Below are 57,671 nucleotides of genomic sequence, written 5' to 3' on the forward strand. Positions count from 1 at the left end.
GGGACCAGACCAAACCTGGATCACCCGCGACATGATGCAGGCTTACCAGCAATTACATCACCTCGGTTACTGCCATTCAGTTGAAGTATGGCAGGCTGATCAGCTCATCGGCGGACTGTATGGCGTCCAGGTCGGCACGGTGTTCTGCGGCGAGTCGATGTTCTCCCTAGCAGACAATGCGTCGAAAATTGCCTTATGGTTGTTTTGCGAGCATTTTACCGCCCACGGCGGCACGCTGGTTGACTGCCAAATGATGAACGATCACCTGGCCTCGCTGGGCGCGGAAGAACTCGAGCGTTCACCATTTATGCAACATTTACACACGCAAAGAGATGCCATACTCAAAGAAGGCTGTTACCAACCTCAGGTATTACATCAGATAACCTATGACCAGCTATCGTAATTTATCCCTTCGCATTGGGCTGACCCCGATCTCAAACTGTAACTATTTGCCCGAGGCACAAGAGCAGCTCGGAGTCGTGATGGATCATCACTGGTTAACTCCGGAAGGTTACGGACTATTAGTCGCTGCCGGGTACCGTCGCAGCGGCAGCGCCATCTACCGTCCGATGTGCCGCCTGTGTCAGGCGTGCACGCCTCTGCGGATTGACTGCCGGAACTTTCAGCCCTCCAAGAGCCAGAAGCGCCAGCTAAGCCAGATGAAGCAATTGCACTGGGAGTTCAAAGAGACCCTGGATGAAAACTGGTTTGTCCTGTACGAGAAATACATCCGGCTGCGCCATGCCGGCGGGAGTATGTATCCGGCCAATAAAGAGCAGTTTTTTGATTTTTGTACGGCTGCCTGGATGGATACACTTTTTTTGCACGTATATGAGCAGGATCAACTGGTCGCCGTGGCCGTCACCGATATGTTTGATGATGCCCTCAGCGCGGTGTACAGCTTCTTTGACCCGGACGCCACGCTGTCTCTGGGCACCTTGTGTGTGCTATACCAAATTCAGTACGCCCGCCAAACCGGTCGGGCTTGGCTGTACCCCGGTTATCAAATTGATGCTTGTAACGCCATGAACTATAAAGTGCGGTTTAAGCCATATCAAAAATTACGCGATGGGCACTGGGAATAGCCCATCGCCATCACGATACGCGATTTATGGGAGAAAATACCGAACAGTAGCTGACAAAGCCCGGAAGCAAGGGTAAAATTGCGGCCTAAACTTTACACTTAAACAGTTTCAAGGCATCATCCGGCCCGATCAGAAGCATGGCTGGTAGCCTAAGAGGATTCAATGGCAAAAGAAGACGTAATTGAAATGCAAGGTACTGTACTTGATACACTACCTAATACTATGTTCCGCGTTGAACTGGAGAATGGCCACGTCGTTACCGCGCACATCTCTGGCAAAATGCGTAAAAACTACATCCGTATTCTTACTGGTGATAAAGTGACTGTGGAGCTGACTCCATACGACCTGACTAAAGGCCGCATCGTCTTCCGCGCGCGTTAATCTTATAACAAGATTAAAGAATACAAATAAAACCCGGCTCAGGCCGGGTTTTATTTATTCAACGCCCGAAAAATAAACAGCCGCCTCATTGGGCGGCTGTTGTCCATCGCATATTCATGCAAATTAGCGACAAGAACAAACGGTTAGTGCGCCGGCTCCATTTCGCTGCTGAACTGAAAATCGAGCTTATCATCGATCAGGTCCACTCGGACCGAACCACCGTTGATTAAGCTGCCAAACAACAACTCATTCGCCATCGGTTTTTTCAGGTTGTCCTGAATCACTCGGGCCATCGGACGCGCGCCCATCGATTTGTCGTAGCCTTTATTGGCCAGCCATTCACGCGCCGCAGAAGAGACTTCCATGGATACACCGCGTGCATCCAATTGCGCCTGCAATTCGACAATAAACTTGTCGACCACCTGTGTGATGACAACTTTATCCAGGTGATTAAACCAGATAATGCCGTCCAGACGGTTGCGGAATTCTGGCGTGAAGACACGCTTGATCTCACCCATAGCGTCGGTGCTGTTATCCTGTTGAACCAAACCGATCGACTTACGAACCGTTTCTGTCACACCGGCATTAGTCGTCATCACCAGGATCACATTGCGGAAATCAGCTTTGCGACCGTTGTTATCAGTCAATGTCCCATTGTCCATCACCTGCAGCAGCAGATTAAACACATCCGGGTGAGCTTTCTCGATTTCATCCAGCAAGACGACCGAGTGCGGATTCTTAATCACGGCATCCGTCAGCAGGCCACCCTGGTCATATCCGACATAACCCGGAGGTGCACCAATCAGGCGACTGACCGTGTGGCGCTCCATGTATTCGGACATATCAAAACGCAGCAGCTCAATCCCCAGGGTGCGTGCCAGTTGCACCGTCACCTCGGTTTTACCAACCCCGGTCGGACCGGCAAACAGGAACGAACCCACAGGTTTATTCTCTGCACCCAGCCCGGCACGGCTCAACTTGATGGCTTCAGTCAACACATCAATGGCCGGATCCTGACCAAATACCAGCATTTTCAGCTTGCTGTCGAGTTTCTGCAACACATCCCGATCACTGGAAGATACGGATTTTTCCGGAATACGGGCCATTTTGGCGATCATCGCCTCAATATCACTGACATTAACCGTTTTCTTCCGCTTGCTGGCAGGGGCCAGACGGCAACGGGCACCGGCCTCATCAATCACATCAATGGCCTTATCCGGTAAGTGACGTTCATTGATATATTTGGCCGACAACTCAACCGCCGCACGGATCGCTTTATTGGTAAAGCGGACTTCGTGGTGCGCTTCGTATTTCGGTTTCAGACCCATCAGGATCTTGGTGGTATCATCCAGTGACGGCTCGATAATATCGATTTTCTGGAAGCGACGGGATAAGGCCCGCTCTTTATCGAAAATATTGCTGTATTCCTGATAGGTGGTCGAACCCATACAGCGGATCTTCCCGCTACTGAGCAACGGCTTAATCAGGTTGGCAGCATCCACCTGACCACCCGATGCCGCGCCGGCACCGATGATGGTGTGGATTTCATCGATAAACAGGATCGCGTGATCTTCTTTTTCCAACTGCTTCAAAATACCTTTGAAGCGTTTTTCAAAATCGCCCCGGTATTTGGTTCCGGCCAGCAACGAGCCGATATCCAGCGAATAAATCACACAGTCTTTGATGATGTCCGGTACCTGGCCTTCCACAATGCGCCAGGCCAGCCCCTCGGCAATCGCCGTTTTACCGACCCCGGCTTCCCCCACCAGCAGCGGGTTATTCTTACGGCGGCGGCACAGGACCTGAACGGTACGCTCCAACTCCAAATCACGACCAATCAGCGGGTCTATTCCCCCTGCGCGGGCCAGTTGGTTCAGGTTGATTGCAAAGTTTTCCAGCTTGTCTTCGCTGTTTTGCTCCGCACGCGCCTCATCACCACCGACATCGGAGCCGTGCAAATCATCATTGTCGCTGTCTTTGACCGTACCATGGGAAATAAAGTTAACCACATCAAGGCGGCTGATATCACTTTTCTTCAGCAGGTAGGCGGCATGTGATTCCTGCTCGCTGAAAATTGCGACCAGAACATTGGCCCCGGTCACTTCACTGCGACCAGAGGATTGGACGTGGAATACGGCACGTTGCAGCACCCGCTGAAAGCTCAGGGTTGGCTGAGTTTCCCGACTCTCATCATCGACCGGGATCAACGGCGTGGTCTGCTCAATAAAAGAGTCCAACTCTTTGCGTAACGTATCGAGATCGGCACGACAAGCAAGCAGTGCCTCTTGAGCCGCGGCATTTTCCAATAACGCCAGCAGCAAGTGCTCTACGGTCATAAATTCATGGCGCTTTTCTCGCGCCCTGGCGAATGCACCGTTCAAGCTCGCTTCAAGTTCTTTGTTTAGCATAAGGCACCTCCCCTAAATACCACTCATAATGGTGTGCCGGAAAAATTAAGCTTTTTCCATCGTACACAGTAGCGGATGTTCATGCTCCCTCGCATACATCATCACTTGTGCCACCTTCGTCTCGGCGACTTCAGCGGTAAAGGTTCCACAGATTGCTTTCCCTTCATAATGCACAGTAAGCATCAACTGTGTTGCTTTCTCCAGGTCCATGGAGAAGAACTTCTGTAACACTTCTATCACAAAATCCATCGGTGTGTAATCATCATTGTTCAGAATTACTTTATACATCGATGGCGGTTTTACCTGAGTGGCTTCCTCTTCCTGTACGTCAGACTCAGGTATAATCCATTCATATAGCTTGCTCATAGTTTCATCTTAGCCATTTGTTTACGTGCTTGCTACAACATCTTCTATACAAACCGAGTTTTTATGAAAATGTTACAATATGCACTTGACTGTCTAGCTCTTTTTACTAAAGTGTAACCTGTAGTAGATATAATCTGCATCAAATTAGCATTAGTATTCAAGTCATGATAAAACTGCCTGATACTGATGCAAAATGGAACTTGAATGCAAAGAGGGATGTATAGCATGGCAACAGGTACAGTTAAATGGTTCAATAACGCCAAAGGTTTCGGTTTCATCTGCCCGGAAGAGGGCGAAGGCGATATCTTTGCACACTATTCAACTATCCAAATGGATGGATACCGCACTCTCAAAGCTGGCCAACAAGTCAACTACACTGTTGAGACGGGTCCAAAAGGTTTCCATGCCAAAGAGATAGTCCCTGTCCAAAGCGATGCGGCGAAATAAACCCCGCCCCGCTTGATCACAGCGAATTGTAAGGTGAGCCGCGCTCACCTTTTTTTGACCGCTGCGACGGCTGCATCTTACCTCACCCGCTCTGGCACTCAATCCTGTCAGCTACCATGCAATCCGGTCTCGGCTGCCGGCCTTTTTCACGCTCTGCTTCAACGTTTCTACGCTTGATTGCAACGTCCCAGAACTTTACTGCAACGCCTCTACAATGATAAGCCAAAACGGCACAGGTGCATATCTGTCACACCATAAAGGGTGAACGCCATCGCTGCAAATTCATTCTGTCGGAAAACGCCGGGCCACAGATATAAAAAAGGCCCAGCCAGTGGCTGAGCCTTCATCTTCATTCACAACGTGAATTACTTCATTTGCTCGATCATGTCATCAGCAAACTCAGAACACTTACGTAGCGTCGCGCCATCCATCTGACGTTCGAAGTCGTAAGTCACGGTCTTGTTGCGAATCGCACCTTCCATCGCAGCGATGATCAGGTCAGCCGATTCTGTCCAACCCATGTGGCGCAACATCATTTCAGCAGACAGGATCAGAGAGCCAGGGTTTACTTTGTCCTGACCGGCATACTTAGGCGCAGTCCCGTGTGTAGCTTCGAACAACGCAACGCCGTCACCGATGTTGGCCCCCGGAGCAATACCGATACCACCAACCTGTGCCGCCAAGGCATCAGAGATATAGTCACCGTTCAGGTTCATGGTGGCAATGACATCGTACTCCGCAGGGCGCAGCAGAATTTGCTGCAGGAATGCGTCAGCGATGCTGTCTTTGATGATGATTTCTTTGCCGGTGTTCGGATTCTTCAGCGTCATCCATGGACCACCGTCCAGCAACTCTGCACCGAACTCAGCCGCCACTTCGTAACCCCAGTCTTTGAAGGCACCTTCGGTGAACTTCATGATGTTACCTTTGTGAACGATAGTCAGTGAGTCACGATCGTTGTCAATGGTGTACTGAAGCGCAGCGCGAACCAGGCGCTTCGTGCCTTCTTCAGAAATTGGCTTGATCCCGATACCGCACTGCTGAGGGAAACGGATCTTCGTGGCACCCATTTCGTCTTGCAGGAATTTGATGACTTTATCGGCTTCTGCAGTCCCGGCCTGGAACTCAACACCAGCATAGATATCTTCCGAGTTTTCACGGTAGATCACCATGTCCGTCAGTTCAGGCTGCTTCAGCGGGCTTGGTACGCCTTCAAAGTAACGGACCGGGCGGGCACAGATATACAGATCAAGCTCTTGACGCAGCGCAACGTTGAGAGAACGGATACCGCCACCGACTGGCGTCGTCAATGGACCTTTGATAGCGACTTTGTATTCACGGATAAAGTCCAGGGTCTCTTGCGGTAGCCAGGCATCTTCACCGTAAACCTGAGTTGATTTCTCACCGGTGTAGATTTCCATCCACTCAATCTTACGGTCACCGCCGTAAGCTTTCTCGACAGCCGCATCAACCACTTTGATCATTGCAGGGCTTACATCAACACCAATCCCGTCCCCTTCAATGTAAGGGATGATCGGGTGATTAGGAACGACCAGTTTACCTTCTGCATCAACAGAAATTTTTTGACCTTCAACTGGTACTACTACTTTACTATCCATTTAAATCTCCTAGCGTCCATTTGTTATCTTTTTGTAAGATGCGCGCAAATCATACTTGAAATTTTGTCGATACGCCAATCGGGTTCATTTTCGCGTATAATGGGCAGTTCAATGTCACTATCCGCACTAAGCACGCTATTTATGAAGCCAAACACCGCTGCCCGTCAACCGAAACGTGTTCAGAATGAGCGTCGGTCGTCAAGAAAACTAAATCAACCCAAACGCCCGCGCGAACCGAGGAAGATCATTTTATTTAACAAACCTTATAACGTTTTGACCCAGTTCAGCGGAGAACCGGGGGATAAAACACTGGCTGATTTCATCCCCGTCAAAGACGTTTATCCGGCAGGACGGCTGGACAAAGACAGTGAAGGATTACTGGTGTTGACCAACGACGGTATCTTGCAGGCCCGGCTGACCCAACCGAAATCCAAACAACCCAAAACTTACTGGGTCCAGGTCGAAGGAGCCCCGGACGAAGCCGATTTGGCGCTCCTTCGCCACGGGGTGGCACTTAAAGACGGCCCGACCCTACCCGCCGAGGTGGAAGTGATCGCCGCGCCAGACGTGTGGGAACGAAATCCACCGATCCGGGAGCGTAAGAACATCCCGACCACTTGGCTGGCAATTACCTTAAAAGAAGGCCGCAACCGCCAGGTGCGCCGAATGACCGCCCATATCGGCTTTCCGACCCTGCGCCTGATCCGCTATCAAATGGCCGACTGGCGCGTTGACGGCCTGGCCCCGGGCGAATGGCGCGAGGTCACCCTGACCGAGACGTCATAAGGTATCGGTCCCTGCTTGTTTGATGTGCCGGCAACTGGCCGGCACTCGCTTTCCTGTGATAATGCCCGAAAAAACACTACACATTCACGGATACATCCTTTATCATCCCGCCAAAGCAAACGTTTGCGTCATGGTTTTAACCTTCAGCAACCCATTAAAAGCGTATTTTGATTTTAGCTTTACATGCCCTGAATCAGAAAATCATCGACACCAGGGCGCGGTTTGGCTGCCTGAGGCGAAAGACGATAAAATTATTAAAGTGTGATATGGCTCTCGCTCTGTTTCGTGATGGTGCTTTCTGTTAGAATTACGCTCTTATTACTAGTAACGACTGAAGAGAAATATGTCAGATAACAGCCAGAAAAAAGTCATTGTCGGCATGTCCGGCGGCGTTGATTCCTCTGTCTCAGCTTACCTGTTGCTGCAACAGGGTTACCAGGTCGAAGGCCTGTTCATGAAAAACTGGGAAGAAGACGACACGGAAGAGTACTGCTCTGCGGCGGAAGATCTTGCTGATGCCCAAGCTGTATGTGACAAACTCGGTATCCCGCTGCATACCATCAACTTTGCCGCCGAGTACTGGGACAATGTCTTTGAGTACTTCCTTGCCGAGTACAAAGCTGGCCGTACCCCGAACCCTGACATTCTTTGTAATAAAGAAATCAAATTCAAAGCCTTCCTGGAATTTGCCGACGAGGTACTGGAAGCAGACTACATCGCGATGGGTCACTATACGCGTCGGACGTTCCCGACGGTCGAAGGCGAGCTGCCGCAAATGCTGCGCGGCCTGGACAACAACAAAGACCAGAGCTACTTCCTGTACACCCTGAGCCATGACCAAATCGCCCGCAGCCTGTTCCCGGTCGGTGAACTGGAGAAGCCGGAAGTGCGCCGCATTGCCGAAGAGCAAGGCCTGATCACTGCCAAGAAGAAAGATTCCACCGGGATCTGCTTTATCGGTGAGCGTAAGTTTACCGACTTCCTGAGCAAGTACTTACCTGCGCAGCCGGGCGACATTGTCACCGCGGACGAAGGGAAAGTCATTGGTCAGCATCAGGGCCTGATGTATCACACCCTGGGCCAGCGCAAAGGCCTGTTTATCGGCGGCCAGAAAGGCGGCAACGGCAATGAAGACGCCTGGTATGTGGTCGACAAAGATGTCGCGCGCAACCAGCTCATCGTCGGCCAGGGTAAAGATCACCCGCGCCTGAAATCTGAAGGGCTGGTCGCATCGCAGCTGCATTGGGTCGATCGCCAGCCGATCCGCGAGCCGCTTCAATGTACGGTAAAAACCCGTTACCGTCAGCAGGACATTCCATGTACCATCATCCCGATTGATGATGAAAACATCAAAGTGATTTTTGACGAGCCTCAAATTGCCGTCACGCCGGGCCAATCTGCTGTCTTCTACAGCGGCGATGTTTGCCTGGGTGGTGGTATTATTGAGCAAAGAATCTAAAGGGATAAAAGGGAGTTGTCACTCGTGGCACATAGTGTATATGACCGTACCATTGCGTTTGCCGGGATCTGCCAGGCCGTAAAACTTGTCCAGAACGTTGCCCGTGACGGTCAGTGCGACCGTGATGCACTGGAAACCTGCCTCAACAGTATCGTGGTCACTGATCCGGCCAATACCGTTGAGATTTACGGCAATGAAGCCAACCTGCGGCTTGGCCTGGAAACCCTGTCAGCCGAAATCGACAGTACGCCATCCGGCAACGAGCTGACCCGCTATCTGGTCAGTGTGATGGCGCTGGAGCGCAAACTGTCCGGGCGTCGTGACAGCATGGCGCAACTGGGGGATCGCATCGAGACCGCCAAGCGCCAGTTGGATCATTTCGAGCTGATGGAAGAGCAGATGATCAGCAATCTGGCGAGCATTTACCTCGATACCATCAGCCCGCTTGGCCCGCGAATTCAGGTCACCGGTACGCCCGCGCACCTACAACAGCCAAGCGTACAGCACAAGGTTCGGGCCCTGCTGCTGGCTGCCGTGCGCAGTGCCGTATTGTGGCGCCAGGTCGGAGGCAAACGCCGCCACTTGATTTTTGGCCGTAAACAAATGATGGAGCAGGCAAAAATATTGCTCGCCCGAAACTAAGTACATCCCAGGTGCCGCCCGGTTATCCGCGGCACCTGATACAGCCGCCGTCCATTCAGAGATGAAGCCTGACGGCGACAACAGATATTGACTAACCCCTTTTAATCAGGAGAGAGCAACATGGAACTGTCAGCATTGACTGCTGTTTCCCCGGTAGACGGCCGCTACGGAAGTAAAACAAGTGTGCTACGCAGCATCTTCAGTGAATTTGGTCTGCTGAAATACCGCACTATCGTTGAAATCCGCTGGCTACAAAAACTGGCCGCCACGGACGCTATCGTGGAAGTTCCTGCATTCAGCGCCGAAGCAAACGCCTACCTGGATCGAATTGCTGCTGAATTTAGTGAAGAAGATGCGCAACGCATTAAAACCATTGAGCGCACCACCAACCACGACGTGAAAGCGGTGGAATACTTCCTGAAAGAAAAAGTGGCCGATTTCCCTGAGCTGCACGCGGTGAATGAGTTCATCCACTTCGCCTGTACTTCAGAAGATATCAATAACCTGTCCCACGCGCTGATGCTCAATGAAGCCCGTGACACAGTCATGCTGCCGGAAGTTCGCAACGTGATTGATGCGATCAAGAACCTGGCTGCTGAATACCGCGAAGTCCCGCTGCTGTCCCGTACCCACGGCCAACCCGCATCACCTTCAACCATGGGTAAAGAAATGGCCAACGTGGCCTACCGCATGGAGCGTCAGTTCAAGCAAATCGAACAGGTTGAGATCCTGGGTAAAATCAACGGCGCCGTGGGGAACTACAACGCCCACCTGTCAGCGTATCCGGAAATCGACTGGCACCAGTTCAGCGAAGAATTCGTGACGTCTCTGGGCCTGACCTGGAACCCTTACACCACGCAGATTGAGCCGCACGACTACATTGCCGAGCTGTTTGATGCATTTGCCCGCTTCAACACCATCCTGCTGGACTTCGACCGCGACGTCTGGGGCTACATTGCGCTGGGTCACTTCAAGCAAAAAACCATTGCTGGTGAAATTGGCTCGTCCACCATGCCGCATAAAGTCAACCCAATCGACTTTGAAAACTCAGAAGGTAACCTGGGCCTGGCGAACGCTATCTTTAGCCACCTGGCACAGAAACTGCCGGTTTCTCGCTGGCAGCGTGACCTGACGGACTCAACGGTACTGCGTAACCTGGGTGTCGGTTGTGGCTACGCGATTATCGCGTACACCTCAACACTGAAAGGGATCAGCAAGTTGGAAGTAAACCAGGCCGCACTGGAAGCAGAGTTGGATAAGAACTGGGAAGTGCTGGCTGAGCCAGTGCAAACCGTGATGCGCCGCTACGGCATCGAAAAACCATACGAGAAGTTGAAAGAGCTGACCCGCGGTAAGCGTGTTGACGGTGAAGGCATGCGCCAGTTCATCGACGGCCTGGAGCTGCCAGAGCACGAGAAAGTGCGCCTGAAAGCCATGACGCCGGCGAACTACATCGGCGACGCTGTGAAGCTGACCGACAAACTGTAAGCACTCGCACACAGACCATCAAGGCCAGCACTGCTGGCCTTTTTCATATCTCCCCTTTTTAAAATCAATTTTATTTTCTTTATAATCAACAAATTGAAATAAACATATATTTTTAATGCAACTTTAAACTTGCATCAAACCACCCCCGCGATTAACATGCATTGAAAATACATGTTAATCGTTATCTTAGGTAGGTTGTATGTCTATTCACGTTAAAAGCAATATTCACTGGGTTGGTCAACGCGACTGGGAGATCCGTGACTTCCACGGAACGGAGTACAAGACGCTGAAAGGGACCAGCTACAACAGTTACCTTATCCGTGAAGGTAAAAACGTGCTGATTGACACGGTCGATCATAAATTCAGTTACGACTTCGTCCAGAAACTCGAGCAAGAGATTGACCTGAAAGAAATCGATCTGATCGTCATTAACCATGCTGAAGAGGACCACGCCGGCGCGCTATCGCTGCTGATGTCCAAGATCCCTGAAACCCCGATTTACTGTACCGAAAATGCTGTCGACTCGATTACCGGGCACCACCACCATCCTGAATGGAATTTCAATACTGTGAAAACCGGGGACAGCATAGACATCGGCAACGGCAGGTCACTCGTGTTCATCGAAACCCCAATGCTGCACTGGCCGGACAGCATGATGACCTACCTGACCGAAGATGCCGTCCTGTTCAGTAATGATGCCTTCGGCCAGCACTATTGTGACGAGCGTCTTTTCAATGATGAAGTTGAGTACAACGAGCTAATGGAGCAATGTCTGCGCTATTACTCCAACATACTGACGCCTTTTAGCCCCTTAGTTACAGCCAAGATCCACGAGGTACTGGCCTTTAACCTTCCGGTCGAGATGATTGCGACGTCCCATGGCGTGATCTGGCGTGATAACCCAGTCCAAATTATTGAAAAATACCTTGAATGGGCCGATGAATACAAGGAAGACAAAATCACTCTCTTCTATGATTCCATGTCCAACAATACCCGCATGATGGCCGATGCGATTGCCCAGGGCATTACTGAAACCGATCCCCGGGTAGCGGTGAAAATCTTCAACGTCGCTCGCCATGATAAAAACGAAATACTGGCCAATGTCTTCTGTTCCAAAGGGGTTCTAGTCGGGTCTTCAACCATGAACAACGTGATGATGCCGAAAGTTGCCGGTATGCTGGAAGAAATCACCGGCCTGCGCTTCAAAGGTAAGAAGGCCGGGGCTTTTGGTAGTTTTGGTTGGAATGGCGGCGCCGTTGATCGTATTCATGCCCGCCTCACAGATGCCGGATTCTTTACCACCGTCGGCATCAAAGTGAAATGGCGCCCGGATGGTAACGCCCTTGCAGCGTGCCGAGAGCATGGCCGAAAAATCGCACGCGAGTGGGCACTGCAGCCGATAGAAGCTCAGACAACGCCTGTCGAAGAACGTTGTGAAAGTCCGGCGCAATCCCAGCCAGCAAATCTGGCAACCCAAGCTGGTTCACCAACGAAACCAACTTGTTCCTCGGCCAACCCAACACAGAAGCAAATTTGTACGGTCTGTCAGTGGGTTTATGACCCTGAGCGAGGCGAGCCCAATCAGGACGTTATGCCCGGAACCTCATGGGAAGCTGTCCCTGACTCTTTCCTTTGCCCGGACTGCGGGATTGGTAAAAACGTCTTTGAACCATTGGCTTAGGAGGCTGGACATGGATAAGCATATCATAATTATTGGAAGCGGCTTTGCCGCTTACCAACTGGTGAAATCACTGCGAAAACTTGATAACGCAGCACCCATAACAGTCATTACTGCTGATAGTGGGGATGACTATTCCAAGCCAGAACTGAGCCATGTTTTTTCCCGCAGGCAGACAGCTGGTGATTTAATCAAACAGACGGCAGATGAATTTAGCGCATCACAACAAATCGAGCTGATGAACTACACCAAAGTTCAATCCATTGATATTGAGGCCAAAGTTGTCAAACTGCCAGATCATCAAATCAGCTACTCCAAATTGGTCCTGGCAACCGGTGCATCATCACTGGTACCGGCTTTTGAAGGCAACGCGACGGACGAGATAGCGACGCTCAACAGTTTATCTGAATATGCTAACCGGCAGGATCGTCTGGCATCCGCTAAATCCGTTGTCGTGATGGGAGCCGGGCTGATCGGCACTGAGATTGCCATGGATCTCGTCCTTGCAGGCAAACAGGTGACGCTTTGTGATCGGGCAGATAGACTGATGCCAACCCTACTGCCTTCTTTCCTTGGCGCTGAGTTGTATCAGGTCATGGTAGAACATCAGGTCGGGGTCAAACTCTCCTCAACGGTTCAGGCTGTCAACCGCCACCACCAGCAACTCATTGTTCAGTTTGACGATCAAAGCTATGTCCAAGCAGATGCCGTAATCGCAGCCATGGGCCTGAAGCCAAACATCCTGCTAGCAAGCGATGCAGGCCTGGCTGTCAATCAGGGTATTCTCGTTGATGATCAGTTGCGCACTTCCGCTCAGGATGTCTATGCCTTAGGAGACTGCGCCGAGTTTGATGGCAAAGTCAGAGCGTTCCTGCAACCGACAATGCTATCGGCGATAGCATTGGCCAAAACACTGTTGGGGACACCAACGCCGTTCAAGCTGCCAGCCAGTCTCATCAAAGCTAAAACGCCGTGGTTCCCGCTTAGTCTGTCCGGACAAACAGCAAGCGTGCGAGCACGATGGGAAGTCACCCGGGATGATGAAGGCTATATCGCCAAAGCCTTTGACAGAGAAACAGAAACACTGATTGGATTTGTCGTCAGTCACGAGCAACAAAAATCTGCGTTTCCGCTGCTGCGTCAGCTACCGGCCGAATAATTTCTTCCAGGCACTACTCCGAGGACGATAGCTACACGAAAAGGACTTCATTTGAGAGGCCACCTCAGCCTCTCTTTTTTTGCTCTTGCTCACAACGACTTCCCCATCACTCTCATCGCTGAAATGCGCTATACTCGCGGCAAACGCCTAGCAATAGTGATCTTATGTACCAACTCAGCTTCGCCTTTGATGCCTTTCTGGCGCAATACTGGCAAAAACAACCGACCATCATCAAAGGTGGTTTCCAGAACTTCATTGACCCAATCAGCCCGGACGAGCTGGCCGGTTTGGCGATGGAGGAAGAAGTCGATTCCCGCTATATCGCCAGACACGGCGAAGACTGGGATGTCCGTCATGGGCCGCTCAGTTTTGACAACATGCCGGAGGACAACTGGTCTTTCACCGTGCAGGCCGCCAACCACTGGCATGAAGGCGCCGCACGTCTGGTCGCTCCGTTTCGCCAAATGCCCGGTTGGTTGTTTGATGATTTGATGATCAGCTATTCCACCCCAGGTGGCGGCGTCGGTCCGCATATTGATCAGTACGATGTCTTTATCGTCCAGGGCTCGGGCAAACGCCGCTGGCGGGTCGGTCCGAAGAAAGAGGACTACGAGGAAGAATTCCGCCACCCTGCCCTGCGCCATATCAAGGACTTTGATCCGATCATTGATGAGATCCTCGAGCCGGGCGATATCCTTTATATACCGCCGGGTTTCCCCCATGACGGCTATGCCATCGAGACGGCAATGAGCTTTTCGGTCGGCTTCCGTTCGCCGAAAAAACAGGAGCTGCTGAGCAGTTTTGCTGATTATGTGATTGCCAATGAAATCGGGGATGTGCATTACCACAACCCCGATTTACCGGCCCGGAAAAACTATGGCGCGATCCCGGATGCTGAATTTCGCGATCTGGAAAACATGATGCGCAGCCTGCTGGATCACCCGCAGCTTTTGAAAAAGTGGATGGGGGAGCACCTGAGTGCCAGCCGCCACGAGCTGGATGTCATCACGGCCGAGCCGCCATGGCAGATCAACGAAACTTACCAGTTCCTCGAAGAAGGGGAAACGGTCAAACGCTTGGGCGGCCTGCGGGCTTTCTACTACCCGGAGCACCCGCATATTCTCTACATTAATGGTGAACGGTTTGAGCTGCCGCCGGAGTGCAGCAATGCAGCTACCTATCTGTGCGATCAGGACACCATCAGCCGCGACAGCCTGGGCAAACAGCTCGACCATCCGGCCTTTATGGCGCTCCTCACCCAGCTGATTAACTTAGGGTACTGGTACCCGGCTGAATAACCGCGGACACCATCAATACATACGCGACGGCCGCTGCGTTGACTTCACAACGTAGCGGCCATTCTCGTTTTGCCCGGAGCCTGTCCCTCGGCGACACCTCGATCCACTCGGCGAAACCTTGGCCTTCTTCTTCGCTATACCTTGAACTGTCCGGTCAGGGCCTGCTGGTGAGTCGACAAGCGGGTCAATCGCTGGCCGATATCTGCTGAGCTTTCGGCCTGATTCAGGATCCCTTCACTCAAATTGCGAATATTCACCACATTGCGGTTCACTTCGCCTGACACCGCCTGCTGCTCCTGCGCAGCATGCATGATCTGCTCGTTCATCGCCTGAATCGACTTCACGGCATCCGTGATCTGATCCAGACTCTCGACGGCCTGACTGACCTGCTGCGCGGTTTCTGTCGCCAGCTCACTGCCTTCTTCGATGGCCCCGACAACATCCTGAGTCCCCTGCTGCAACACCTCAATCACCGAGCGAATTTGACCGACCGAGTCCTGGGTACGACCGGCCAGTTGGCGTACTTCATCAGCCACCACCGCAAACCCCCGTCCCTGCTCACCGGCACGCGCCGCCTCAATGGCCGCGTTCAATGCCAGTAGATTCGTTTGCTCTGAAATTGCAGCAATGACTTGCAGGATCTGATTAATATCGTCGCTGTTACTAGCCAGTGCCCGGGCTGCCGGTACGGCATTCGCCATCCGGGACACCAACGCGGTCATCGCTTCAGCAGAGCGCTCGACCACCTGCTGGCCATCTTCAGCCGATATACCGGCCTGGCTGGCAGCCACCACTGCCGTTTCGGTATGGTGGACCACTTGCTCAGCAGTCTGAGCCATTTCTTCAGCGGCCGTCGCCACCATATCCACTTCTTTAAATTGTGCCTGGCTGCTGTCCCGGCTACTGCTGGCGACCTGGGCCGCTTCGTTGGCGGTACGACCAACCTCATCGACGGCTTTGACGACCTGACTCATAGTGTGTTGCAGTTTGTCCAGGAAACGGTTAAACCACAGCGCCAGCTCACCGACCTCATCCTGCTGAACGACCTCAAGCCGCTGCGTTAAATCGCCCTCACCGGAGGCGATGTCTTTTAGTCGTTCAGCCACCTGCTTGATTGGGGCCACCAACCGGGCGGCGGAAAACAACACCACCAGCAGTCCCACAACCGCGATGATGGCGCTGGCTGCGACCTGAACCCAGGTTGATTCTTCACGCTGTTGGGTGATTGCCGAATCCAGGGAAATCGCTTCGGCCAACACCTGGTCCGCCGGCAACTGGATCACCACCCCCCAAGAGGATTGTCCCAGGGAGACCGGAGTAAACGCCTGCAGCCATTGTTGATCACCGCTCCAGCCGACCACAGTCTGCCCCTGCGCCAGCCAGCTTGAGATCGCTTCGGGTAAGCCATCACCGCGGTTCAATTTGCTGCCCCGCCGGTTGCTGGCCTGATCCCAGGCGACAATCGTGCCCTGCTCACTGAGCAAGGAAACCTTTCCGCTGCCACCGAACATGCTCTGGTCAACCTGACTGATCACCGAATGCAGCGTATCAAGCCGGATATCAATCCCCATCACCCCGACAGCTACCTCATCAACAACCAACGGAATGGTAATGGTGCTAACCAGTTGCCCTTCTCCCCCATGGGTCGCAAATTTCGGCTCCAGAACACACGGATTAAGGCTGCTTAAGCTACAGCGATACCAGGATGCTTGCTGTGCAGTGAGAGCCGTTTCAGAAAAGACAAACTGGGCTGCATCTTCGGTGCCCGGTTTGGCCCAGTAGGATGCAAAACGCCCTTGTTCATTGGCACCGACATAGGAAGCACTGTGGTAATTGTTATCTTCGCCATCGAGCGCATCGGGTTCAAACACGGCGAAAGTGCCATAAATATTAGGAAACTCATTGGCGGCGCGGCGGAGCAGCTCATTAATCGAGCCGCGCAGTGCTTCGCTGCCGGTAAAATTCTCTTCGGCATTGTATTTGAGAAACAGCACACTCTGCGCCAGCATTTCCGCGCGATAGGTAGCTTCATCCAGATACTGCTGCACGCGGATTGCCTGACGTTCAGCTTGCGCCTGCACGACGCTCTGCGACTTCCCCCGCAACGAGGCAAATGACTGCTCGCTGACCAGCTGCTGGCTTTGCGCCGAAAAGTAAAAAGAGAGACTGGTTAACACCAGTACTGTCATCAATAGGCCGACCCCTGCCATCAGGGTAATTTTCCATTGCACCGATAATGACCGCATATCAACAATCCTTGTTTTTCTTAAATACGATGTGTGACTGAAACATGCTGTCGAACAACGTAAGAGACGCCGCGACGTTTGTATTTTGACTCCCGGTTTTGATTTCTTGCAAAGGCCCCCAATAGAAAAAAAGCGCGGCTTTTACACCGCGCTTAAAGCCTGTCACAGGCTTGAATTAATGTACGTTTAAACAGGCCACCGCATGGATGTCACCGCCTTCCAGTTGCGGTTTTTTCTCCGCACATGTTGCGGTCGCCTGCGGGCAGCGGGTCCGGAACACACACCCTGAAGGCGGGTTCATCGGCGACGGCAGCTCCCCTTCCAGCAACTGGATCTCTTTATTGCGTTCAAGGTCCGGATCCGGGATTGGCACCGCTGACATCAGCGCTTTGGTATAAGGGTGTTTCGGTTCGGCAAACAGTGCCTCTCCTTCGCCCATTTCCACCGCGTTCCCGAGATACATCACCAGAACGCGGTCGGAGATGTGTTTCACCACCGACAAGTCGTGCGCGATGAAAATCAGGCTCAGCCCCATTTCCTTCTGCAGAGATTTCAGCAGGTTCACCACCTGCGCCTGAATCGAGACATCGAGCGCTGAGACCGGCTCATCACAGATGATCAATTTCGGTTTCAGGATCAGCGCACGGGCAATCCCGATCCGCTGACACTGACCGCCGGAGAATTCGTGCGGGTAGCGGTTGATCACGTTCGGCAACAGGCCGACTTTCGTCATCATCGCCTTCACCTGCTGCTTCACATCATCGACACTCATGTTCGGATAAAAAGCCTTCAGCGGCTCGGCAATGATTTCACCAACCGTCATGCGCGGGTTCAGTGACGCCAGCGGGTCCTGGAAAATCATCTGGATCTCTTTGCGCTTTTCACGCATCGCCACCTGATCCAACTTGGTCAGATCCTGGCCCAGCCAAACAACATTGCCTTCAGTCGCTTCAACCAAACCGATCACCGCGCGGGCAAACGTCGACTTTCCACAGCCAGACTCACCCACCACGCCCAGGGTCTCACCTTCATATAAACGGATCCCGACCCCATCGACCGCTTTCAGTTTGGTCGGCTTGGTCCACGGCCAGGCCGATTTGGCGGCAATGTCAAAGTGAACTTTGAGATCCTGGATCTCTAACAACAGATTTTTTTGTGCTTCCATTACCACGTCCCCACATCAGAAAAACACGCACGTAAACGACCTTCCGCAAAGCCCAGCAGCGCAGGGGCTTCCTGCTTACACTGAGGGGTTGCCCGGTGGCAACGCTCCTGGTAAGGACAGCCTGGTGGCAGACGCAGTAAGTTCGGCGGGTTACCCGGGATCGTCGGCAGGATTTCTCCTTCAGTATCCAGGCGTGGAATCGCCTTCAACAAACCCTCTGTATACGGGTGTGACGGCTGATAGAAAATTTCGTTGATCTTGCCGTATTCCATGGTCCGACCGGCATACATCACCAGAACCTTGTCGCAGCTCCCGGCAACCACCCCCAGATCGTGGGTGATCATGATGATCGCGGTGTTGAAATCACTTTTGAGCTCGTTAAGCAGCTCCATGATCTGTGCCTGAACGGTCACATCCAGTGCCGTGGTCGGCTCATCGGCAATCAGCAGTTTCGGACGGCACAGCAATGCCATGGCAATCATCACCCGCTGGCGCATCCCGCCGGAAAATTCATGCGGGTACATGGTGATCCGCTTGCGTGCTTCTGGAATTTTCACCGCTTCCAGCATCCGGACACTTTCTTCAAACGCTTCAGACTTGCCCATGCCCTTGTGCAGCATCAGCACTTCCATCAGCTGATCGCTGACTTTCATGTACGGGTTCAGCGAGGTCATCGGATCCTGAAAGATCATCGCGATCTGCTCGGCGCGGATCTTGTTGAGCTCCCGCTCCGGCAGATTGAGAATTTCACGACCTTCAAATTTAGCACTGCCGCTAATCACGCCGTTTTTGGCCAACAGGCCCATAATCGAGAAGACGGTCTGGCTTTTGCCAGAACCGGATTCACCAACAATACCCAGGGTTTCTCCCTGCTCCAGAGAGAAGTTCAGATCATTAACCGCGGTGACGATCCCGTCTTGTGTTTTAAATTCTACGCGTAGATCTTTGACATCTAATAAGCTCATAAATACTTCCTTATAACGCCTGTCGCTGGCTGAGCCGGACGACAGCCCAGCCAGGGCAATTCCGATTCTTATCTGTCTTTTGGATCCAGTGCGTCACGCAAACCGTCACCCACATAGTTAAAGCAGAACAAAGTTACGACCATAAATGCTGCAGGGAACATCAGCTGCCAGATGGCCACTTCCATCGTTTGAGAGCCTTCTTGCAGAAGCGCGCCCCAGCTGGTCATCGGCTCCTGTACCCCAAGGCCCAGAAAGCTAAGGAAGGACTCAGTCAGGATCATTGACGGTACCAGTAGGGTTGAGTACACGGCAACAATACCTAAAACGTTTGGCACGATATGGCGGGTAATGATCCGCCAGCGGCTGACCCCGGAGACGTAGGCAGCTTCAATAAACTCTTTGCTACGCAGCGACAGGGTCTGACCCCGAACAATCCGCGCCATATCCAGCCAGGAGATCGCACCGATCGCAACGAAAATCAGCATGATGTTCCGGCCAAAGAAGGTCACCAGCACGATCACGAAGAACATGAACGGGATGGAGTACAGGATTTCCAGCACCCGCATCATCACGCGGTCAGTCCGGCCGCCAATAAAACCGGAAGTCGCGCCGTATAACGTCCCGATCACCACGGCGACCAATGCGCCCAGGATCCCAACCATCAGGGAGATCCGGCCACCAATCAGGGTCCGGGTATACAGGTCACGGCCCAGGCTGTCAGTTCCGAAAAAGTGACCTTCAGGACCGAAGCTTGGCCCCGCATGCATCGCATACCAATCGGTATCATCAAATGCATACTGGCTGAACATCGGACCAAAAATCACAGCCAGGGTGATCAAAAACAGGATCCCCAGGCTCACCATCGCCGCTTTATTGCGCATAAAACGAATACGGGCATCTTGCCACAGGCTACGGCCTTCAATTTCCAGCTGTTCAGAAAACTTCTCAACGGCCTCTACATTTTCTTTTTTTGTAAGCATCATGGTGTTGGCCCCCTAGTAACGAATTTTCGGATCAATGTACGCCAAGGCAATATCGACAAGCGCATTGAAGATAATTGTCAGGGTACCGATAAGAATCGTGATACCAAGGACCAGTGAATAATCACGGTTAAAGGCAGCGTTCACGAACAATTTGCCGATGCCAGGCAGGCCGAAGATGGTTTCGATGACTACCGAGCCGGTGATAATCCCGACGAAGGCAGGCCCCATATAGGACACCACAGGCAACAGGGCTGGTTTCAGTGCATGCTTGAGAATAATGTAGGTATAGCTCAGCCCTTTGGCGCGGGCAGTGCGGATAAAGTTACTGTTCAGTGTCTCGATCATGCTACCACGGGTGATCCGCGCAAACGTCGCAACGTACAACAGCGACATCCCGATCATCGGCAGCATCATGTATTGCAGCGAGCCGTCATTCCAGCCGCCGGCTGGCAGCCAACCGAGGTTAATCGAGAAGATATAAATCAGGACCGGCGCCAGGATAAAGGAGGGCATCACCACCCCGGCCATGGCGGTTGACATGATAGTGTAATCAAGCCAACTATTTTGCTTCAAAGCAGCAATCGTCCCGACGGTGACCCCCATGATGAGTGCAAAGATAAAGGCAAAGAAACCAATCTTGGCCGAGACCGGCAGCGCTTCGGCCACCAGTTCATTCACCGTAAAGTCTTTATATTTAAATGACGGGCCAAAATCGCCGTGGAGAATATTTCCAAGGTAGGTCGTGTATTGCTCAAATACCGGCTTATCCAGGCCGTATTTCGCCTCGATATTGGCCATCACCTCCGGCGGCAGCGGTCGGTCGCTGGAGAAAGGGTTGCCTGGCGCAAAACGCATCAGGAAAAACGAGATTGTAATCAGTACCAACAGGGTCGGTATAGCTTCAAAAATCCGTTTTGCGATGAATTTAATCATAAAATTCCACCGTGTCGTTCAGTCTGTGACAGTTAACGTTTGTTCGTAACAAATACGAATAAACAGCACTGCCCCATTCCTGGAGCAGCGCATATTAGATATCTTGCTGTTTATTTGTCAGCAATGATGTAGAGGTCTTTACTGAAGATGTTATCTTCAGGGTTGTGCTCCGGATAGCCACCCAGGTTCGGATTCACCAGACGCGCATTCACGTAGTGATAAATTGGCAGGATTGGCATGTCCTTGGCCAGGAGTGCTTCAGCTTGTTTGTAAGCCTGGGCACGATCGGCGTCAGAAGCAGCCGTAAGCGCTTTGTCCAACTGGCTGTCGTAAGACGCGCTTGTATAGCGTGGGTAGTTCTGAGAGTGACCGTCACGCATGATTGCCAGGAAGGTCGATGCTTCGTTGTAGTCACCACACCAGCCGGCACGGGACACTTCGAAGTTACCCTGACGCTTGCTGTCGAGGTAGCTCTTCCACTCTTGGTTTTCCAACACGGCGGTGACACCCAGCTGCTTTTTCCACATTGAAGCAATGGCAACCGCCACTTTCTTGTGGTTTTCACTGGTGTTGTACAGCAGGTCAAATTTCAGCGGATTGCTCGGGCCGTAACCCGCTTCTTCCAACAACGCTTTTGCTTTCGCAACACGCTCTTTCTGGGTCAGCTTGGCGTACTCAGGCGTCTCCACTTCCAGGCCATTTGTTGCCAGCGGCGTGAAGTTATATGCCGGTGTTTCCCCTTTACCCACGATGAACTTGGCAATGACATCACGATCAATCGCGTAAGACAGGGCTTTACGAACTTTCTCGTTATCAAATGGGGCTTTGGTGGTATTAAACTCGTAGTAGTAAGAACACAGGTATGGTGTGACCTTGACGTCTTCCGGATACTCTTTCACCAGACGCTTGAAGTGCTCGTTCGGCATTTCATACGTCACGTCAACCTCACCAGCCAGGAAGCGGTTCATTTCTGCAACCTGGTTTTCAATCGGCAGGTAAGTGACCTGGTTCAGCACGGTTTTGTCATTGTCCCAGTACTTGGAGTTACGCGTCAGTACGATACGCTCGTTCACTACCCACTTGTCCAGAACAAACGCGCCGTTACCGACGTAGTTTTCCGGGCTGGTCCACTTGTCACCAAACTTTTCAACCACTTTTTGGTTCACTGGCTTCATAGAAGTGTGTACGGTCATCGCCACAAAGTATGGTACCGGCTTCTCCAGCGAAACTTTCAGCGTGTGTGCATCAACCGCTTCAACACCCAGAGCGTCCGGGCTCTTCTTGCCCGAAATGATGTCCACGGCGTTTTTCATCGTGGTCATTTCCAGGTATGACGCATAAGGGGAACCGGTTTTCGGGTCGGCCAAACGCTGCCATGCATAAACAAAGTCAGCTGCCGAAACTGGATCGCCGTTTGACCATTTCGCTTCCGGGCGAAGATGGAAGATCCAGGTTTTGTTGTCTTTGGTTTCCCAGGATTTAGCGACGCCGCCAACTAGGTTACCGTTGCCGTCCTGGTTTACCAGGCCTTCCATTAGGTCACGAATGACGTTGGATTCTGGAACACCAGAGACTTTTTGCGGATCAAGAGATTCAACTTCAGTACCGTTACCGCGAACCATTTCTTGTTTTGCGGCCAGCTTGACGCCAGCTGGTACATCGGCTGCCAGGGTGGAAAAAGAGGTGGCAGCAACAGCCATACCCGCGCTTAGCATAAGCGCCTGAGTAATCTTGTTCTTATTCATGCATTAGCTCCAATACATTAATCAATACGTCCTTGACGTTCTTCAGTTGGCTGAGTCGTCAGCAGTGTCTGTCCCGTTAATCCTAAACAATACAGAGCGAACCGAAGAATTGGTCAAAACCTTATCAGGCATTGAAGCAATTTGCCACAAATTGATAACAAAAAGCGATATTATCCTCTACAGCAATCCATTACATAGTTATATCCACCACCCTTCAAATGCATGCTAGCGCTTTCTGTCATGAAACCGTCTCAATAGAGGGAAATCCGCCAAAGGTACCAAAAAAACGCAAAATACGAATAAATAATCACAGATATGAATAAACAATCAGCATAAAACACCTGTATATTTAACATTTATTAGCATAGTCAATAACACAGTTGTAAAAACATGACCTAAGGACATAAAAAAGCGCCTGTCGTCAGGCGCTTCGGTCAAACTCGGCATTACTTATTTTCACGACCTAAGTCGAAATTTGGCCGTTGCTGCCGATCTGAAGATTGATTGTTATCGATCAAATGATGCTCTCCGTCACTGTCAATCGAGACGATATGCATCTCATCTGTGTGGAGCTCTTCTAACATTTGCTTAACACGGCGGTTTGATACGCGTCTGTGCTTCATGCTCTCCTCCCCTGTCAACCATTTCCGAGAGCCCTCTGTCGAGAGACCAGTCCCGAGCTATCGGCCCTCGTTGAACGACCTGTAAAGTTGAATTCACAGAATTTACAGGATGAATGATAAATATGGCACAGAAGCATAATCCTTGCTTGAAGCACGGAATTAATAACAAAAGCGAATAAAAAAAAGGCTGATAGATTAACTTTTCACAAACCCATTTTTTATCATTTTTCAAGTATCTACCCATGCACAATGGCGCTAGTATGAACGTGTTGGAGGATGGATTCAGGTTCGCAGGATGAAGTCAGACTTCAACAATTCGTTTCCGTTCCGTTCTATTTGAGAGTTCATAATGAGACCCAGTGGTTGCAACTCGCGTCCAAGCCCTTCCCGTGTTCGCCACGGTTATGTGCCACCGGCACATAAAACCAAACGGTGATCACCGGTGTCATTAAAGCCATAAGCTTTCTACCACCAGCCTAGCCCCATCTCAGGGGCTATTTTATTGCCTGAAATCTGAACCCTTGCCGAAACGACGCTGAACGCCAGCGACAAAAAAGCCCGGCGCGTCGGCCGGGCAAAAATAAATAAGACAATGAATGTTGAGTGGCTTACCAGTATACGCGGGCACCAATGGCGTACTGGCTTTCACCGTCAGAGACTGATGGTGAAATTGTGCTGTCGCTCCCTTTATTAGAGAAGCCCAACGTTGTGCCGTCTTTATAGCCGTACTCAACATAGATACGGGACCACTTGTTGAAGTGGTAGTCGGTACCAATATAAAAGTTCTCGCCGTCGCCATCAGTATTCAACGCACCTGATGATTGCTCAACATACTCATAGCCAGCATAAGCTGTCGCATTGTCTGCCCAGCTATAGGTGGCACCCAAGCTGAACGCATCTTCCTCAATGCTCGCACCTGACGCTTTGGCTTCCAGTTCAGCATTGTAGTAAGTGAAACCGATCAACGCCGGACCGAAAGTATACTCAACAGTCCCTTCATAGTAGGTGTTTTCCAGATCTGCGTTTACATCAGTCTCTTTGGCTGGATCAGTAACTTTGTCTGTGCCAACTTTATAAGATTTATCGCGGTTTACACCACCACCGATGTGGAAGTTGAAACCGCCAACACTTGTCGTCACATAAAGCTCAGACAACTCCTGGTTGGTGTCATCTTCAGCCAGGCCGTAGTTGGCAGCCAGCAGAAAGTTTTCACCTTCAAAGGTGTATTTGATCAGTGAGTCATGACGCGCCCCCGAAAGGGTGCCATAACGCATACCTGAGCCACCGAAGAAGTAAGAATAGTCGGCACCGTAGATTTCATCCGAGATAACCCATTGGCGACCAAACGAAATCTTACCGAAATCTGTATCTACACCGGCAAAGTGCAGACGGTTTTTCATGTTGTACTCGTCCTTCGATTCCTTGAAGGCGATACCAAACTCAACCTTACCAAATACGTCCACTGTATCAGAAAGGGCATATTGAGCTTGTACACCAGCACGAGAAGAGCCAGCGTTTAGAGTCACGTCTTTGTCTTCGTATTTTTCAACTTGAGTACGTAGTTGACCGTAAAAATCAACCATCGCACCTTCGTCTTTCAGAAGTTCAACGGCACTGGCGGCATTGCTGAAAATAATGGCGGGAATTGCTACTGCTAAAAGTGTTTTTTTCATTTTTACTTACCTGTAAATTTCTGTAATTTCGACTCATCCCAAGTCGAGTTGAAACATATCAGCAACATAAACCCGCCGCAATACGATATAAAACCACAAAATTAGCATTCAACAGCATCATGAACCACATACAAACCCGCACATCATGAATAAAACCACACCAATTTTATAAATTAACAGGAATTCATGACGATTTATTCACAAAACCCGCATAGAACACCCCCTTCCATTGATAACCAAATGGAATACTAGATAACTAAAAATCACAAAAAAATATAAAAAAGACAAAAAAACACCGACCTAAAGTTGTCAATTCATCTAAAAAACGGGTCAAATATGATAAGAAATACTGCCGCGAATTAAACCCGCCTCGGTCGCATGAATGGAGGATAGATTTATTTTTTATTCACGAAATGACTTGGAGTTACGATATTAAACTCGAACTAAAACTGCGACTACAAAATTAAATAATAACTTGGAAATTAAATACAGTAATATAATTCACTATATAATTTATAATTCAGATTATTCATCTAAAACCCAAACAACGCAGAGATCAGCAGCTATCAGCGAGAAGTATGGCGTCTCGCTGTTTCAGAGAGATCCCCTAAGCGACAAATCTCTGGCAACAAATAATCAGGGTCAATCCATCTTTCGACACATCAAAAACTGTTATGTGGTGGAGGTAAAACGGTGGCACTGCGATGGGATAATGATAGTGTTCACTGTTGATTTCCCGTGAGTACGAGCAGTGACGAGAAGATAGTCGGTAGGGATAAAAGCAGGACAACCACCGACTTGTTGCCAGAATCGGGCAACAAGTCGGTTAACTCAGGTCACGAGGACTGCCAACGCTCTGCGGCCGTAGTGTCCGTTTCCCGGGCATCAACCCAGCGCGATTCAGCCGGGGTTTGCTCTTTCTTCCAGAACGGTGCCCGGGTCTTCAGGTAGTCCATGATAAATTCACACGCCTGAAATGCTGCGCCGCGATGGGCACTGGTCACACCGACAAAGACAATTTGATCGCCCAGCGCCAAATCGCCAACCCGGTGGATCACCCGGGTTTGCAACAACGGCCAACGCACTTGGGCTTGTTCAACAATTTCCGTCAATGCTTTTTCAGTCATGCCGGGATAATGTTCCAGCGACAGTCCGGTCACGTGATCCCCCTGATTGAAATCACGGACTTTACCGACAAACGTGACGACCGCACCGGCATTGTTGCCCTCTGCCAGCCTGGCGTACTCTTCGGCAACAGAGAAGTCATCAACCTGTACAGAAATCATCATCAGCCTCCGGTCACCGGCGGGAAAAACGCAACCTCGTCGCCATCGCTAAGCGCACTGTCGAGAGCACAAATGGTCTGATTCACCGCAACCAGCAATTTCCCCGGCTCCAGTGCCAGTTGCCACTTATCACCCCGGGTTGCCAGGTGCGCCCGCAATGCCTCAGCGGTCGTGAATTCAGCGGCAACATCAAGTTGTTCGACGCCCACCAGCTCTTTGACCTGAGCAAAAAAAAGTACCTTAATCATGCTTCCACCTTAAAATGTCCGGATTTACCGCCCGTTTTTTCCAGCAAACGAACCTGGCCAATTACCATGTCTTTTTGAACCGCTTTGCACATGTCATAAATGGTCAGCGCCGCCACCGAGGCAGCCGTCAGCGCTTCCATCTCCACGCCGGTTTTACCGGCCAGTTTACAACACGACTCAATCCGGACGGTATTTTCAGCCGGAATGGCTTCTAACTGCACTTCAACTTTCGACAGTAGCAGCGGATGGCACAACGGGATCAAGTCCCAGGTTTTCTTTGCAGCTTGGATCCCGGCGATCCGCGCGGTTGCGAAGACATCCCCTTTATGGTGCTGGCCCGAGACAATCAGCGCCAGCGTCTCTGGCGCCATGTGGACAAACGCTTCAGCACGAGCTTCCCGTACCGAATCCACCTTTCCGGAGACATCTACCATGTTGGCTTCGCCGGACGCGTTAATGTGTGTCAATTGTGTCATTGTTTTTCCCTTCAGATGGTCATGCAACCAAACCCGGCCTTCTCACCCCGCGACCAAAAGCCGCCTCGATCGCGATAAAGTAAGGCCCGGGGGTGTTAACCACCAATCGATGCAAGGTGAGGTGTCATGCCGGTATTGCCGTCATCCAGAAAATGACTGACCGCTTTTTCCTGCAAGCCACGTTGAATCCGCTCGATCAGCGCTGCCTGCTGATGGTCATGACTCAGCAGATCACGCAGATCGACCCCATGATCACCAAACAGGCACAGGTGCAGTTTACCGAGAGCCGAGATCCGCAGTCGGTTACAGCTCTGACAAAAATCTTTCTCATACGGCATGATCAGACCCACTTCCCCCAGGTAATCCGGGTGGAAGAAAACCTGGGCGGGGCCATCATTGTTGGCCCGGGGCTTGAGCAGCCAGCCATTGGCAATCAGATGATTTCGGATACTCACGCCGGAGACATGGTGGCGCTGGAACAGACCGTCCATTTCACCGGTTTGCATCAGCTCGATAAACCGGAGCTGAATCGGTCGGTCTTTAATCCAGTTCAGGAATTGCGGCAGTTGTTGTGAATTAAGGTCTTTCAGCAAAACCGTGTTGATTTTGACCTGCTCAAATCCGGCCGAAAAGGCTGCATCAATGCCATCCATGACCTGATGGAACAAGTTCTCGCCAGTGATCTGGAAGAACATCTTCGGATCCAGGCTATCAACACTGACATTCAAGTGCGTCAAGCCGGCCTGACGCCATTCCCGGACATGCTTGGCCATTCGGTAACCATTGGTGGTGGTCGCCACTTTGCGGATCCCGGGCTGCTCGGCAACCGTCCGGATAATGTCGGTGAAGTCCCGTCGCAATGACGGCTCCCCTCCGGTGATCCGGACTTTAGTGGTACCGCAAGACGCAAACGCACCGGTCACCCGGCGAATTTCATCCAGGGTTAGAAAAGAAGGTTTTTTTCTCTCTGCCGGTCGATAGCCGTCAGGGAGGCAGTAGGTACATTTGAAATTACAAACGTCCGTCACTGAAAGCCGCAAGTAGTAAAACTTGCGATGGTATTGATCTTCAAATTGATTCGCCACGAAACACCTTTCCAAATACGGGAGGCCGATGCATTTCTTTATCGACCCTGGTGACATAATGTCACGGCTCACGTCACCTATTGCGTCGTTCACGAGGCAACTTAGTGAATAGAGCTCGGAGTTATGGCTGCTTTGTTGAGAGTCTTTGTTGAGAGTGCGACGATTCACACGACCAACAACAAAGCGGCATAGTCTTTATAACTTATCAGAGAGTTTGACCTAATGACAATTCTCTAAAAAAGATGTCGGGTATTCTACCGATCGTCAGAAATCGCGACAATACTACTAAAGAGAAGTTATGCAAATTTTCTTACAGTTTGTGGGGGAATTATGTCCAATATCATCGAATCTGCCACTGTAAACGATATTGCGCTCTACTTGCAGCGCGAAGAAGGGCTTGATGCCCGGCACGCTCATGAAGCCGCGGAAGAAGTCATTGCCGGATTTCACGACATGATGGCCAAAGGCATCATCAAAGGCTGGTACTTCAATGAGCAAAGCCACCTGGAGTTACTCCCCAGCGACAGTGCGCTTAAAATAATTGCGAATCAAAAATGATTCGCAATTTGCAACCGTTTCACGGATGAATTTCGCAATATGAAAACGAATGCATCAGTGAAAATCAGGAATCCGGCTTAAATCAGGCGTTCTGGCCATCAGATGAAATTCCGGCATCACTATTGCAACGTCTAGCATACCAGACATCAAGAACGACAGCCGGAGCCGATTATGAAACAGTCATTACCACTACTTTTTCAAAAACGCCATGTCCTGCCCGGTGGAAGAATGCCAATTCGCATTGCACCGGGTCCGCAAATGGAAGCATTTAAAGCGGCGCTATTGTCTTCCGAAGGGTTTGGCATCTGTATGTTTGACGAAAATGAGCATGGCCATGAGTTTTTCCATATCGGCACCCGGGTGACCGTTGAAGACTTCGATACCTCGGCCATTGACGGCTCATTGATTGTGACCGTGTACGGCCACGAGAACTTCCGTATTCACGCGTTGGAGCAAAGCGAGTCCGGCGCTATCAGCGGCGAGTGTGAGCTCATTCCGCAGTGGCCGGAAGTCAAAATCCGCAATGAGCAACGTATTTTAGCTGACAAGCTCAAGCAGATGTTCAAAAAACATCCTGAACTCAATCAGTTAAACCAGAAGAAACAATTTAATAATCTCAGCTGGCTTTGTCAGCGCTGGCTGGAGATTTTACCGGTGCCTGCCAGCGAAAAGCAGATGCTGCTTAATACACCAAGCTGCATGGACACCTATGACTATCTGATGAGTATTATGCATAAGCCCCACTAAAACCGGGCTGTAGCAACCAAACACTGTCGTTGTGATAACCTTTGCCTTCTGCACATGCAGAAGGTTTTTTTTTGCTCTATATCCCGGTAAACTGTGGGCGCCCTCGCATTTCGTGATACTGGCTGCATCCTCTGACAAGGGGCTTGGCTTGCCATAGCCAAAATCGATACACTTGCCGATCCGGAATCTTTACAACGGCCTTCATGGCAATGACACAGACGACGACCAATACGAAAATAGTGGCCATTGGCGGCGGGCATGGCCTGGGCCGTGTGCTCTCAGCCCTCTCCAGCTATGGCTCTCAGGTGACCGGCATCGTCACCACGACCGATAACGGCGGGTCGACCGGCCGCATTCGCGCCTGCCAGGGCGGTATCGCCTGGGGCGATACCCGGAATTGCATCAACCAGTTAATTACCGAGCCTTCTGTCGGCTCGATGATTTTTGAATACCGTTTTCGCGGCAATGGCGAACTCAACGGCCATAACCTGGGCAACCTGATGCTGACTGCGCTGGATAACTTATCGATCCGCCCGCTGGATGCCATCACCCTGATCCGCGATATGCTCAAAGTCGACACCCAGATTGTGCCGATGTCTGAACATCCGGCCGATCTGACCGCCATGCTGAGAAACGGTGACATCATTTCCGGTGAAACCAGCGTAGATGAGCTCAATGAAGTGCCATTGCGACTCTATGTCGAGCCAGCCGTACCAGCCACCAAAGAAGCGGTTCAGGCCATTGAACAGGCTGATCTCGTCCTGCTGGGGCCCGGTAGTTTCCTGACCAGCGTGATGCCCCCGTTACTGTTGAAGGAAATCAAACAGGCACTGAAACACTGCCGTGCAAAGATTATCTTTATTACCAATCTGGATAAAGAGAAAGGACCTGCAGGTGCGATGACCCTGGAAACCATGCTGTTTTGGTGCGAACGTGCCATGGGGGGAAGAGCCGTCGATGGTGTCCTGACAGACCACCATCGAACGGAATTGGCGCCGCGTTATCAACAGATTATCGAAGCACTGGCTTCAGGTAATCACGAATGGCGCCATGACCGGGAAAAGCTAAAAGAGGCGATTGATAAGCTCATCATTGCTGGCTAGCTGCTTATACTCCAGCGCCATGCCTTGCACCATCTGCCTGAATTCCGGCAGATGGTCATGCATCCAGTCCGCCTGCCCCTGCTTCATCCGGGATTCACATTCCTGAGCCATTTCTGCCAGATCATCGGCACCGAAACTCGCCGCGCTACTTTTAATCGCGTGGCTGATTTCCCTGACCTGACTGACAGACGGTTGATCGGAAAGTTGCCTCAGATACTGTTCTAACTCATCACTGAACACTTTGAGCAACAGTGAAACGGTATCCTGACCAACTTCTTCAGCTAAGCGCTTAATGGTTGATGCGTTAATACTTGTTGTCATTTATTTCGTCTCCCTGTTACTACCAGCCCCATCCTGCCAGGTCTGCAGTTTTCGATAAATCGTTGATGGACTTACTTCCAGTAAGCCCGCAGCTCGCGGAATGTTTCCATCACACGCATCAATCGCCGCTTGAATCGCGCGTTTTTCAACAACCCACAACGGCTCAACTTCCGCACGCTCCGGGATCCGCTGCAACGCAATTTCCGCACGGCTCCCGGCGCCAGTATCGCCTTCAGGTTGCGAAATCAGACCTGAGGCCTGGTGCAACTCGGTGGGTTGTGGTGCTAAAGATGCAAATTCGGCGCCAGTTCCTGAGTGGATCGGCGGCGGCACCATTTGTAAGGTCACTTCTTCACCGGAATTGAGCACCACGATATTGCGGATCACGTTCTGCAACTCACGGACATTCCCGGGCCAAGTGTAACGCTGAAACAAATCAATCACTTCTGCTGAGAAGCGAGAGAACTGTTTATGCTCTTCAACAGACATTAAAGCCAGCAACGCATGGGCGATTTCGATCACATCCTCACCGCGCTCACGCAGCGGCGGCAAGGTCACCGGAATCACATGCAATCGGTAATACAAATCTTCCCGGAAACGCCCTTCCTGAACTTCCACCCAGGGATTGCGATTGGTCGCACAGACAAACCGGACATCAACCTTGCTGGTTTTAGACGAGCCGACTTTCTGATACGTACCGGTTTGTATAAAGCGAAGCAATTTGCTTTGCAAATCCAAATCCATCTCACAAAGCTCATCCAGAAAGAGCGTCCCGTAATTGGCTAACTCAACAGCGCCCTTACGCTCTGTCGACGCACCGGTGAACGCACCTTTCACATGTCCGAACAATTCGCTTTCAATCAACTCTTTCGGGATGGCCGCACAATTGAGCGCCACAAAAGGCTGACTGCTTCTCGGGCTTGCCGCATGAACCGCTTCAGCACAGACTTCTTTCCCGGTCCCGCTCTCACCGGTAATAAACACGGTCGCCTTACTGGACGCCGCCGACTCAATGACCCGGTAAACCGCCTGCATCGGCAGGCTGTTGCCAATGAAGCCTTGGTATTGTGCACTGCCCTGACCCGGTTGCGTCGTATCCGTCGCATCGGATTCACCAGCACGCAAAGCGTTATTCACTGTGATCCGCAATCGGTCCGCTTCACAGGGCTTGATCAGAAAATCCTGCGCCCCGTGCCGCATCGCCTCCACCGCAACATCAATCGAGCCATGCGCGGTCATGATCACGACCGGAATGTTACCGTAATCGCGACGTACAGATTCCAGCACCGCCATCCCGGTCATATCCGGCAAACGCAAATCAAGCAGGATCAAATCCGGCGTCGCGGCTTTCATCGCATTGAGGGCTTCCGCCCCGGTCCCGACAATATTGACCGATAAGCCGAGAGGATTCAGGTAAGATTTGTACAAGGCCGCAACTGACGCGGTATCTTCGACCATTAAGACTTGTCGCTGTGTAGACTTGCTCTCCATTGCCCCTCCAACCCCTATTCCCTAAAGTAATTGTAATCAATAGGGAAAAAACGTGTTATTACAAATTCCAGTTTTTCTATTTTGCCACAATGAATTGCATAATGATTTGCAAATTGCAAAAAAACGCGTCGGATCCGCAAGCGACGTCCACAAATTGCTCCGGGAAAGCCATAAAAAAGTACAATGACGCATGACAAAAAAGTTGGCACGCAGTCTGCATTATCTATTTCGACTCTTTCCTGAGAGTCAACCTAGCCAACTGACGTTGTTTGTGGAATTTTTTCACTTAAACAATGATGCCAACCGAAGTAATTGCGGTTGGCTTTTTTTTATCTACAGTTCACAGGCAGCGTCGAGCAAGTTAACTATTGACGATAAACTGCTCTCGCATGGTCTGGATCTTATCCCGAATTTCCGCAGCCTTCTCAAACTCCAGATTCTGGGCCAAATCATACATTTCAGACTCAAGCTTCTGAATTTCCAACTCCAGTTGCTGCGGTGAAAGCGTGGTATAGGTTCCTTTCTTCTCCGCGACCTGATGCAACTGCGCCGCTTTGTTCATTCGGCGCTTACCGGGTTTACCAAGCTCCAGAATATCCGCCACCGCTTTATTGAGCGCCTGCGGCACAATGCCACGCTCTTCATTATACGCTCGCTGCTTTTCACGACGCCGATTGGTTTCATTGATTGCCCGCTCCATCGATCCGGTGATCCGGTCCGCATAGAGGATCGCTCTCCCTTCCAGGTTTCGCGCCGCCCGGCCAATCGTCTGGATCAGCGACCGTTCCGAGCGCAGGAATCCTTCTTTATCGGCATCGAGAATGGCGACCAGAGATACTTCCGGCATATCCAACCCTTCTCGCAACAGGTTGATCCCCACCAGGACATCAAATTCACCCAAGCGTAAATCGCGGATGATTTCGACCCGCTCGACCGTATCAATATCCGAGTGCAGGTAACGCACTTTCACCCCGTGCTCATCAAGGTATTCCGTCAAATCCTCGGCCATGCGCTTGGTCAGGGTGGTCACCAATACGCGTTCGCCCTTGGCTTCACGGATTCTGATTTCCGAAAGCAAATCATCAACCTGGGTTGCCACCGGACGCACTTCAATTTCAGGATCCAGCAAGCCGGTTGGCCGTACCACCTGCTCGGCAATCTCTCCGCCGGATTTCTCTACCTCGTAATTGCCCGGGGTTGCCGAGACATACAAGGTCTGCGGTGCCAGTGCTTCAAACTCTTCAAATTTCAGTGGCCGGTTATCCAGTGCCGACGGCAAACGAAATCCGTATTCCACCAGGTTTTCTTTCCGCGAGCGATCGCCCCGGTACATGGCTCCGATCTGAGACACAGTGACATGGGACTCGTCAATAATCAGCAGCCCGTCCGGTGGCAGGTAATCAAACAGGGTCGGTGGCGGCTCGCCTTCCGCCCGTCCGCTGAGATAACGGGAGTAGTTTTCAATCCCGGAGCAGAACCCGAGTTCATTCATCATTTCGATATCAAACTGGGTCCGCTGGGCAATCCGCTGCTCTTCCACCAATTTGTTATTATCCATCAGTTGCTTGCGGCGACTCGCCAGTTCAACTTTGATGTGTTCCACCGCTTCAAGGATCCGCTCACGCGGAGTCACATAGTGCGTTTTCGGATAAATGGTTGCCCGCGGGATATCTTTTTGCAAAATCGCCCCGGTGAGCGGGTCGAACATACTGATGCAATCGACCTCCTCGTCGAACAACTCAATCCGAACCGCATCTTTTTCTGATTCCGCCGGGAAGATATCAATCACTTCCCCACGAACCCGGAAGGTGCCGCGCTCAAACGCCAGATCATTGCGGGTATATTGCAGCTCCGCCAACCGCCGCAGAATATCGCGTTGATCCAACAGATCACCGCGGCGGACGTGCAACATCATTTTGAGGTAGGAGTCCGGATCCCCCAGGCCGTAAATCGCCGACACCGACGCAATAATGATCACGTCCCGACGCTCCATCAGCGCTTTGGTGGCAGACAGGCGCATCTGTTCGATATGGGCATTCACCGAGGCATCTTTCTCGATAAAGGTATCGGTAGTCGGTACGTACGCTTCCGGCTGATAATAGTCATAGTAAGAAACGAAATACTCAACCGCATTGTTCGGAAAGAACTCTTTCATCTCCCCGTAGAGCTGTGCCGCCAAGGTTTTATTCGGCGCCAGTATCAAGGTCGGACGGTTCGCCTGCGCAATGACATTGGCGACGGTAAAGGTTTTACCGGAGCCGGTTACGCCCAACAGGGTCTGATGCGCCAAGCCGGCATCCAGTCCTTCAAGCAAATGATTGATTGCCGTCGGCTGATCGCCGGAAGGCGAAAAGCGGGAAGACAGTTCGAACACTTTATCCATGCGTAATTTCCGTCAATATCCAGGGGGAAGTACTCTGTGATCCTTCATTGTCCTACCCTCTCGACACTTGTCAATAAGCGCTCAGATTTCAGCCGCAAGAACAACACATCCAGTACAGATGCTATTCACACCGACTGCCCGCATGCATAAAAAAATACCAAAAACTCAATATCGGGGATTGATCCAACCTTGTGATAAGCGTATTATCACCGCCCACGAACACGATCATCCTGTTCGGCTATACTTCAAAGCTGTTCTTCAGCAACCGAAATATCCCTTTTCCCCATTTTTTTGTTTCCGGGATCATCCACAGCTTTTCCATACTTTGATGAAAATCAATTCACAATATCAAATACACGTCTCAAAAATTAAAGCTTTTACTCTAACTAGTTCATATCCATTGCGAATTTGCTGCTTATCTCACCAGATAACAACCGTTTAGTCCCCCAGCTTTCTTTAGAGCAATTATTCACCACATCGGGACATTCCTATCCGTCTTACAGTTTTCCAAGCAGACATCAACATAGTTATCCACAGTTTTCGTGGATAACTTCATTGAAGCCTTGCAATCACAGGCCTCGATAAAATCAAGCAATTTTTTCAGGCAATTTCGAAATTCTGTTTTGCACCACAAAACTCGCAACGACACTAGAACACTGCTATGTGGTCGCCGCTGACTTGAGACATGTGCAACACCGGATACATCACCAGCAAGCTCAATTGTCAGCGAATCACCTGCCAATCAGCGGGATTGATACCGTGTTGACAGCGGAAAGACAGATGGCTAGTATGGCGCTTCATAGCAATTCCCCCTTAGTTCAGTCGGTAGAACGGCGGACTGTTAATCCGTATGTCGCTGGCGGGAGGCCGCCCCGTCCAAGTCCAGCAGGGGGAGCCACTTTCAAGAAAGCCTCGTCAACAGACGAGGTTTTTTTATACCCGTTGTTCACGCTATGCGCGAAATGTCGCCAAGCCAAATACGTATCTCTTGCTCGTGACGTTTCACTGCCCAGACATACAAATGAGAATCATTATCACATCATTTATCCCTATCGCAGCGCAAAAGTCCTTGCATTGATTGGTGAAAAGCACATCAAACTTGAAAAACCCTGCTTCAGAGGAGTTGTTATAGGGTACACAAAGGAAGATAATATACGGATCTCTAGCATTGATAATTAAGACGGTATGACTGAATACCTACTACTCCTCGTAGGGACAGTGTTGGTTAACAACTTCGTCCTGGTGAAGTTTTTAGGCCTCTGCCCGTTTATGGGCGTGTCTAAAAAACTGGAAACTGCAATCGGCATGGGCCTGGCAACCACGTTTGTCCTGACCCTGGCTTCTGTCTGCGCCTACCTGGTTGAAGCCTATATTCTCGAACCGCTGGGTATTCAGTACCTGCGCACCCTCAGCTTTATTCTGGTCATCGCGGTCGTGGTGCAATTTACCGAAATGGTCGTGCATAAAACCAGCCCGACCCTGTACCGTCTGCTGGGGATCTTCCTGCCGCTGATCACCACCAACTGTGCGGTATTGGGGGTTGCGCTACTGAATATTAATGAGCGCCATAACTTCATTGAATCGGTGATTTACGGATTTGGCGCTGCCGTCGGTTTCTCACTGGTTCTGGTCCTCTTTGCATCGATGCGCGAGCGAATCGCCGCAGCTGATGTTCCGACTCCTTTTAAAGGCGCCTCCATCGCGATGATCACCGCTGGCCTGATGTCTCTGGCCTTCCTCGGCTTTACTGGATTGGTGAAATTGTAAGATGAGTGGAATTTTAATTGCTGTCATTGCGATCGCAGTGCTTGCTGCGATTTTTGGGTTAGTCCTGGGCTTTGCTTCCATTCGCTTCAAAGTCGAAGCCGATCCGATCGTCGAACAAATTGATGCCATCCTGCCGCAAACCCAGTGTGGCCAATGTGGCTACCCGGGTTGCCGCCCGTACGCCGAAGCCATTGCCAATGGCGACGACATCAACAAGTGTCCGCCGGGTGGCCAACAGGCCATTGAAAAACTGGCCGACCTGATGGGCGTTGACGTTCAGGAGTCTGCTCACGATGAAGAGAAAGGCCTGAAAAAAGTTGCCTTTATTCACGAAGATATGTGTATCGGCTGTACCAAGTGTATTCAGGCCTGTCCGGTCGACGCCATTGTCGGCGGCACCAAGGCACTGCATACCGTCATTAAAGACGAATGTACCGGCTGCGACCTGTGTGTTGCACCTTGCCCAACCGACTGTATTGAGATGGTGCCGGTTGAATCGACGCCCGAAAGCTGGAAGTGGGATCTCGACCAAATCCCGGTGGTCAATATTCCAACGGATGCAACAGTCAACAAGGTAAGGTAACCATGCTGTCAATTATCGAACAAATTAAACAAGGCCAGCTATGGGACTTTCCGGGGGGCATTCATCCGCCGGAGCAGAAAACCCTGTCGAATCGCACCCCAATTGCCGAAGCCAAGCTGCCACCCAAACTGGTTCTGCCTTTAAAGCAACACCTGGGCGCAATCGGTGATGTGCTGGTCTCGGTCGGTGACACCGTCAAAAAAGGTCAGATGCTGACCCATACCGATGTCGCGTTGAGCGTGCCGATCCACGCCCCGACTTCCGGCACCATAGTCGCCATTGAACAACACACCATCGCCCACCCTTCCGGCCTCTCCGATCGCTGTATTGTGATTAAACCCGATGGTGAAGAGACCTGGCTGGCCAGAACACCGGTCGCCAATTACCACGATGCCGCCCCGGCGGATCTGATTGATCACATCCGCCTGCACGGCATTGCCGGAATGGGCGGCGCGGGCTTCCCTGCCGGTCGTAAACTCCAGAGCGGCTTGGGCAAAACCGATATTCTGATCATCAATGCTGCCGAGTGTGAGCCTTATATTACTGCCGATGATCGCCTGATGCAGGACTGTGCCCACGAAGTGATCGAGGGGATCCGGATCCTGCAGCATATTCTGCAACCTAAGCTCACCGTGATTGGCATTGAGGATAACAAGCCAGAAGCCATCACCGCGCTGCAACACCAGCTCACCGTGCATGACCAAATCGTGATCCGGGTGATCCCGACCAAGTACCCCTCGGGCGGCGAAAAGCAGTTGATCAAAGTGCTGACCGGAAAAGAAGTCCCCTCCAAAGGTATCCCGGCAGACATTGGTATTATGATGCATAACGTGGGGACCACCCATGCGATCAAGCGCGCCGTCATTGATGGCGAGCCCCTGATCCAACGCGTCGTCACGGTCACCGGGCAAACCGTCAAGCAACCGGGCAATACCTGGGCGCTTTTGGGGACGCCAGTACAATTTCTGCTTGAACGCTTTGGTTTTCAGGCCGATAAAAAACTGTCGCGTGTGATTATGGGCGGCCCGATGATGGGCTTCACCCTGCCACACACCGCCGTGCCGGTGACCAAAATCTCCAACTGTATCTTGGCGCCGACACGCAAAGAAATCTCACCGGCAAATCAGGAAATGGCTTGTATTCGCTGCACGGCTTGTGCAGAAGCCTGCCCGGTTTCGCTGCTACCGCAGCAACTGCAATGGTATGCCAAGGATGAAGATTTCGAAAAATGTGAAGAATACAACCTGTTTGACTGTATTGAGTGCGGGGCATGTGCGTACGTCTGCCCGAGTGAAATTCCGCTGGTGCACTATTACCGCCAGGCCAAAGCTGAAATACGTCACCGCAAACAAGATGAAATCAATGCCGAGCGCGCGAAACTGCGCTTTGAAGCGAAGAACGCCCGTTTAGAGCGTGATAAGCAAGAGCGCGAGAATCGCTTTAAGAAAGCGGCCGACGACCGACGCAAAGAAATGAAATCCACGGGCGGTGATGATGCCGTCGCAGCGGCCATTGCCCGAGTGAAGGCCAAACAAGCAGCTGCTGCGACTGATGCAACCGCAGAGAAAAAGCCAGCGGTTGCAGCAGCCATTGCTCGTGCCAAAGCCAAGCAAGCCGCAGCCCAGGCCGCGCAATCCGACAACGCCGAAGCGTTACCGGATAACACCGAAATGGCCAAGTTGCGTGAAGAGCGCAAACGTCAGGCCCGTGAGCGAAAAGCCGCGAAGCTGGCAACGGAGGACGTAGCCCCGGATTCAGAGACGCCAGCAAGCTCCGGCGATGCCAAGAAAGACGCCGTCGCTGCTGCGATTGCCCGAGCTAAAGCCCGCAAAGCTGCCCAGCAAAGCGATACAGACCAAACTGAGGAGTCCGTCGAGGATCCGAAGAAAGCCGCCGTTGCCGCTGCCATTGCCCGCGCCAAAGCGCGCAAAGCAGCCCAACAGGCTGAGTCTGCAACGCCTGAAAAAGCTGAAGCTGAACAGACAGATGCCAAGCCAGCCGACGCGCCAGCAGAAGATCCGAAAAAAGCCGCTGTGGCCGCTGCCATTGCACGCGCAAAAGCCCGCAAAGCAGCCCAACAGGCTGAATCTGCAACGCCTGAAACAGCTGACACAGAGCAGGCAGATGCCGAGCCAGCCGACGCGCCTGCCGAAGATCCGAAAAAAGCCGCCGTTGCTGCTGCCATTGCCCGCGCGAAAGCCCGTAAAGCGGCCCAACAGGCTGAATCTGTAGCGTCAGAACAAGCTGACACTGAGCAGGCGGATACCGAGCCAGCCGACGCGCCTGCAGAAGATCCGAAGAAAGCCGCTGTTGCTGCTGCCATTGCCCGCGCAAAAGCCCGCAAAGCAGCCCAACAGGCTGAATCTGTAGCGTCAGAACAAGCTGACACTGAGCAAGCAGATGCCGAGCCAGCTAACGCGCCTGTTGAGGATCCGAAGAAAGCCGCGGTTGCTGCTGCCATTGCCCGCGCAAAAGCCCGCAAAGCAGCCCAACAGGCTGAATCTGCTGCACCAGAAAAAGCTGACACAGAGCAGGCAGATGCCGAGGCTGCCGACGCGCCTGTTGAGGATCCGAAGAAAGCCGCCGTTGCGGCCGCCATTGCCCGTGCCAAAGCACGAAAAGCGGCCAGAGAAGCCGAACAGGCCGGAAAAGATGCACCACAGAATCATGAGGAAAACTAATCGTGGCTTTTAACATTGCCAGTTCACCGCATACCCATAGTCGCCGCAGTACCCGTGACATTATGCGGACAGTCATTCTTTGCACGGCTTTGGGCGTTGCTGCCCAATGGTTTTTCTTTGGCTGGGGTGTCCTGATCCAGGTCTTGCTCGCGTCACTGGTCGCGGTTGGCGCGGAAGCCGCCATCCTCAAGCTACGCCGCCGTCCCATCATGCCTTACCTGCGAGACAACAGTGCCCTGCTGACCGGGGTATTACTCGGCATTTCGATTCCGCCGTTGTCCCCCTGGTGGCTGACCGTGATTGGCGTGGTCTTTGCGATTGTGATCGCCAAACATTTATACGGCGGGCTGGGTCAAAACCTGTTTAACCCGGCGATGGTGGCCTATGTCGTGCTGCTGATCTCCTTCCCGGTCCAGATGACGACCTGGTTGCCGCCATCTTCGTTGATCGCGCACCCCGTCACACTGCCCGACAGCGCGCTCGCAATTTTTACCGGTTTCACTCAGGATGGTTTCAGCGTCCACCAACTGCGAATGTCGATTGATGGTGTGACCATGGCCACGCCACTGGATACGCTGAAAACCTCCCTGACCACAGGTCACACAACCACAGAAATCCTAGCCGGCCCGGAGTTCGGCACCATTGCCGGTGTTGGCTGGGAGTGGATTAACCTGGGTTTCCTGATCGGCGGATTGGTGATGCTTAAAATGCGTATCATCCAGTGGCACGTTCCGGCCGGCATGCTGGGCGCGCTGTTTGTCGCCAGTACCCTGGCCTTTATCGTACACCCGGACGGGACGGCCTCTCCAATTATGCACCTGTTCTCAGGCGCGACCATGCTGGGGGCATTTTTCATCGCCACCGATCCGGTGTCTGCGTCCACCACCCCCAAAGGGCGGATCATTTTCGGTGCGCTGATTGGCCTGCTGGTCTTTTTCATTCGTACCTGGGGCGGCTATCCGGATGGCGTCGCGTTTGCGGTCCTGCTGGCCAATATGTGCGTCCCCCTGATCGACTACTACACCCGTCCCCGGACCTACGGCCATTCATAGGAGTCAGCATGCTCAAAGCAATGAAAAAAAACAGCGGCGTGCTGGCCACGTTCGCTTTACTCTCCACCCTTCTGGTTTCGGTGACTTACTTACTCACGGCGGACCGGATCCAGGCCCAGCAACAAAAAGATTTGCTGAAGGTACTGAACCAGGTGATCCCGGCCGACAGCCATGATAACGAGCTGTCCCAAAGCTGTACGCTGATCACCAGCGCGCAATATTTAGGCACTGACGAGCCGATGCCGGCGTACCTGGCGACAAAGGACAATGAAATTTCCGGCGTGGCCATCGAAGCCATCGCGCCCGACGGTTACAATGGTGCGATTAAACTGATTGTCGGCCTCGACAAGGCGGGAACAGTTACTGGGGTCCGGGTGTTAAACCATAATGAAACCCCAGGGCTGGGTGATAAAATTGATACCCGGATCACGAACTGGATTGACGGTTTTACCGGCAAAAAGCTGCAAGGCGAGAAGGATCCGAACTGGGCCGTGCGCAAAGATGGCGGCAACTTCGATCAGTTTACCGGGGCGACCATTACTCCCCGAGCCGTTGTCGGCGCGGTGAAACATGTCTCCCTCTATTACCAACGCCACCAGCAGCAACTGTTTAATCAACCGCTGAACTGCCAGGATAAAGCATGAGTACGAATAAAGAACTGATGACAAATGGCCTGTGGCACAATAACCCGGCCATCGTTCAACTGCTGGGCCTTTGTCCCCTGCTGGCCGTCTCGGCGACCGTCACCAATGCGCTGGGTCTGGGGCTGGCCTCAACTATGGTGCTTATCGGCTCGAACCTGATCGTGTCACTGGTCCGGCAGTGGATCCCGTCCGAGGTCCGGATCCCGGTGTTTGTGATGATCATCGCCGCACTGGTGACGTGTGTACAATTACTGATGAACGCCTTCACCTACGGCCTGTACCAGTCACTCGGAATTTTCATCCCGCTGATTGTGACCAACTGTATCATCATCGGCCGGGCAGAATCGTTTGCCTCTAAAAATGCGCCGCTGCCGGCGGTGCTGGATGGATTGTGGATGGGCATGGGCCTGACTTCGGCGCTGGTCGTGCTGGGGGCAATGCGCGAAATTCTGGGGAACGGGACCCTGTTTGATGGCGCAGATCGCCTGCTGGGTGATTGGGCGGCAGTGCTGCGGATTGAAATCTTCAGCTTTGACAGCAGTTTTCTGCTGGCGATGTTGCCACCCGGTGCCTTTATCGGGGTCGGTTTTATCATCGCGCTGAAAAATGTCATCGATAAACAGCGTGAGAAGAAATCCGCCGCAGCGGAAACGAAACCACAAATCGAACGGGTACGGATCACTTCGGCGAATTAACATCGGTACACGTTCAACCATCATATAAAAGTAACCCCGCCGCTTGCTGTTTGAGCCGTCCGGAACGGCGCTGGCCCTACACCAGAAAAGAGCAAGCAACGGGTATCCGCCGCGAGGCGTCAGGAAGTTAACATGAACAATGAAAAACGCGTTCAAATCCTTGAACGCCTGAGAGCAGAGAATCCGCATCCGGAAACGGAACTGAACTGGAGCACGCCTTTTGAGTTGCTCATTGCCGTCTTGTTGTCCGCGCAGGCCACCGATGTCAGCGTCAACAAAGCCACGGACAAGCTCTACCCAGTGGCCAATACCCCGCAAGCCATGTACGACTTAGGCGTTGATGGTATCAAGGAGTATATCAAGACCATCGGTCTGTTTAACTCCAAAGCCGAAAATGTCATCAAGACCTGTAAAATTTTGCTGGAGCAGCATGGCGGTGAAGTACCGGAGAACCGCGAAGCGCTGGAAGCCCTGCCGGGCGTCGGCCGGAAAACTGCCAATGTCGTCCTCAATACGGCTTTTGGCTGGCCGACGATTGCCGTCGATACCCATATTTTCCGGGTATCCAACCGTACCAAGTTTGCCATGGGCAAAAATGTGGATCAGGTTGAGCAAAAGTTGCTGAAGGTCGTCCCGAAAGAGTTCAAGGTTGATGTCCATCACTGGCTGATCTTACACGGCCGTTATACCTGCGTTGCCCGCAAACCACGCTGCGGCAGCTGCATTATTGAAGATCTTTGTGAGTACAAAGACAAAGTCTATCCGGACGAGTGATCGACGATCGCTCGCCAAACACAACAAATCACTACCCGATTGGAGGGACTATGGCTAACGGACGCATTCTTCACACCATGTTACGTGTCGGCGATCTGGATCGCGCAATTGAGTTCTACACCGACGTCATGGGCATGAAGCTGCTTCGCAAACACGATAACGAAGCCTACAAGTACACCCTGGCCTTTGTCGGCTACAGTGATGAATCCGAAGGGGCGGTCATCGAACTGACCTACAACTGGGGCACTACCGAGTACGATATGGGCAATGCTTTCGGCCACATTGCTATCGGTGTGGAAGATATCTACGCCACTTGTGATGCGATTAAAGCCGCCGGCGGAAATATCACACGTGAGCCGGGCCCGGTCAAAGGCGGCACAACCCACATCGCCTTTGTGAAGGATCCGGATGGCTATCAAATTGAGCTGATCCAACGCGGGTAACCTCCCGCCCGATAACGCCACTCAAAATCAAACCGGACTGTGGAAACCAGTCCGGCTTTTTCATCAAACCTATTTTTCGTGAACCCTGTTTTTCATCAATCCAGCGGGTTCATGAGCACAGCTAGCCACACGAGACCGTTGAGTACAGCGCGTTATTCATCATCCACAGGACTGAAGTATTCGGTCACCGTCGCCCGAAATTCGTTGTCTTGAGTCGGGTCATTAAACTCAATGGAATAATACGGCATCTCACGCTCTTTCAACTTTTCGGCAATCAGCAACTCCAGGTTCTCAACACTCACCGTACTGGACACTTCATAGGTATCAGCGCGATTGAGCCCCATTTCTTCTGCCTGCTCTTCGGTGATCAACTGTGATGACACCTGCTCCGACAACTTCGCTTCAACCTGCGCCGCATCGCTGCTGACAATCGTATCTTCGTCCGCGACCACAACCCCGGCACCGAGCGTCAGTACCCACAGAAGATTTACCCACAGAAGCTTTTTCATAACCACCGCCTTGTTATTCTTGGCTATGCCCAACAGTATTGGCTACACCCACGAATTCACATAAAAGCGTTCTTCACGTGAAAGCATGGATGAGGCATAACTTACTTTAGCTCGTTTCGGCGTGACCTCTGCTCCAGAAATAAGAATTCAAATTAGTCGTACAAAAACCATGGTTGATAATGATATTGATTCTCATTAATATCATTAAAAAACCAAGAGAGAACGATCATGTCATTTACTTTTCCGGACCTTCCATACGCATACACTGCGCTGGAACCCTATATCGATGCTAAAACGATGGAGATCCACCACAGCCGCCACCATAAAACTTATTTCGATAAGTTCATGACGGCGATTGCCGGAACCGAGCTGGAACAATGCTCCCTGCATGAAATCTTTGCCCGGGTGTCCCACCTGCCCCCTGCCGTTCGCAACCACGGTGGCGGCTATTTCAACCACAACCTGTACTGGCAATGTATGTCTCCCGATGGCGGCGGTCAGCCCGGCGGCCTGCTTGCCGAAGCGATCAACTGCCATTTCGGCAGTTTTGACGACTTCAAAGCAGCCTTTTCCGAATCAGCCGCCACCCATTTCGGCTCGGGTTTTATCTGGCTGTCCGTCAATGAAGGCCGACTGGAGATTTCATCGACCAGCAACCAGGACAATCCGCTGATGGATGTTGTCGCACAACGTGGCGAACCGATTCTCGCACTGGATGTCTGGGAACATGCCTATTACATCAGTTACCAGAACAAGCGTCCGGAGTACATTGACGCCTGGTGGCATGTTGTCGACTGGCAGCAGGTTGAAATGCATTATCTTGAGGCATTACAAGGGTAATCAGGAAGGAACAGAGACCTATGGACGTATCACGCTGGGAGCGACATACCTTACTGGCAACAGAGGCAGAAAGAGAGCAACGGCCGATGATGTCCGTGATCCACTATCAATTGGCCTTGGCAGAGTCTCAGCAACTCGAGCCGATCCACGGCACCCGTGATGAGTTGGAAGATTTACTGACAATTAAAGTAATTTCCTGCCACAACCTTGCCGCGTTCTGGCGCCGGGCCGGAGACAACGAGTATGAACTCAAGTACCTCCAACTGGCCTCCGAGCAGGTGATGGCGTTGATCCCCCAGTGTCCGCGCAAAACGTGCGATGCGTTTATCGATAGCCTGGGCTGCTGCCGTTCGGCCCTGATTGAGTTTTTGAAACGTCACCCGAACCCGGCGGTGGCCAAGCAAGTCGAACATATCAACCTCAGCAACCAGTGTGAGCTCATCGCCAAGTTCCGGTTACACTAGGCCAAGAGTCTGTCATAACAAAACACCGCGAGCCACTGACATGGCTCGCGGTGTTCTGAGACTGAAGCACCAGGGCGCATAATCGGTATCAGCTATTTCTGCCTGATACTATATTCGGTCACCAGCGCCTGATAAATGTCCCGATCGCGCTGCGGCATAAAATAAACCACCGCGTAGTGGGTGCTGCTCCCCTGTGCGACGCGCTGGCGAATACGCGCATCCAACGCCGCCAGCCCCGAAGTATCCTCAATAAAGTAATAACCCTTTTGCTGCAAATCCATCGATGCCGCTTGAGCACGGCTGACTTGCTGTTGCTGTACCAAACCTTGCTGTACCATGCCTTGCTGTGCCGCGCCCTGCGAAAGCTGGCCATTGCTACCCTGCGCCATCGCCGATCCGCTCAACCCAATCACCAGCGCCATCATGTAGAAACACATCCACCCTTTCATCGTCGCCTGTCCTCTTGCCACATCCACTTCCTTTGAATGTAGCGTCGTGACAGACAAGCAATGCCCCAGTCCTAAGACAATCGGGGGACTGAAATCGCGACGTTAGATAATGGTACGCCCCAAAGAGATCACCACCCGGCGGTTTTTGTTGCGGCCAATCGGCGTTTCATTGTCAGCAATCGGGCGCCGCTTACCGTAGGCCTCCACCTGGATCCGGTTTTTCGGCAACCCCATTTCCATAAAATAGGTTTCCAGCTTCTTGGCCCGGCGCTCAGACAGCGCCTGATTGACATTTTTACCGCCTTGAGAGTCGGTATACGTTGCCACCAGCACCAGATCGACATCATCGCTGTAGCGGACAAAATCAGCGATCTGCGCCAGACGCTGCCGCGAGGCTTTGTTCAGCTCATCACTGTCTTTGTCGTAATGCAACACAGTAAATGCGATGTCTTCAAAGCTGTAAGGCAACAGGTTGTCCAGGCACTGGCTGAACTGCTGATAGGTCGTCTGAAAAGACACCGCAGACAAGCCCACTTCAATGCGCTTATCCCGATGCTGCCAGTCCGGATAGCTCAGGGTCGGATAACGCCCGCTTTCCAACTCGGCCAACATCGCCCAGGCCATCTGGCCACCGATGTAGCCATCAAATTGCTTAAAAAAGGTAATCTTGGTAATTGGTTCAGCAGCATCGCCCGGCATCCAACGCGGCGGCATCGACACCAGGCTGACGTTCCGGGTTTCCCCCATCGGCCGACGCATTTTCAGCTCAAAGTCGAGGTTAATTTTCTTGCTTGCCCGGGAAATAAACTGCGCTTCCCCGTAATTAGGGATCGCGTGCAACATCCGGCACTCCAGCGGCGTATCCACAGCCACCTTCCAACTGGACTGAGCCGGCGTGGCCACATATTGTTTGACGGCCCAGGTCGGGGCGCACCACAGCGCGCCCAAAAGGGCAGCCAGACAGAAGGACGTTGTGTTGTTAACCATGTTTCCGTTATCCGCTCAATCACAGTGCTGACTATTGTATCGGATCCTTGCGAAAAATCTTTATCCTGACTGCGAAATTACCCACGGATGCCCTTACTCCGGCGAGCGCGCCAAGTCATTCAATGGGTTCGATAAAGCGGCCGGGACACCGGAATTAGGTTTAGCTCCGTACCTGAATCTGACATAATGCCTCCTTTATTTTTCGAGCCGACTTACAGACCAACCGCCCTGTTATGAGCCAAGACAACGAATTGAACACCCTGAAAAGTCGCTTTCGCGGCTACTTCCCTGTCGTCATTGACGTCGAAACCGCAGGCTTTAATGCCCAAACAGACGCACTGCTTGAGATCTGCGCGGTCACTTTGCAGATGGATGAAGACGGTTGGTTAAAACCAGCAACAACCCTGCATTATCATGTCGCGCCTTTTGAAGGTGCCGTGATCCACAAAGAGGCGCTGGAATTTAACGGGATCCGCGACCCGTTCAGCCCGCTCCGAGGCGCCGTCTCTGAAGCAGAGGCGCTGAAAGAGATCTACAAACAAATTCGCAAAGAGCAGAAAGCGACCGGCTGTTCACGCGCCATCATGGTGGCGCACAACGCCAACTTTGATCACAGCTTCGTGATGGCCGCCTCTGAACGGGCAAAACTAAAACGCAATCCGTTCCATCCGTTTGCGACTTTCGACACGGCTGCACTTAGTGGCGTAGCCCTCGGCCAGACCGTTCTGGCCAAAGCTTGTGCGACGGCCGGTATTCCTTTTGATAACCGAGAAGCACACTCCGCGCTCTACGATACCGAACGGACCGCCGAGTTATTTTGTGAGATTGTTAACAAATGGAAGAAATTAGGCGGCTGGCCGATTATGGCCTCTCAAACAGAAGAAAACAGCACGTCTTAAAAATCAAACATCCTCAAACTCATCAGACCTCTTACAAGCCCAGTCCGGCTGGGCTTTTAGAGTTCACTTTTCAAACAATCGACCAATTTAAAACACACGTTTTAAACATAATCTTATTGAATCTTCATTAATTGGCCATTTTTAACAAAAACAACGTGTTACAATGGGTTAACATTTCGCCATTTCCTCCTTATACTGCCAAGTACTGTTTCATACTCTGTCAGATTGATTCAGTCACGGGTGCAAAACGCAGCTTAACAGGTCAATGTAACCTCCATATCACATCCTGATTTCAGGTTGACCTGCCTGCAATATCGCCTCCGGCACACCCGCGCTGAGATCACTGAGGTTTGTTGAAACCGTTACTCATCAAGTTTTTTTTCCTTCACGGAATGAAGAACAAGAAGCAAAGCATCAGAGAGGCAAAAATTATAATGTCCAAAAAAATCTCATTGACAGCCGTTGCCGTCACCGCTGCACTATTCTCCCTGAATACTCAGGCAGCCGGTTTCCAGGTCAACGAACACTCCGCATCTGGTCTTGGTCGGGCCTTTGCCGGTGAAACTGCGATTGCCGATAATGCGTCTGTATTGGCCCGCAACCCTGCTGCCATGGCTCGTTTTGAACGTGCCGAAGTGTCCGGCAGCTTGTCATTCATCGACCCATCCATCGACATTGCTTCTAAAGGCAGCCACAACGCCCCGGTTCAAACCTATGAAGATGTCGCACCGTTTGCCATCGTTCCGGCAGGTTTCTTTATCCAGCCAATCAACGACCAGTTCGCCTGGGGTGTCGGCGTATTCGCGAACTACGGCTTTGCCACTGAGTATCCTGATGGTGCTTTTTTCGGAGCGCTCGCCGGGAATACCGATCTGATCACCGTCAACTTTAACCCGAACGTCTCCTGGCGCATTAACGACAACTTTAGTGTTGGCGGTGGTGTCTCTCTGGTTTATGCCGATGCCGTGCTGACCCGCCATTTTGGTAGCCTCAACCCAGCCAACCCAAGCCAGGAACTGCTGAAACTTGAAGGCGATACCTGGGAATGGGGCTGGAATGTCGGTGCCTTGTGGGAACTCAACGACGATCACCGTTTTGGTCTGAGCTATCGCTCCCAGGTCGATCTGGAGTTTGCCGGTGACTTTACCGACTACAGCGGTACAGGTGTCGCCGGTTCCACCATTGCCGCTCCGAAGAAAGTAGGTGGCGACTTGACGGTTGTTCTGCCGGCCATTGCCGAGTTTGGCGGCTTCCACCAGTTGAACAACCAGTGGGCCCTTCACTACGGCGTACAGTGGACACAATGGAGCAAATTTGAAGAACTGAAGGCAACCAGTAACGACTGTGTGAACGGCGTTTGCCTGCTGAAAGAAGAAGAGTTTGACGATAACTTCCGCTACTCCATCGGCGCAACCTATACCCTCAGCCAGGCCTGGATCCTGCGCGCTGGCTTTGCCTTTGATGAGCAAGCGGGCAAATCAACCCTGAGTATTCCGGATACCGACCGTTACTGGTATTCCGCTGGTTTAACTTACAACTACAGCGATGATATGACCTTTGATTTCGGCCTGACCTACCTCTATGGCCAGAGCAGCGATTTCAACGAGAAATACGTCGACGGCCGCGAATATGCGTTCAGTGGTGAGAACGATGCGATTCTGAGTGCTGCTCAGATGAATTACCGTTTCTAAGCCCAGTCAGGCCAGTAAGAACAAGAATTTAACAAGGAATACCGCATGAATAAGAAACTCCTGGCGCTACTGATCGGTGCCAACCTCGCGCTTTACGGCTGTGATGACACCAAAATTTCCGGTGAGCCGACGGTTGATCCAGCGATTGAGCGCAGCCTGCAAGCAGAAACGAAGATTGCATTTGATTTGTTGGCCGAAGAGCCAACGCTCATCCTGCCGACCTTTATCGCCATGGACAGCACCGATGGTACCCTGGGTTTAGAAAGCAGCAGTGAAACCGGCTCGTTGATGGATCCGAAAGTGGCCATGGGTAAAACCGATGGCTGGAGTACCACGCAACCGATCTCTATCTCTTTTACCGGGGCTGAGCTCGACCCGAACACCGCCGCCAGCGCATTTTTCCTGATTAAGTCTGACAGTCCGACAACAACAAAGTCTGTCTCTGCCAAGCAGGTTCTCTCCCAAGCAGATGGTGATTTCGTCGTCAGTGTTCAGGGCGATACCCTGAATGTCATTCTGATCAAGCCGCTAGATCCGAAATCAGACTACATGTTTGCCTTAACGGACGATTTGAAAGATAAAAACGGGAACAGTGTCGGGATGTCGCAGTCGTACGCGTACCTGAAAGCAGACACCCCGACACCAAGCCAAAAGCTGGATAAGGCACAAGCTTATACCCATCAAATCGAAGCCGCTTTTGCTGCGCAAGGCATCGATAAAGACAAGATCATCTACTCCAGCTGGTTTACCACCGCATCCGTCGGGGATGTCTTATTCGCCACCAAAGGCGCGATTGCCTCCGCGCTGAGTGCCATCAAACAAGGCGGCACAGCTAACGCGGTCTGGCAAGGCAGCGCGAACCCGAATGATGTTGATACGACCGGCCTGTTTACACTCAACACACCAGCAGAGGTTACCGCTATACTCCCGGAACCATATAAATCTGCGCTGGGTAGCAAAGGAATGAAAACTTATAAGGGCATCCTCAAACTCCCTTATTTTCTGGAATCCTCAGTGACTGATGAGAAATGGAAAAAGACGCCTTGGCAAAGCGGCATGCCGAGCCTGGCGAAGATCTCAAATGTCCTGAATAACGGTACTGATGCTGATAAAGCCGCGGTGATGGCAAAGCTCACCGAATGGGGAATTACTTCGGAAGATCTGGCGAAAGTCAGCTCTGATCAGGCAACTCAGTTGAAGGTGATGACAGCTTTGATCGGCAAGACCCTGTATCTGGCCGACGGAACCCAGTTAGACCCTGCGCGTGAGATCACCCGCTACAGCCCGATCCCACAGCTGAAATCCGTAGAAGAGATCAACTACCTGCTGGTAATGCCGGATCTGGCCAATTGCGCCGGTGTCACAACGGGTGTTCCGGTAAACATCTACCAGCATGGTATCACGGCGTATAAAGAGACCCTGCTGGCCCTGGCGCCTGAGGCGATCAACAACAACTGTCAGGCAATCATTGCCATTGACCATCCGCTACATGGTGAACGTCGGCTTTCAGATGGGACGATTACTGATGAAGATAACCCGGATGTGTTCATGAACCTCTCCTACCTGACGGTCGGCCGTGACAACTTCCGCCAATCCGTCTCGGATGCCATGGGCCTGCGTGCTTCTCTGGGGATGATATTTGCACGAAACCAAGCTGGTGACCCGTCTGTCGGTACACCACTGAATATGCTGTCTCCTGTGAATGGCGCCAGTGTCGGCGTCGGTTATGTGGGCCACTCGCTCGGCGCCCTGACCGGCATTGGCTATGCAGCAACCATCAGTAAACCCATCGCGGATGAAGCCACTGAACAAGCGCTGTTTAAAGTCAACCGCGCCCAGTTTGCTAATCCAGGTGCCGGTATTCCGTATCTGCTGATGAACTCCGAACGCTTTGGTGGCGTAGTCAAAGACAAACTGCTTACAGCTGCCAGCGAGAAGTACGTTGCATATAAAGCCAAAGCCTGCCCAGGGCTCGATGGCCCAACTTGCTTCAGTAATTTCTACGCTATGCTGGGCGAGTCAGACAAAGCGAAAGTGAACAGTGACTTGAGCTCCTTTGCCTATGCCGCACAAACGGTACTGGATACGGTCGATCCGATGAACCACATTGGCACAGTGCTAACAACAACACCATCTTATCTGACCATGGTTCTTGGCGATACCGTGATTCCGAACGGTCTGGATGCCAAACAGCATTCACCATACTCACCGTTTGGCGGGACGTTACCGCTCATTTACAGCGGCTACAACCAGGTCACCACAACGGTCGCTAATGCTGAACGTGAAGCGGTGATCTTTACCAGCGGCGACCACGGCTCGCTGCTCGATCCAGCCACTGATGCGGGTGTAACAGGTCACATGCAAGGTCAGACATATCACTTTATCAACGCAGGCAGCGTGACCATTACTGCTGGCGCGCCGATCACGACTGTGCCAAAGCCGTAATACAAACCTAGTCCAAAAGAAAAACCAAAAGGCTAGCCACCCGGCTAGCCTTTCTTTTATCTCTGAACGAATCGAATTTACATCGACCCGACTCTCAGTGCTGAGCCCTTACAGATCGTTGGTATGCTCAGATAAGTAACGGGCCACACCCAGCGGAGACGCGTCCATCCCCTGCTTACCTTTCTCCCACTGCGCCGGACACACGTCGCCGTGTTCTTCATGATGCTGAAGAGCATCAACCATCAGCAGCATTTCATCAATATTGCGACCCAGCGGCAAATCGTTGACAATCTGGTAGCGGACCACACCGTCGTTATCAACCAAGAATGAACCCCGAAAAGCAACGCCCGCTTCCGGGAGCTCAACATCATAGGCCTGGCAAATTTCGTGCTTGGTATCCGCCACCAGCGGATACTGCACCGGACCGATGCCGCCATCTTCGACCGGGGTATTACGCCAGGCATGATGGGTAAACTGAGAATCAATCGACACCCCGATCACTTCGACCCCTTTGGCCTGGAAATCGGCAAAACGTTTATCAAACGCGATCAGCTCTGACGGGCAGACGAAGGTAAAATCCAGCGGATAAAAAAACAGCACGGCCGCTTTGCCCTGAATATGCTGCTTGAGGTTAAACTGCTCGACGATTTCTCCATTGCCCAACACAGCAGCAGCGGTAAAGTCCGGGGCGGGACGTCCTACAAGTACGCTCATGATCATCTCCACGTAGACATCCCCGCTGACTGTGAGTGACGGGTATGCCGTTGAATCGACGCCGACCGACGGCAGGCGCTTACCTTGATCTTCACCGCTCAGTATAGACAGGGCTTGGTGGTAAGGGGACATGCCCCCAAAAAATAAAAAACTGATCGAAATAAAAAAACTGATCGAGTTCAAATTTTTCTCGACATACCGGAAAAATTCAGCAAACTGGAACGTTTCGGGAAAAACCGCTAAAAATAACAAAATACAGTTTTCCCCATGACATAAACACAACGATGGATCTAAGTTTTATGAACCCAGTAGTCATCTCCGTGTGCGTCATGCTTGTCCTTGCATTAATGCGGGTCAACGTCGTCGTCGCACTCACCTTCAGCGCCATTTTAGGCGGCCTTTTAGGCGGCCTGTCGCTCGCCGATACCGTGTCTGCTTTTGAAAGCGGTTTGGGCGGCGGCGCAACTACAGCCCTCAGCTACGCCATGCTCGGGACCTTTGCCGTTGCGATTTCCCGCTCCGGGATCACCGATGTCTTGGCCCAAAAAGTCATTAAACGAATTAGCGGTCATGAAAATGCTGCCGCTGCCACCGGCGTAAAGTATTCTGTTCTCACCATTTTAGTGCTGCTAGCCATCTCTTCTCAGAATGCCATCCCGGTCCATATCGCCTTTATTCCGATCGTGATCCCGCCGCTGCTTCATGTGTTCGCTAAGTTAAAGCTTGACCGACGCCTGATTGCCTGTGTGCTGACTTTTGGCCTGGTCACACCATATATGGTCTTACCGGTTGGCTTTGGCGGGATTTTCCTCAACAATATTCTGCTCAAGAACCTGCATGACAACGGACTGGATGTCAGTGCCGGCCAAGTGCCTTATGCCATGATCCTGCCGGCACTAGGTATGGTCTTCGGTCTATTGCTGGCGGTGTTCTTCAGCTACCGCAAGCCACGCGAATACTCGGAAGAGAAAATTCTGGCGACCGAACCGGAGCATACCCAAATCAATATGCAGCATGTTTATATCGCTGTGGCCGCGATTATCGCCGCCCTGGGCGCGCAGCTTTACAGCGGCTCGATGATCATCGGCGGTCTGATCGGCTTTATGGTGTTTACCTTTGGCGGCGTGATCAAATGGAAAGAAACCCACGATGTCTTCACCAAAGGGGTTCATATGATGGCGATGATCGGCTTCATTATGATTGCCGCTGCCGGATTCGCCTCGGTGATGAAATCGACCGGCGGTGTAGAAACCCTGGTCAGCTCACTGGCCGATGCCATTGGTGATAACAAGCCAATGGCGGCGTTGTTGATGCTGGTGGTTGGCCTGCTGGTCACCATGGGGATCGGCTCCTCCTTCTCGACCATTCCAATCCTGGCCACTATCTATGTTCCACTCTGCCTGGCCTTTGGTTTCTCGCCGCTGGCAACCGTCGCGCTGGTGGGTACGGCAGCGGCACTGGGTGATGCCGGCTCACCTGCATCTGACTCAACCCTGGGCCCGACAGCCGGCCTGAATGCCGACGGTCAGCACGAACACGTGTGGGAGACTGTTGTCCCGACCTTTATTCACTATAACCTGCCGTTAATCGCTTTCGGCTGGCTGGCTGCCATGGTTCTGTAAACCGGCACGGTTCACCGAATATAAAAAAGACCGCAACTGCGGTCTTTTTTTATGATGAAGCATAACCAGTCGGCTTATTCAGCAGCACCGTCACGGCGCTCAGCCGCTTCTTTGATCAACGGTTGCAGCTCACCTTTCTGGAACATTTCCAGAATGATGTCACAACCGCCAATCAGCTCACCTTCCACCCACAGTTGTGGGAATGTCGGCCATTGCGCGTAGGCAGGAAGTTCTGCGCGGATATCCGGGTTTTGCAGAATATCGACATAAGCAAACTTCTCACCGCATGCCATCAGCGCCTGAGATGCCTGAGATGAAAAACCACAGCTTGGCAGTTTTGGTGAACCTTTCATGTACAACAGAATTGGGTTTTCAGCGATCTGTTGTTTAATCTTGTCGATGGTTTCCATAGCTTCCTCTTACGACACTTCATTTAGTTTCAAACCAATCATTCTACTTGGTCATGCTCAGGAAAAAAACGCCTAATATCTATATGGATATTATAAATACATCTTTGCCACCGGTCGAATGCGCCCGTGACCGAGCCAGTTTTGCAGAATATTTCTCTGATCCCCGCAGCAGAACTCAACCAGAGCTGCTATTTTTAGAGATAGGGCTTTTAATAAAGTAAAAACTTGCTAAAATACTTTTCACCATCACATGAGGCAATACTCTGAGACGCAATGTTCTTGAGATGCTGTGCTCTTGAGGGACTATGTTCTTGAGAAACAACGTTCTTGAGGAGCAATCAGCCTGAACGATTGGCTTCATGTGGCTGAGAAAAATCAGTTTCAAACAGAAATAGTTTCAAACAATAAAGGTAGGCATGAAGTCTACTGGAAGCAATGTCGGCGGGGCCTGGCCCCACAACCCAAAATGGAGAACCGAGCAATGGCATTTGAACTACCAGCGCTACCCTACGCAATCAACGCACTTGAGCCACACATCTCTCAGGAAACTCTGGAATACCACCACGGTAAGCACCACAACACTTACGTTGTAAAGCTGAACGGCCTGATTGAAGGGACTGAGCTAGAAAGCAAGTCTCTGGAAGAGATCATCAAGACTTCAACTGGCGGCGTATTCAACAATGCTGCTCAAATCTGGAACCACACGTTCTACTGGCACTGCCTGAGCCCGAACGGTGGCGGCGAGCCAACAGGTGAAGTTGCTGACGCGATTGTAAAAGCTTTCGGCTCTTTCGAAGATTTCAAAGCGAAGTTCACTGACGCTGCAATCAACAACTTCGGTTCTTCTTGGACTTGGCTGGTGAAGAAAGCTGACGGCTCTCTGGACATCGTCAACACCTCTAACGCAGGTACACCACTGACAGAAGCCGGTGTCACTCCACTGCTGACCGTTGACCTGTGGGAACACGCTTACTACATCGATTACCGCAACCTGCGCCCAGACTACATGAACGCATTCTGGGCCCTGGTGAACTGGGAATTCGTTGCCAAGAACCTGGCAGCTTAATTCGTCTCTATTCTGACGAATACAAAAACGCCTGCATAAATGCAGGCGTTTTTTATGGCCCATATTCCAGGGCCATCGAATCGGCGCAATTACACCGATAAATTCATGCTCATCAATGCTTTTCTGCCAAGATGATCCGCAGTGTCCGGCGCAGCGGCTCGGCAGCACCCCACAACAGCTGGTCACCGACCGTAAAGGCGTTCAGGAAGTCATCTCCCATCGCCAGCTTACGCAGGCGGCCAACCGGTACAGACAAGGTTCCGGTCACTTTCGTTGGGCTCAGTTCCTGCATCGTGATATCACGCTCATTCGGGATCACTTTCACCCAGTCGTTATGCGCGGCCAGCATTTCTTCGATTTCGTCCAGTGGCACATTTTTCTTCAGTTTCAGCGTCAGTGCCTGACTGTGACAACGCATCGCGCCGATCCGCACACAGGTGCCGTCAATGGCGATCGGCTGACTTTCCAGACCCAGGATCTTGTTGGTCTCAACCCCGCCTTTCCACTCTTCCTTGCTTTGGCCATTGTCACGCTTCACATCAATCCAAGGGATCAACGAGCCTGCCAGTGGCACACCAAATTCTTGTGCCGGGAAGTCCGCAGAACGCATCACATCCGCTACTTTGCGATCAATATCCAGAATTGAGGTTGCCGGGTTGGCCAGCTCACTGGAAACCGCATCGTTGATCACGCCCATCTGGCTGATCAGCTCCCGCATATTTTTCGCCCCGGCGCCGGATGCTGCCTGGTAGGTCTGCGACGTCATCCACTCGACCAGACCTTCCTGGAACAAGCCGCCCATAGCCATCAGCATCAGGCTGACCGTACAGTTACCGCCGGTGAAGGTGTTGGTGCCACGATGGATCCCTTGTTGAATTTGCTCAAGGTTAACCGGATCCAGCGTAATGATGGAATCCTGATGCATACGCAAAGTCGACGCCGCGTCAATCCAGTAACCTTTCCAGCCAGCCTGACGCAGGGCCGGATAAACTTTCTCGGTGTAACTGCCACCCTGACAGGTAATCACCGCATCGAGCTTTTTCAGGCTATCGATGTCAAAGGCATCCTGTAACATGCCGGCATCTTTGCCGAAGTTTGGTGCCGGGATCCCCACTTGCGAGGTCGAAAAGAAGACCGGCTCAATGACATCGAAATCGCGCTCTTCAACCATACGCTGCATCAGCACGGAACCGACCATGCCACGCCAGCCAACTAAACCTACTTTCATCATTTCACTACACTCCGTCCATGTTCAAAATGGTGTCGCCTCGCGACCATAATTATCTGCCCACTTCGCCAAGCTCAGATAGTTATACCCACAGGCGTAACCCTCATCTATAGAGGTTTCAGTCATGAAATACAAGAGGAACCCGTCCGGGTAGCGTAAAATCCATCTGATTCTCGCGCCTGAAGGCCGGCCTGATTTACCTGCCGCCCCCCGCTTCAAGCTGAGGTCACGATAACATGTTTCGTGGGCCAGAACCCACGTAAACTTTCATGCCACCCACGCAGAACGATAAAATATCAACCATATTGACCAGTTCTTGAAAAAAACAGCCCAAACACCAGAAATAACACCTTATAAAAACCACCCGGAAAAACAACCGAGTTCAAAATACCATGACCACAATAACGACCAGGATAATTCACCAAACAATACAAAAAACATCTCAAACCAGAAACATTTTATAGCAAAACAAACCACACCAATCACCCACTCGAAAACAACAAGAAAACACAAACAAAACACACTGGAAACCTTAAATTAACCAAAAAATAAAAAGTTAAGGTGTTTTTTTCCTTTAAATTTCGCACTGGTTGGATGAGGTCACATAAAAGTGCAATATTTATCGCACTGCATCATTCATTCGGATAGAGTAGCGCGACTTCATGACACGTTCCCTCATGGAAGGCTCCATCGATCTAACAATGATTTCTCATGGTTATCATGGATGCGAACTCAGGGTCTTTTCGGACTCACTGACTCGAACGAACAAGGTTAGAACTATGAACAAACAGAGTGTGAAACTACCTTCGCTAATGCAGGTCGTTGTCGCGTTAGGTATCTTTCTTGCGCTGGCATTTTCTT

At 51.7% G+C, this 57,671-nt stretch carries 54 protein-coding genes, 1 tRNA gene and 1 riboswitch (2 of these 56 running past the window's edge); of the genes, 31 read left to right on the plus strand and 24 right to left on the minus strand.

Annotation, left to right across the window (positions count from 1 at the left end):
• The 3 genes from aat to infA form a co-directional block, all read left to right on the plus strand.
• Positions 1-403, plus strand: the 3' portion of a protein-coding gene (gene aat / locus NH461_RS10985) for a leucyl/phenylalanyl-tRNA--protein transferase (RefSeq protein WP_261600390.1). It extends 323 nt beyond the left edge of the window; the window shows 403 of its 726 coding nt (coding positions 324-726); the start codon falls outside the window, past its left edge; the stop codon is at positions 401-403.
• A complete protein-coding gene (locus NH461_RS10990; RefSeq protein WP_261600391.1) occupies positions 387-1,085 on the plus strand; it encodes an arginyltransferase in 699 nt (232 codons plus the stop codon). The genes aat and NH461_RS10990 overlap by 17 nt, the downstream gene beginning before the upstream one ends.
• A 162-nt stretch (positions 1,086-1,247) precedes the next feature.
• Positions 1,248-1,466 (plus strand): translation initiation factor IF-1, encoded by a 219-nt coding sequence (gene infA, locus NH461_RS10995; RefSeq protein WP_005298441.1) that lies wholly within the window; start codon positions 1,248-1,250, stop codon positions 1,464-1,466.
• Between the two features lie 143 nt (positions 1,467-1,609).
• On the opposite strand, the gene clpA is transcribed toward infA, so the two are convergent.
• Entirely contained in the window at positions 1,610-3,874 is a 2,265-nt protein-coding gene (gene clpA / locus NH461_RS11000) for an ATP-dependent Clp protease ATP-binding subunit ClpA (RefSeq protein ID WP_261600392.1), read from the minus strand.
• Between the two features lie 45 nt (positions 3,875-3,919).
• Positions 3,920-4,240, minus strand: coding sequence for an ATP-dependent Clp protease adapter ClpS (gene clpS / locus NH461_RS11005; RefSeq protein WP_261600393.1), 321 nt, complete (start codon positions 4,238-4,240; stop codon positions 3,920-3,922).
• 225 nt (positions 4,241-4,465) lie between these two features.
• On the opposite strand from clpS, the gene cspD reads away from it, so the two are divergent.
• Positions 4,466-4,687: a cold shock domain-containing protein CspD gene (gene cspD / locus NH461_RS11010; protein ID WP_261600394.1), complete on the plus strand. Its 222-nt coding sequence runs from the start codon at positions 4,466-4,468 to the stop codon at positions 4,685-4,687.
• A gap of 365 nt (positions 4,688-5,052) precedes the next feature.
• On the opposite strand, the gene icd is transcribed toward cspD, so the two are convergent.
• On the minus strand, positions 5,053-6,306 hold the full coding sequence (gene icd, locus NH461_RS11015; RefSeq protein ID WP_261600395.1) for an NADP-dependent isocitrate dehydrogenase: 1,254 nt from the start codon (positions 6,304-6,306) through the stop codon (positions 5,053-5,055).
• A 141-nt stretch (positions 6,307-6,447) separates the two neighbouring features.
• Between icd and NH461_RS11020 the strand changes: the two genes are divergently transcribed.
• From NH461_RS11020 to NH461_RS11050, 7 genes are all read left to right on the plus strand, one after another.
• Positions 6,448-7,092, plus strand: coding sequence for a pseudouridine synthase (locus NH461_RS11020; RefSeq protein ID WP_261600396.1), 645 nt, complete (start codon positions 6,448-6,450; stop codon positions 7,090-7,092).
• Positions 7,093-7,435: 343 nt separating this feature from the next.
• Positions 7,436-8,551 carry a tRNA 2-thiouridine(34) synthase MnmA gene (mnmA, locus tag NH461_RS11025; RefSeq protein ID WP_261600397.1) on the plus strand — a complete coding sequence of 372 codons (1,116 nt, stop codon included), beginning with the start codon at positions 7,436-7,438 and terminating at the stop codon, positions 8,549-8,551.
• A 24-nt stretch (positions 8,552-8,575) separates the two neighbouring features.
• On the plus strand, positions 8,576-9,193 hold the full coding sequence (gene hflD, locus NH461_RS11030) for a high frequency lysogenization protein HflD (RefSeq protein WP_261600398.1): 618 nt from the start codon (positions 8,576-8,578) through the stop codon (positions 9,191-9,193).
• A gap of 120 nt (positions 9,194-9,313) precedes the next feature.
• Positions 9,314-10,681: an adenylosuccinate lyase gene (gene purB / locus NH461_RS11035; RefSeq protein WP_261600399.1), complete on the plus strand. Its 1,368-nt coding sequence runs from the start codon at positions 9,314-9,316 to the stop codon at positions 10,679-10,681.
• 199 nt (positions 10,682-10,880) lie between these two features.
• Positions 10,881-12,362 (plus strand): anaerobic nitric oxide reductase flavorubredoxin, encoded by a 1,482-nt coding sequence (norV, locus tag NH461_RS11040; RefSeq protein ID WP_261600400.1) that lies wholly within the window; start codon positions 10,881-10,883, stop codon positions 12,360-12,362.
• A gap of 10 nt (positions 12,363-12,372) precedes the next feature.
• The gene (norW, locus tag NH461_RS11045) at positions 12,373-13,518 is read left to right on the plus strand and encodes an NADH:flavorubredoxin reductase NorW (protein ID WP_261600401.1); all 1,146 of its coding nucleotides are present in this window, start codon (positions 12,373-12,375) and stop codon (positions 13,516-13,518) included.
• Positions 13,519-13,682: 164 nt separating this feature from the next.
• A complete protein-coding gene (locus tag NH461_RS11050; RefSeq protein WP_261600402.1) occupies positions 13,683-14,816 on the plus strand; it encodes a cupin domain-containing protein in 1,134 nt (377 codons plus the stop codon).
• Between the two features lie 134 nt (positions 14,817-14,950).
• Here the strand turns inward: NH461_RS11050 and NH461_RS11055 are convergent, their stop codons facing one another.
• The 12 genes from NH461_RS11055 to moaA form a co-directional block, all read right to left on the minus strand.
• Entirely contained in the window at positions 14,951-17,062 is a 2,112-nt protein-coding gene (locus NH461_RS11055) for a methyl-accepting chemotaxis protein (RefSeq protein WP_261600403.1), read from the minus strand.
• 175 nt (positions 17,063-17,237) lie between these two features.
• Positions 17,238-18,227, minus strand: coding sequence for a murein tripeptide/oligopeptide ABC transporter ATP binding protein OppF (oppF, locus tag NH461_RS11060; protein WP_261600404.1), 990 nt, complete (start codon positions 18,225-18,227; stop codon positions 17,238-17,240).
• Complete coding sequence (locus NH461_RS11065; RefSeq protein WP_261600405.1) at positions 18,227-19,192, minus strand: ABC transporter ATP-binding protein; 966 nt, start codon at positions 19,190-19,192, stop codon at positions 18,227-18,229. Before NH461_RS11065 ends, oppF begins: the two co-directional genes overlap by 1 nt.
• A gap of 68 nt (positions 19,193-19,260) precedes the next feature.
• Positions 19,261-20,172: an oligopeptide ABC transporter permease OppC gene (oppC, locus tag NH461_RS11070; protein ID WP_261602889.1), complete on the minus strand. Its 912-nt coding sequence runs from the start codon at positions 20,170-20,172 to the stop codon at positions 19,261-19,263.
• 15 nt (positions 20,173-20,187) lie between these two features.
• Entirely contained in the window at positions 20,188-21,108 is a 921-nt protein-coding gene (oppB, locus tag NH461_RS11075) for an oligopeptide ABC transporter permease OppB (RefSeq protein ID WP_261600406.1), read from the minus strand.
• A 110-nt stretch (positions 21,109-21,218) separates the two neighbouring features.
• Entirely contained in the window at positions 21,219-22,853 is a 1,635-nt protein-coding gene (locus NH461_RS11080) for an ABC transporter substrate-binding protein (RefSeq protein ID WP_261600407.1), read from the minus strand.
• 446 nt (positions 22,854-23,299) lie between these two features.
• On the minus strand, positions 23,300-23,476 hold the full coding sequence (locus tag NH461_RS11085) for a hypothetical protein (RefSeq protein WP_261600408.1): 177 nt from the start codon (positions 23,474-23,476) through the stop codon (positions 23,300-23,302).
• 608 nt (positions 23,477-24,084) lie between these two features.
• Positions 24,085-25,149 (minus strand): porin, encoded by a 1,065-nt coding sequence (locus NH461_RS11090; protein ID WP_261600409.1) that lies wholly within the window; start codon positions 25,147-25,149, stop codon positions 24,085-24,087.
• 836 nt (positions 25,150-25,985) lie between these two features.
• Positions 25,986-26,435, minus strand: a complete 450-nt coding sequence (gene moaE, locus NH461_RS11095) for a molybdopterin synthase catalytic subunit MoaE (RefSeq protein ID WP_261602890.1) — start codon at positions 26,433-26,435, stop codon at positions 25,986-25,988.
• 2 nt (positions 26,436-26,437) lie between these two features.
• Entirely contained in the window at positions 26,438-26,683 is a 246-nt protein-coding gene (gene moaD, locus NH461_RS11100) for a molybdopterin synthase sulfur carrier subunit (protein ID WP_261600410.1), read from the minus strand.
• Entirely contained in the window at positions 26,680-27,159 is a 480-nt protein-coding gene (moaC, locus tag NH461_RS11105; RefSeq protein WP_261600411.1) for a cyclic pyranopterin monophosphate synthase MoaC, read from the minus strand. The genes moaD and moaC overlap by 4 nt, the downstream gene beginning before the upstream one ends.
• 95 nt (positions 27,160-27,254) lie before the next feature.
• The gene (gene moaA / locus NH461_RS11110) at positions 27,255-28,244 is read right to left on the minus strand and encodes a GTP 3',8-cyclase MoaA (RefSeq protein WP_261600412.1); all 990 of its coding nucleotides are present in this window, start codon (positions 28,242-28,244) and stop codon (positions 27,255-27,257) included.
• Positions 28,233-28,377, minus strand: a riboswitch (molybdenum cofactor riboswitch). (Overlaps the previous gene by 12 nt.)
• 197 nt (positions 28,378-28,574) lie before the next feature.
• Between moaA and NH461_RS11115 the strand changes: the two genes are divergently transcribed.
• From NH461_RS11115 to yvcK, 3 genes are all read left to right on the plus strand, one after another.
• On the plus strand, positions 28,575-28,802 hold the full coding sequence (locus NH461_RS11115; RefSeq protein ID WP_261600413.1) for a hypothetical protein: 228 nt from the start codon (positions 28,575-28,577) through the stop codon (positions 28,800-28,802).
• A 171-nt stretch (positions 28,803-28,973) separates the two neighbouring features.
• Positions 28,974-29,549 carry an LON peptidase substrate-binding domain-containing protein gene (locus NH461_RS11120; protein ID WP_261600414.1) on the plus strand — a complete coding sequence of 192 codons (576 nt, stop codon included), beginning with the start codon at positions 28,974-28,976 and terminating at the stop codon, positions 29,547-29,549.
• Between the two features lie 209 nt (positions 29,550-29,758).
• Positions 29,759-30,652, plus strand: coding sequence for a uridine diphosphate-N-acetylglucosamine-binding protein YvcK (gene yvcK / locus NH461_RS11125; protein WP_261600415.1), 894 nt, complete (start codon positions 29,759-29,761; stop codon positions 30,650-30,652).
• Here the strand turns inward: yvcK and NH461_RS11130 are convergent.
• The 3 genes from NH461_RS11130 to uvrB all read right to left on the minus strand — a co-directional run bounded on the left by NH461_RS11130 (position 30,614) and on the right by uvrB (position 34,847).
• Positions 30,614-30,973: an Hpt domain-containing protein gene (locus NH461_RS11130; RefSeq protein WP_261600416.1), complete on the minus strand. Its 360-nt coding sequence runs from the start codon at positions 30,971-30,973 to the stop codon at positions 30,614-30,616. The genes yvcK and NH461_RS11130 overlap by 39 nt on opposite strands.
• On the minus strand, positions 30,974-32,464 hold the full coding sequence (gene luxO, locus NH461_RS11135; RefSeq protein WP_261600417.1) for a quorum-sensing sigma-54 dependent transcriptional regulator LuxO: 1,491 nt from the start codon (positions 32,462-32,464) through the stop codon (positions 30,974-30,976).
• A gap of 361 nt (positions 32,465-32,825) precedes the next feature.
• Positions 32,826-34,847 carry an excinuclease ABC subunit UvrB gene (uvrB, locus tag NH461_RS11140; protein ID WP_261600418.1) on the minus strand — a complete coding sequence of 674 codons (2,022 nt, stop codon included), beginning with the start codon at positions 34,845-34,847 and terminating at the stop codon, positions 32,826-32,828.
• 807 nt (positions 34,848-35,654) lie between these two features.
• Between uvrB and NH461_RS11145 the strand changes: the two genes are divergently transcribed.
• The 9 genes from NH461_RS11145 to gloA all read left to right on the plus strand — a co-directional run bounded on the left by NH461_RS11145 (position 35,655) and on the right by gloA (position 43,486).
• Positions 35,655-35,745 (plus strand) — tRNA-Asn (locus tag NH461_RS11145).
• A 287-nt stretch (positions 35,746-36,032) separates the two neighbouring features.
• Positions 36,033-36,614 carry an electron transport complex subunit RsxA gene (gene rsxA / locus NH461_RS11150; protein ID WP_261600419.1) on the plus strand — a complete coding sequence of 194 codons (582 nt, stop codon included), beginning with the start codon at positions 36,033-36,035 and terminating at the stop codon, positions 36,612-36,614.
• A gap of 1 nt (position 36,615) precedes the next feature.
• On the plus strand, positions 36,616-37,197 hold the full coding sequence (rsxB, locus tag NH461_RS11155; protein WP_261600420.1) for an electron transport complex subunit RsxB: 582 nt from the start codon (positions 36,616-36,618) through the stop codon (positions 37,195-37,197).
• 2 nt (positions 37,198-37,199) lie between these two features.
• Complete coding sequence (gene rsxC / locus NH461_RS11160) at positions 37,200-39,878, plus strand: electron transport complex subunit RsxC (RefSeq protein ID WP_261600421.1); 2,679 nt, start codon at positions 37,200-37,202, stop codon at positions 39,876-39,878.
• A 2-nt stretch (positions 39,879-39,880) separates the two neighbouring features.
• Positions 39,881-40,930, plus strand: a complete 1,050-nt coding sequence (gene rsxD, locus NH461_RS11165) for an electron transport complex subunit RsxD (protein WP_261600422.1) — start codon at positions 39,881-39,883, stop codon at positions 40,928-40,930.
• An 8-nt stretch (positions 40,931-40,938) separates the two neighbouring features.
• A complete protein-coding gene (gene rsxG / locus NH461_RS11170) occupies positions 40,939-41,574 on the plus strand; it encodes an electron transport complex subunit RsxG (protein WP_261600423.1) in 636 nt (211 codons plus the stop codon).
• A complete protein-coding gene (locus NH461_RS11175; RefSeq protein ID WP_261600424.1) occupies positions 41,571-42,269 on the plus strand; it encodes an electron transport complex subunit E in 699 nt (232 codons plus the stop codon). The genes rsxG and NH461_RS11175 overlap by 4 nt, the downstream gene beginning before the upstream one ends.
• A gap of 132 nt (positions 42,270-42,401) precedes the next feature.
• Positions 42,402-43,043 carry an endonuclease III gene (gene nth / locus NH461_RS11180; protein ID WP_261600425.1) on the plus strand — a complete coding sequence of 214 codons (642 nt, stop codon included), beginning with the start codon at positions 42,402-42,404 and terminating at the stop codon, positions 43,041-43,043.
• 50 nt (positions 43,044-43,093) lie between these two features.
• Positions 43,094-43,486, plus strand: coding sequence for a lactoylglutathione lyase (gene gloA, locus NH461_RS11185; RefSeq protein WP_261600426.1), 393 nt, complete (start codon positions 43,094-43,096; stop codon positions 43,484-43,486).
• Between the two features lie 152 nt (positions 43,487-43,638).
• Here the strand turns inward: gloA and NH461_RS11190 are convergent, their stop codons facing one another.
• Positions 43,639-43,995, minus strand: coding sequence for a hypothetical protein (locus tag NH461_RS11190; RefSeq protein WP_261600427.1), 357 nt, complete (start codon positions 43,993-43,995; stop codon positions 43,639-43,641).
• A 228-nt stretch (positions 43,996-44,223) separates the two neighbouring features.
• Here NH461_RS11190 and NH461_RS11195 point away from each other — a divergent pair, with 228 nt between their 5' ends.
• Positions 44,224-44,835, plus strand: a complete 612-nt coding sequence (locus NH461_RS11195; protein WP_261600428.1) for a superoxide dismutase — start codon at positions 44,224-44,226, stop codon at positions 44,833-44,835.
• Positions 44,836-44,855: 20 nt separating this feature from the next.
• Positions 44,856-45,299 (plus strand): DUF2753 domain-containing protein, encoded by a 444-nt coding sequence (locus NH461_RS11200; RefSeq protein ID WP_261600429.1) that lies wholly within the window; start codon positions 44,856-44,858, stop codon positions 45,297-45,299.
• A gap of 92 nt (positions 45,300-45,391) precedes the next feature.
• Here NH461_RS11200 and NH461_RS11205 read toward each other — a convergent pair whose 3' ends face one another.
• Together NH461_RS11205 and motY are read right to left on the minus strand one after the other, a co-directional pair.
• Positions 45,392-45,769 (minus strand): hypothetical protein, encoded by a 378-nt coding sequence (locus NH461_RS11205; protein WP_261600430.1) that lies wholly within the window; start codon positions 45,767-45,769, stop codon positions 45,392-45,394.
• Between the two features lie 81 nt (positions 45,770-45,850).
• Entirely contained in the window at positions 45,851-46,735 is an 885-nt protein-coding gene (gene motY, locus NH461_RS11210) for a flagellar protein MotY (RefSeq protein ID WP_261600431.1), read from the minus strand.
• A 233-nt stretch (positions 46,736-46,968) separates the two neighbouring features.
• Between motY and rnt the strand changes: the two genes are divergently transcribed.
• From rnt to NH461_RS11225, 3 genes are all read left to right on the plus strand, one after another.
• A complete protein-coding gene (gene rnt / locus NH461_RS11215) occupies positions 46,969-47,634 on the plus strand; it encodes a ribonuclease T (RefSeq protein WP_261600432.1) in 666 nt (221 codons plus the stop codon).
• Positions 47,635-48,068: 434 nt separating this feature from the next.
• Complete coding sequence (locus NH461_RS11220) at positions 48,069-49,325, plus strand: outer membrane protein transport protein (RefSeq protein ID WP_261600433.1); 1,257 nt, start codon at positions 48,069-48,071, stop codon at positions 49,323-49,325.
• Between the two features lie 45 nt (positions 49,326-49,370).
• The gene (locus NH461_RS11225; RefSeq protein WP_261600434.1) at positions 49,371-51,770 is read left to right on the plus strand and encodes a VolA/Pla-1 family phospholipase; all 2,400 of its coding nucleotides are present in this window, start codon (positions 49,371-49,373) and stop codon (positions 51,768-51,770) included.
• 108 nt (positions 51,771-51,878) lie between these two features.
• Here the strand turns inward: NH461_RS11225 and NH461_RS11230 are convergent, their stop codons facing one another.
• Positions 51,879-52,484 carry a peroxiredoxin C gene (locus NH461_RS11230; RefSeq protein WP_261600435.1) on the minus strand — a complete coding sequence of 202 codons (606 nt, stop codon included), beginning with the start codon at positions 52,482-52,484 and terminating at the stop codon, positions 51,879-51,881.
• Between the two features lie 299 nt (positions 52,485-52,783).
• Between NH461_RS11230 and NH461_RS11235 the strand changes: the two genes are divergently transcribed.
• On the plus strand, positions 52,784-54,106 hold the full coding sequence (locus NH461_RS11235) for a Na+/H+ antiporter family protein (protein WP_261600436.1): 1,323 nt from the start codon (positions 52,784-52,786) through the stop codon (positions 54,104-54,106).
• 74 nt (positions 54,107-54,180) lie between these two features.
• On the opposite strand, the gene NH461_RS11240 is transcribed toward NH461_RS11235, so the two are convergent.
• Positions 54,181-54,516, minus strand: coding sequence for a Grx4 family monothiol glutaredoxin (locus NH461_RS11240; protein WP_261600437.1), 336 nt, complete (start codon positions 54,514-54,516; stop codon positions 54,181-54,183).
• Positions 54,517-54,997: 481 nt separating this feature from the next.
• On the opposite strand from NH461_RS11240, the gene sodB reads away from it, so the two are divergent.
• Positions 54,998-55,582 carry a superoxide dismutase [Fe] gene (sodB, locus tag NH461_RS11245; protein ID WP_261600438.1) on the plus strand — a complete coding sequence of 195 codons (585 nt, stop codon included), beginning with the start codon at positions 54,998-55,000 and terminating at the stop codon, positions 55,580-55,582.
• Between the two features lie 112 nt (positions 55,583-55,694).
• Here the strand turns inward: sodB and asd are convergent, their stop codons facing one another.
• Positions 55,695-56,810 (minus strand): aspartate-semialdehyde dehydrogenase, encoded by a 1,116-nt coding sequence (asd, locus tag NH461_RS11250; protein ID WP_261602891.1) that lies wholly within the window; start codon positions 56,808-56,810, stop codon positions 55,695-55,697.
• Between the two features lie 779 nt (positions 56,811-57,589).
• On the opposite strand from asd, the gene nhaC reads away from it, so the two are divergent.
• A protein-coding gene (nhaC, locus tag NH461_RS11255; RefSeq protein WP_261600439.1) for a Na+/H+ antiporter NhaC crosses the window boundary here: on the plus strand, positions 57,590-57,671 show its 5' portion. Its footprint extends 1,364 nt past the window's final position; the window shows 82 of its 1,446 coding nt (coding positions 1-82); the start codon lies at positions 57,590-57,592; its stop codon lies off the right edge, out of view.

This window comes from Photobacterium sp. TY1-4, from assembly GCF_025398175.1.
GTDB lineage: Bacteria > Pseudomonadota > Gammaproteobacteria > Enterobacterales > Vibrionaceae > Photobacterium.

What these genes read in the sequence shown, in the direction of transcription:
- NH461_RS10990 (WP_261600391.1), top strand. Translation starts at nt 387, where the DNA reads ATGACCAGCTATCGTAATTTATCCCTTCGCATTGGGCTGACCCCGATC.
- infA (WP_005298441.1), top strand. Translation starts at nt 1,248, where the DNA reads ATGGCAAAAGAAGACGTAATTGAAATGCAAGGTACTGTACTTGATACA.
- clpA (WP_261600392.1), bottom strand. Translation starts at nt 3,874, where the DNA reads ATGCTAAACAAAGAACTTGAAGCGAGCTTGAACGGTGCATTCGCCAGG.
- clpS (WP_261600393.1), bottom strand. Translation starts at nt 4,240, where the DNA reads ATGAGCAAGCTATATGAATGGATTATACCTGAGTCTGACGTACAGGAA.
- cspD (WP_261600394.1), top strand. Translation starts at nt 4,466, where the DNA reads ATGGCAACAGGTACAGTTAAATGGTTCAATAACGCCAAAGGTTTCGGT.
- icd (WP_261600395.1), bottom strand. Translation starts at nt 6,306, where the DNA reads ATGGATAGTAAAGTAGTAGTACCAGTTGAAGGTCAAAAAATTTCTGTT.
- NH461_RS11020 (WP_261600396.1), top strand. Translation starts at nt 6,448, where the DNA reads ATGAAGCCAAACACCGCTGCCCGTCAACCGAAACGTGTTCAGAATGAG.
- mnmA (WP_261600397.1), top strand. Translation starts at nt 7,436, where the DNA reads ATGTCAGATAACAGCCAGAAAAAAGTCATTGTCGGCATGTCCGGCGGC.
- purB (WP_261600399.1), top strand. Translation starts at nt 9,314, where the DNA reads ATGGAACTGTCAGCATTGACTGCTGTTTCCCCGGTAGACGGCCGCTAC.
- norV (WP_261600400.1), top strand. Translation starts at nt 10,881, where the DNA reads ATGTCTATTCACGTTAAAAGCAATATTCACTGGGTTGGTCAACGCGAC.
- norW (WP_261600401.1), top strand. Translation starts at nt 12,373, where the DNA reads ATGGATAAGCATATCATAATTATTGGAAGCGGCTTTGCCGCTTACCAA.
- NH461_RS11050 (WP_261600402.1), top strand. Translation starts at nt 13,683, where the DNA reads ATGTACCAACTCAGCTTCGCCTTTGATGCCTTTCTGGCGCAATACTGG.
- NH461_RS11055 (WP_261600403.1), bottom strand. Translation starts at nt 17,062, where the DNA reads ATGCGGTCATTATCGGTGCAATGGAAAATTACCCTGATGGCAGGGGTC.
- oppF (WP_261600404.1), bottom strand. Translation starts at nt 18,227, where the DNA reads ATGGAAGCACAAAAAAATCTGTTGTTAGAGATCCAGGATCTCAAAGTT.
- NH461_RS11065 (WP_261600405.1), bottom strand. Translation starts at nt 19,192, where the DNA reads ATGAGCTTATTAGATGTCAAAGATCTACGCGTAGAATTTAAAACACAA.
- oppC (WP_261602889.1), bottom strand. Translation starts at nt 20,172, where the DNA reads ATGCTTACAAAAAAAGAAAATGTAGAGGCCGTTGAGAAGTTTTCTGAA.
- oppB (WP_261600406.1), bottom strand. Translation starts at nt 21,108, where the DNA reads ATGATTAAATTCATCGCAAAACGGATTTTTGAAGCTATACCGACCCTG.
- NH461_RS11080 (WP_261600407.1), bottom strand. Translation starts at nt 22,853, where the DNA reads ATGAATAAGAACAAGATTACTCAGGCGCTTATGCTAAGCGCGGGTATG.
- NH461_RS11085 (WP_261600408.1), bottom strand. Translation starts at nt 23,476, where the DNA reads ATGAAGCACAGACGCGTATCAAACCGCCGTGTTAAGCAAATGTTAGAA.
- NH461_RS11090 (WP_261600409.1), bottom strand. Translation starts at nt 25,149, where the DNA reads ATGAAAAAAACACTTTTAGCAGTAGCAATTCCCGCCATTATTTTCAGC.
- moaE (WP_261602890.1), bottom strand. Translation starts at nt 26,435, where the DNA reads ATGATTTCTGTACAGGTTGATGACTTCTCTGTTGCCGAAGAGTACGCC.
- moaD (WP_261600410.1), bottom strand. Translation starts at nt 26,683, where the DNA reads ATGATTAAGGTACTTTTTTTTGCTCAGGTCAAAGAGCTGGTGGGCGTC.
- moaC (WP_261600411.1), bottom strand. Translation starts at nt 27,159, where the DNA reads ATGACACAATTGACACACATTAACGCGTCCGGCGAAGCCAACATGGTA.
- NH461_RS11115 (WP_261600413.1), top strand. Translation starts at nt 28,575, where the DNA reads ATGTCCAATATCATCGAATCTGCCACTGTAAACGATATTGCGCTCTAC.
- NH461_RS11120 (WP_261600414.1), top strand. Translation starts at nt 28,974, where the DNA reads ATGAAACAGTCATTACCACTACTTTTTCAAAAACGCCATGTCCTGCCC.
- yvcK (WP_261600415.1), top strand. Translation starts at nt 29,759, where the DNA reads ATGACACAGACGACGACCAATACGAAAATAGTGGCCATTGGCGGCGGG.
- NH461_RS11130 (WP_261600416.1), bottom strand. Translation starts at nt 30,973, where the DNA reads ATGACAACAAGTATTAACGCATCAACCATTAAGCGCTTAGCTGAAGAA.
- luxO (WP_261600417.1), bottom strand. Translation starts at nt 32,464, where the DNA reads ATGGAGAGCAAGTCTACACAGCGACAAGTCTTAATGGTCGAAGATACC.
- uvrB (WP_261600418.1), bottom strand. Translation starts at nt 34,847, where the DNA reads ATGGATAAAGTGTTCGAACTGTCTTCCCGCTTTTCGCCTTCCGGCGAT.
- rsxA (WP_261600419.1), top strand. Translation starts at nt 36,033, where the DNA reads ATGACTGAATACCTACTACTCCTCGTAGGGACAGTGTTGGTTAACAAC.
- rsxB (WP_261600420.1), top strand. Translation starts at nt 36,616, where the DNA reads ATGAGTGGAATTTTAATTGCTGTCATTGCGATCGCAGTGCTTGCTGCG.
- rsxC (WP_261600421.1), top strand. Translation starts at nt 37,200, where the DNA reads ATGCTGTCAATTATCGAACAAATTAAACAAGGCCAGCTATGGGACTTT.
- rsxG (WP_261600423.1), top strand. Translation starts at nt 40,939, where the DNA reads ATGCTCAAAGCAATGAAAAAAAACAGCGGCGTGCTGGCCACGTTCGCT.
- NH461_RS11175 (WP_261600424.1), top strand. Translation starts at nt 41,571, where the DNA reads ATGAGTACGAATAAAGAACTGATGACAAATGGCCTGTGGCACAATAAC.
- nth (WP_261600425.1), top strand. Translation starts at nt 42,402, where the DNA reads ATGAACAATGAAAAACGCGTTCAAATCCTTGAACGCCTGAGAGCAGAG.
- gloA (WP_261600426.1), top strand. Translation starts at nt 43,094, where the DNA reads ATGGCTAACGGACGCATTCTTCACACCATGTTACGTGTCGGCGATCTG.
- NH461_RS11190 (WP_261600427.1), bottom strand. Translation starts at nt 43,995, where the DNA reads ATGAAAAAGCTTCTGTGGGTAAATCTTCTGTGGGTACTGACGCTCGGT.
- NH461_RS11195 (WP_261600428.1), top strand. Translation starts at nt 44,224, where the DNA reads ATGTCATTTACTTTTCCGGACCTTCCATACGCATACACTGCGCTGGAA.
- NH461_RS11200 (WP_261600429.1), top strand. Translation starts at nt 44,856, where the DNA reads ATGGACGTATCACGCTGGGAGCGACATACCTTACTGGCAACAGAGGCA.
- motY (WP_261600431.1), bottom strand. Translation starts at nt 46,735, where the DNA reads ATGGTTAACAACACAACGTCCTTCTGTCTGGCTGCCCTTTTGGGCGCG.
- rnt (WP_261600432.1), top strand. Translation starts at nt 46,969, where the DNA reads ATGAGCCAAGACAACGAATTGAACACCCTGAAAAGTCGCTTTCGCGGC.
- NH461_RS11220 (WP_261600433.1), top strand. Translation starts at nt 48,069, where the DNA reads ATGTCCAAAAAAATCTCATTGACAGCCGTTGCCGTCACCGCTGCACTA.
- NH461_RS11225 (WP_261600434.1), top strand. Translation starts at nt 49,371, where the DNA reads ATGAATAAGAAACTCCTGGCGCTACTGATCGGTGCCAACCTCGCGCTT.
- NH461_RS11230 (WP_261600435.1), bottom strand. Translation starts at nt 52,484, where the DNA reads ATGAGCGTACTTGTAGGACGTCCCGCCCCGGACTTTACCGCTGCTGCT.
- NH461_RS11235 (WP_261600436.1), top strand. Translation starts at nt 52,784, where the DNA reads ATGAACCCAGTAGTCATCTCCGTGTGCGTCATGCTTGTCCTTGCATTA.
- NH461_RS11240 (WP_261600437.1), bottom strand. Translation starts at nt 54,516, where the DNA reads ATGGAAACCATCGACAAGATTAAACAACAGATCGCTGAAAACCCAATT.
- sodB (WP_261600438.1), top strand. Translation starts at nt 54,998, where the DNA reads ATGGCATTTGAACTACCAGCGCTACCCTACGCAATCAACGCACTTGAG.
- asd (WP_261602891.1), bottom strand. Translation starts at nt 56,810, where the DNA reads ATGAAAGTAGGTTTAGTTGGCTGGCGTGGCATGGTCGGTTCCGTGCTG.